This window comes from Streptomyces griseochromogenes (assembly GCF_001542625.1).
Taxonomy (GTDB): domain Bacteria; phylum Actinomycetota; class Actinomycetes; order Streptomycetales; family Streptomycetaceae; genus Streptomyces; species Streptomyces griseochromogenes.
In genome coordinates, this window is the sequence record NZ_CP016279.1 from 5542063 (window position 1) to 5598919 (window position 56857).

The window sequence follows — 56857 nt, forward strand, 5'->3', positions numbered from 1 at the left end:
ACACGGTGTAAACCGGGTTGTTCTGGTGCAGCAGAACAAACGGCGGGCGCCCCGTGCAGCGGCGGCCACCGCGAGCCGAGCGCTCGGTAGTACCAGGTGAACCGGGTTGTTCTGGTTCTCCAGAACAACCCGGCCAGCATCTTGGCCTGCCGCGGCCCGTCGAGCCGGACCTCGCGCCCGGTGATCCGCGCGGGTAACGGCCCCAGCACGCCGAACCTCATGTTGACCCCGGCACTTCACGATCAGCACCGGCTCCCCCCGGCTGACCTCGCACTAGGACGAATCTAGGACGACCGAAGGACCCGTGTCCGTAGCGTCACCGTGCGGTATCCAGCCGTTCCCGCGCAACGAAAGGAAACGGGGATTAGATGACGAATAAGTTCATGTCGAAGAGATGGGCGTTGACCGCAGCGAAGGCAACGGCGGTCGCCATGGCCCTGGGGGCGACGGTCGGTGCGACCGGGGCCGCGGCTGCCGACGCAGCGAGCGTCAGCAGCGTGACGCCGACTCACTCCGTGGCTGCTCCTGCGGGTTCGGTGCTGGTCAAGGAGGTCAAGACGGCGCAGGGTACGGTCGACATCTACCGGGACTCCGCTGCGGGGGTCCGGCCCTTCTCCGCGTCCGGCTGCGCGGGTGGCAGCTTCGAGGTCTGCATCAATATCAACGGTAGCGGGAGGTTCGTCTACTACATCGAGAATTCGACGCACTTCCCCAGCGCCGGCACGGTGAACATGGAGATCAACGGCCCCTCGGGTGTGATCGCTCAGACGGGTAACTTCTACGAGAGCGGCGGCTGGTACAGCGTTGTCTGGAACTTCGACTACAACGTGACGCCCGGGTACTACTGCGCCACGTCCTTCACCTACACCTCCCGCCAGGGCGCCTGTGAGACCGTAAGCTGACGCCTCGGCACTTCGGCGACGGGCAGCCGTGCTCTCCGGCGGCTGCCCTCTCCAGGGCGGGGGCTATGCGGGCTCGAGCTCGTGGAGTCGACACGGTTTTTCCCGCCTCCTGAGCTATGCGGCGGCCTCGTGTCCGCCCCGCTGACACGAGAGCGGCACACGGCCGTACAGCGGCTCCACCGGGTCGCCCAGCGGGACCACCCGTGCCCCTCGGACAGCTCCTGGAGAAGGAGCGGCCAGGCTGGATCATCGACGTTGAGCAGCTCATCGACCTCGCGCATCCCCGCATCGTCGCACCAGCACTGAAGACGCAGTCCGTCGGGGCGCCTTCACGAGTGGGCACATCCCGTGCGAGGGTGTCCTCGCCGCTCAGCGTCCCGGCTCCCGCCCGATGCCACGAAGGGCCACACTGTCCCAGAAGGTCAGAGAGCGTGGGCGCTCCACAGAAGTTGGACCAGAACCGGTTCTCGTGAACAAAGCCAATGGCGACGAACCGCCACCCTGCGCCGTACCCCTCCGCTGACGTTACTGTCAGCTACTGCCGTCAAACGGCACGAGGCCCGCCCGAGAAGTTCGGGAGGGCCTCGTTGTATTGGTTACGAGATCTCCGCCAGCCATTCCCAGTCGCCGGGCCGGGAACGCAGCCGCCTGAAACCCTCTTCGAGGCAGTCACTGAGGCTGGAAGATTCAGCGCGAATGAATCCCTGCTCGCCCAGTCCTGGACCCGACATCACCAAAATCCAGGGCTCACCACCTTCCACCATCCTCTCGTCGTCCACCTTGAGGATCACAGTGACGCCTGAGCGGCCCAGTCTCTCCATGAGCTGCTCAATATTCATCCCTTGTACTCCCATCAATAGCCCCTCAAGGCTGCCGAGATGTCGCTGACGTCGTGCAGCTGACCTTTGCCAACCCTGTCGATGACGCTTCGAAGGTCGGCAGAAGTTGGGCCACTCGTGACGCCGTTTCGACGTCCTTCGGCGGCTGGACCAAGGGGTTCATTGACCCTCGGCTCTGCGCGGCCATCGTCGACCGGCTCACGTTCAACGGAACCATCATCGAGACCGGCACCGACTCCTACCACCTGGCCAGCACCCGAGCCCGTGCCGAAGAACCCGCCAAGGTCAGCTGATAGAGGCGCTCACCCGACAGCCCGCCGGCCCTCACGGGCGGCGGGCTGTCCCGCACCACCTCTCGCTCAATCCCACCAAAGACGTGCCACGGGCTGGAGCCGGCCTTACAAGGACACGGGCTCCGCATCCGTTGCCAGGCGGGCGTGGAGTTCCACGTCGAAGCGGACACCGTCGTATTCGAGCTTCTGTCGTTGCTGTCCCTCCACCGCGAAGCCGGCAGCGCGAGCCACTCCGCATGAGGCGGGATTGTTCACCCGGTGCCCGAGCTCCAGCCGGAAGAGTTCGGCGTCGTTGAAGGCCCAGCGGGCCACAGCACGGCAGGAACGGGAAGCTATGCCCCGGCCACGGGCAGCTGCCGTCGTCCAGTAGGACACCCATCCAGTGGCATGACGCCGATCCACTGGGCCAACACACACCTGGCCGAGAACGAGGCCACCGCCGTCGACGACGGCGAAGGAGTAAGAAGAGTCCGCAGCCCACTGGTCACCATGAGCCGTTATCCACCGCTCGGCAGCCGGGACAGAATCAACCGGCTCGATGGACTGGCCACGCATGAACGGATCCGCGAACGCGGTCATCACCGCCTGGGCGTCCTCGGCCTTCCATCTCCGCAGCACCAGGCCAGAGGGGGTATCTACACGATCGCGCACGACGCGAGTCTTCCTCAGCAGGCATCGCCTGTCACGTCGGTTTCCCCAGTAGCCGCGACAGCCCCGCCGGGGAGCTGTGCTCTTGTCAGGGACGTGAACCAGCTTCCAGCGCCGTTACAGTAGTGCCGTCATTTCTCATCGAACATCCAGGCGAGGAAAGATCATCAACCGCCTCCCAACCTCGTCCACATCTGCTGTTTCCAAAGATGCACGAAGCCATGTACGCGCACGCGCGGTGTCGGCGGGCGAGCCCGACAGATCTTGGAAAACTGTGAGTGAGGTCCGGCCCAGGGAGCAGATGCGCAACCCCGGCATGCTCCAGTACGGACGCTCTCGTTTCTGACCGAGGCGGCCCGCGCTTTCGACTTGCCGGCAGAGCGGGAAGCCACCGAACAGGCCGTGGGCGCGCCGTTCACCACCATGGAGCGCATCGCCCAGCTGCACCTCTTCGCTAAGAGGTCCTAACAAAGGCGGCGGACGTGTCGGTAGGTGATGAGACACGTAGCGAGCCCGAGGAAGGCTTCATGGATGTCGTCCCGTCGCTCCCACCGGATGCGCAGGCGGCGGAAGCCGTGCAGCCAGGCGATCGTCCGTTCGACGACGTATCGGAAGATGCCCAGGCCGGAGCCGTGTGGCTCGCCTCGCCTCGCGATCACGGGACGGATGCCGCGCTGCCACAGCAGGCGCCGGTACTTGTCGTGGTCGTAACCGCGGTCGGCGAGAAGTGCGTCGGGCCGGTGCCGGGGCCGGCCGACAACCCCGGCGACAGGGGGGGGACCTTGTCGAGCAGGGGCAGGAGTTGAGTGACGTCGTTGCGGTTGCCGCCGGTCAGCGACACCGCGAGCGGGATGCCCTGGGCGTCGGTGACGACGTGGTGCTTGCTGCCCGGCCGTGCGCGATCGACCGGGCTGGGACCGCTTTTGGGCCCCTGCGGGCCGCCCGCACATGGGAGGAGTCGATCACCGCCCGGGACCAGTCCAGCTTCTTCGCCGACCGCAGCTTCTTTAACAGCAGTACATGCAACTGGTCCCACATCCCGGCCTCGTTCCACGCGGCCAGCCGCCGCCAGCAGGTCATGCCCGAACCGAAGCCCAGCTCCTGGGGCAGGTACTCCCACTGGATGCCGGTATGCAGCACGAACAGGATTCCGCACAACGCCTGCCGGTCCGGCACCCTCGGCCGTCCCTCGACCAGCTTCGGCCCCGGCTTGGGCAGCAACGGCTCGATCAGGGCCCACAGTTCATCCGACACGATCCACGGCCGCGACTGACGTTTCCCCACGACCAGACCAACGAGCGGGCAGGCCAAAAGTCACATGATCAACCACTTCTGTTAGGACCTCTAAGACCGTCCTACGTGGTGCAGGCTCGTTGAGTCGGTCATGGGGCGGGGTACGTGGAGTTGGATTGTTTCAGACGGGCTGTGCCGACGCAGCCGCGACCCAATGGGATTCCCTGAGCCGTACTCATGAGCTCCGTCCACCAACTCTTCATCGCGCAGCGACAAGCTCCTTGGCTACGTCCTGTCCGCAGGCGGGAGAGGAGCGAACAGTTCGGCCACTCGGCTGCAGTGCTCGGTCAGTACGCTGGCGAACTCCCTGGCCTTCTCCGCCGTCCAGCGTGCAGAGGGTCCGGAGACGGCGATGGATGCCGCCGGCCGGCCAGATGCGGTGAGCACCGGCGCGGCGACGCCTGTCAGCCCCGGGTGATTGGCGCCCTCGGACAGGGCGAACCCCTGGTCGCGTACGGCGCTCAGCGCCTGGACCACCTGTGACGTGTCCAGGTCGCTGTCGACCCGCTTGAGGACCGCGGCAACCTCGCGGACGGGGAGATGGGCCAGGATTGCCTGCCCGCTGCATCCGCGGTGGAGTGGAGTCGCGGAGCCGAGGCGGGCTGCCCGGCGCAGTTCATGGGCGCTGTCGACTCCGAGCACCAAGATGGCCTCGTCCCCGGCCCGCAAGTGCAGCGTCGCCGTCTCCTCGGAAAGCCCGGCGAGGGCCTGCAGAACGGGGCGGGCATCGACGAACACGTCGGCCCGGGGCATGATTTGGGCGGCGAGGGCCATCGACTGTGTGCCGATGCGATATCCGCCGGAATCCGCCCGTGTCAGGTATGACTCCTCCTGCAGCACGCGCAGCAGTCGGTAGGCCGTCGGTTTGCTGAGCCCCACGGTCTCCGCCAGTTCCTGCAAGCCGACAGGTTCCCGTGACGCGGCGACGGCCTCAAGCAGCCGCAGAGCCCGCCGCGCGGTGTTACCGCCCTGGGTCTGATCCGCCACGATCTCTCCTGTCTCAACATTTACACCATTGGGATCATTATCTGAAACCTAATGCCTCCTGTGTGCCGACTGCAAGGCGTTGCTCGCCGACTCAGGGCGGTCGCGCCTCACCCCTTGACGAGGGTGTACGCCCCTGTCACTCTCGGCCTCCCAATGTGAAACCCAGGTTACAAATAATGAAACCGGACGGGACAATGGCAGACATTCGCGGCGCTTCGCCGTCCGTGGGCAACATCTCCGACACACGCCAGCTGCAGTCTCTCGTCGCGGCCCGCCTCGACGGTCTCCCTCTGACCCGCTGGCACCGAAGGGTGCTTGCTGTCGTCGGTCTCGGCTCCTTCTTCAACTTCTTCGAGGTGGCCCTCAGCAGCCTGCTCATTCCCCTGCTGCCGGTGGACTGGGCCGCCACCACGACGGGCAAGTCCCTGCTCATCAGCGCGACGTTCGCCGGTGAGCTTCTCGGCGCGGTTGCCCTGTCAGGGCTCGCCGACCGCATTGGGCGGCGGCGGATGTTCCAGATCAACCTCGTCGCCTACGCCGCGCTGTCCGTCGCGGCCGCGTGCGCTCAGGGCCCGACCCATCTGATCGTGCTGCGGTTCCTGCTCGGTATCGGACTCGGTGCTGAGCTTGCCCTGGTCGACACGTATCTCACCGAGCTCATGCCCGCAGCCCGCCGCGGCAGGATGCTGGCCACCGCCTATGGCCTCGGCATGCTGGCCGTGCCCGCGGCCGGAGTGCTCGCAGCCAGGCTCCCTCACACCATGCTCGGCGCCTCCAGCTGGCGCTGGCTCATGACCCTGGCGGGCGCAGGTGCTCTCGTGGTCTACCTGCTGCGCCGCAACCTTCCCGAATCGCCCCGATGGCTGGCCACCCACAAACCCCAGCAGGCACTCGCCGCGATGGACCGCATCGAGGAGACAGCCGGCCTGCCGGTGACCGGCACCTTCACCGCCGCTCCCGCACTGGGACTCGGCCGTGAGGAAGCCTGCGAACGGAGCGGCCGTCCCAAGCTCTGGAGCCCTGTCCTGCGGCGCCGCACGTTGCTGGTGTGCCTGATGGAGACCCTGGGGCCCGTCGGGTTCTACGGCTTCGCCTCGATCGCCCCCCTCGTACTCCTGCACAAGGGATTCACCGTCGTCGACTCGCTGACGTACTCGGCCATGACGGCGATCGGCTATCCGCTCGGGTGCTATGTGCTGATGCACCTGGCCGAACGGATCCAGCGCAGAACCCTGGTGATCGTCTCGTCCCTGCTGGTGGCCGTCGCCGGCACGATCTTCGGTATAGGAACTTCCGTCTGGGTGATCGTCCCGGCCGGGCTGCTGACCACACTGATGAGTGTTATCAACGCCACCGTCTCGCGCACCTACGGCGCCGAACTCTTCCCCACCGAGGTCCGCAACACCGCACTCGGCCGGACCTACTCGCTCTCCCGCCTGGTGGCGGCCATCCTGCCCTTCTGCACCTTGCCCGTCCTCGACACGCTCGGCGCAGGCCCCGTCTACCTCAGCTGCGCCTGCATCATCGCACTGATGGCCCTCGCGGTCGCCATGCTCGGCCCCCGAACCAACGCGGTCGCCCTCGAGGGCATCTAGACAGGGCTACACCGGTGCCGCGTCGACCACCAGCAGACGGTGGAAGTCCGCCCGGCCGCCGGTGCGGTGCTCGGCAAGCAGGCGCAGGGCAAGAGGGAAGTCGCCCTGTTCGAAGGCGGCGACGATCCCCTCGTGCTCGCCGAGGATCGCCTCCGCCCGGACGGCGTCCCCTGCCGCGGCTGCCCGCCGGTAGGCCAGCGCCCGGTGCGGCTCCAGGGCCTCCCACAGCTGCCGTATGAAGCGCAGCATCCATTCGTTGTCGCAGCGGTCGAGCAGCGCGAAGTGGAAAATCCGGTTGGCGGAAATCGTGCCCGGCACATCGACTCCGGCGACGGCGGCTCGCTGGGCCTCAAGGGCGGTGCGCATCGCGGCGATGTCCTCGGGCCGCATGCGGGCCGCGGCGTTCGCCTCGGCCTCGCCCTCCAGGAGTTCCCTGATCCGGAAGATGCCGTCCACGCTCTGTGGGCTCAACTCGGTGACGGTGTAGCCGCGTTGCGGGACGTAGGTGACGATCCCCTCCCCGGCCAGCGTCTTGAGGGCCTCGCGGACCGGAATGACGCTCAGCCCCAGTTCCTCGGCGGCAGCGCTCTGGCGGATCGGGGCGCCGGGGGGCAGGTCACCGCGGACGATCGCGTCGCGGAGTTCCGCCAGGGCCACAGCCTCGGCGGTACGGGGAAGAGAGGTTCGCTTCAGTGCCACCCGCCCATGCTACCCACCGACCCGCTGAAACTAGATGTTATAAATTGTAATGCGGGATGGTCGCGGGAGACCGGACCACTCCTTCCGCCCGAGCCGAGTCCCACGACATTGGAGGTGAGCGCGGTGTCCACACCGACGCCGACGACCGCCCGACAGCCCACCGACCCTGAGGGCCCCACGGGGCAGCTGGCCACCTGGCTGACCACCACCTCGCTGGAACAGATCCCTGCCAGCGTGCGGGAGCGGGCCGCACACCTGGTGCTCGACGGCCTGGCCTGCGCACTGATCGGCGCCCAGCTGCCCTGGTCGCGCACCGCCGTAGAAGCGGTCCTGAACCTGGAGGGCTCCGGCAACGTCCCGGTGATCGGCTGGGGGCGCACCACCAGCGGCCCGGCAGCCGCCGTGCTGAACGGCACGTTCATCCAGGGCTTCGAGCTCGACGACTACTACCCGGCCGCGCCGTTGCACAGCACTTCCCTGGTCCTGCCGGCACTGTTGTCCACTGCATCGCAGCTGCCGTCGGTCACGGGCGCGGAGTTCCTGAGGGCGTCGATCCTGGGTTTCGAGACGGGCACCCGGGTGGGCCTGGCCCTGCACGGATCGCAAATGCTCTCCCGTGGCTGGCATTCGGGTTCGGTCTTCGGCACGCATGCGGCCGCCGCCGCATCCGGCGTCCTGCGCGGCCTGGATGCCGCCGCGTTCGAGGACGCGCTCGGCCTGGCCGCCACACAGTCCGCGGGCCTGATGGCCGCGCAGTACGAGGCCATGTCCAAGCGGATGCACCACGGTCTGGCCTCCCGCAACGGCTTCTACGCCGCCGGGCTCGCCCAGGCCGGCTACACCGGCATCAAGAGGGTCTTCGAGCGCCCCTACGGCGGCTTCCTGTCCACCTTCGGTGAAGGCCACGACCCCGACGCCACCCAGATCACCAAGGGCCTGGGCCAGGTATGGAACACCGAGCAGATCACGGTGAAGATCCACGCGGCCATGGGCTGCTCCATCCCGCCATCGACGCGGCCATCGCGATGGCCGACGGCCGCACGCTGAGCGCCGACGACATCGACTCAATCCTCATCGAGGTCCCTGACGCGATCTACCACCACGGGTGGTGGACCCCCGAGCGCCCCCTGACCACCATCGGCGCCCAGATGAACATCGCTTACGCCGCTGCCGTGGCCCTCTTGGACTGCCACGTGCGGCCGGAGCAGTTCACGCCCGCCCGGATCGACGCCGAAGACGTCTGGCAGCTGATCGGCCGCACCGAGGTCAAGCAGGTCGACGAGCCGCAGGACCCCGCCTGGACCCAGCGCGGTTACAACACCCGCCTCACGATCACGCTGCGCGGGGGCGAGGTCCTCACCCAGGCCCTCAACCAGCCCCACGGCGGTCCGGACGACCCGCTCACCAACACGGAAATCCGTGAGAAGCACCGGGCGCTGACTACCACAGTCATCGATGCCGACCGGGCCGCAGAGATCGAACGCATCGTCCTGGACCTCGAAGAACAGCCCGATCTCGACCGTCTGGTGGAACTGCTGGCCGCACCCGCCCGCAGCGTCCTCGACTGATCCGCCACGAACCGCGAGGAATCCCCATGTCACCGTCTCAACAAGCACGTCCCGCCACCGCGGGCGGCCGGCTGCGCGCGCTGCTCGCCCAGGACAGCCTGATCACCGCCCCGGGCGTGTTCGACGGCCTCTCCGCCCACCTCGTGGCGCGCACCGGTTTCAGCGCCGCCTATCTGAGCGGCGCGGGCGTGTCCGTCGCCGGGTTCGGCCTGCCCGACATCGGGCTGCTCACCCAGAGCGAGATGACCGAGCGGGCCCGCATCGTGGTCACCGCACTCGGCGGCATCCCGCTCATCGCCGATGCCGACACCGGCTACGGCGCACCGATGAACGTGGCGCGCACCGTGCGCGAGTACGAGAAGGCCGGAGTCGCCGCCCTCCACCTGGAGGACCAGGCATTTCCCAAGAAGTGCGGCCACCTGCCCGACAAAGAGCTCGTCACCCCCGAGGAGTTCACCGCCAAGCTGGACGCCGCTCTCCAGGCACGCACCGATGACGACCTGGTGATTATCGCGCGGACCGACGCCCGCGGACCGCTGGGCATCGACGAGGCGATCGACCGCGCCGGCCGCTACGCAGCCGCAGGCGCCGACGTCCTCTTCGTCGAAGCCCCGCAGAACATCCGGGAAATCGAGAAGATCGCCGCCGAGGTCGACGCCCCGCTACTGATCAACATGGTGCAGGGCGGCCTCACCCCTGACACCGCGCCCGACCGGCTCGCCGAGCTCGGCTACCGCATCGCTATCCACCCCGGCGCTCTGCTCGCCCCCTACGTCCTGCACGGGCTGGAGGCCCTGGGCCGCCTCGGCGGCACCATGCCCCAGGCCATGCCCGGCCCGCAGGGTCTGTTCGAGCTCGTCGGGCTGCGCGAGTGGTCCGCAATAGGCGAGCGCTACCACGACAACGCGAAGGACAGTGCCTGATGGGCATGACGATGATGGAGAAGATCCTCGCCCGCAAAGCGGGCGTGGAGAAGGTCAGCGCCGGTGACACGGTGGTCTGCGACGTCGACATGACCGTCATGATCGACCTGCAGTTCGCCACCAGCTGGGTCCAGCCCCTGAAGATCAACGACCCGGACAAGGTCGCGGTGATCATGGACCATGCCGTGCCCGCCCCCAACGTTCACGACGCGATCGGCGGCACCCACGCCCGCGCGTTCGCCCGCGACTTCCACATCGAGAAGTTCTACGACGTCGGTCGGCACGGCATCTGCCACCAGGTCATCGCCGAGAACGGCCTTGCCCGCCCCGGCGAGATCCTCGCCTGCACCGACTCCCACACCTGCGCAGGCGGCGCTTACAACACAGCAGCCCGCGGCCTGGGGCCGGCGGAGGTGTACTCGATCCTGTGCACCGGCAAGACCTGGTTCCAGGCCGCGCCCACCATCCGCTACGAGTTCACCGGCACCAAGCCGGACGCTGTCTCGGGCAAGGACATCTTCCTGTACATCGGCGGCACCTACGGCGACGCCACCAACCACAACCTCGAATACGGCGGACCCGGCCTCGCCTCCATCCCCATGAACGACCGGCGCACCATCGCCACCCAGGGCGCCGAGATCTCCGCAGACTTCTCCACCTTCCCCATCGACGACCTCGCCCGCGACTTCCTCGCCGCCCACGGAGCCGCCCCCGACTCCTACACAGCAGCCGATCCGGACCCGGACGCCACCTACGCCGCCGTACGCACCGTCGACCTCTCGTCACTGGAGCCCTACGTCGCCCGCCCCGGCACCGTCAGCCACAACTCGCTGCCGATATCAGCGATCGAGAAGCGTCCGGTCAACCAGTGCTTCATCGGATCCTGCGCCAACGGACAACTCGAAGACCTCAAGATCGCCGCAGACATCGTGCGTGGCCGCAAAGTCGCGCCGGGAGTACGACTGCTGATCACCCCGGCCTCTCAGGAGGTATATAAGGACGCCATGCGCGCCGGCTACCTCCAGGACCTCGCCGACGCCGGCGCCGTGGTCACCAACTCCACCTGCGGCGCCTGCTTCGGCTACCACATGGGACTCCTCGCCCCCGGCGAGGTCTGCCTGACCTCCTCCACCCGCAACTTCACCGGCCGCATGGGCAGCCCCGACGCCGAGATCTACATGGCCTCACCCGCCACCGTCGCCGCCTCCGCCCTCGCCGGCCACGTCACCGACCCGCGAGGAGAACTCAGCTGATGGACACCCTCATCACCGGACACGTCTGGGTCGTCGGCGACTCCGTCACCACCGACGCCATGTACCCCGCCTTCGCCATGAAACTGCCCGTACCCGAAGCCGCCCGCCACATCTTCTACGAGCTGCGCCCCGGCTGGACCGACCAGGTCCAGGCAGGCGACATCGTGGTGGCGGGCCGCAACTTCGGCCTCGGCTCATCGCGCCCCGTCGCCGCGCTGTTTCTCGAACTGGGTATCGCCGCACTGATCGCGGAGGAGTTCAACTCCCTCTTCCTGCGCAACTGCATCAACCACGGCCTGCCCGCACTCACCGTCCCCGGCGCCACCAAGGCATTCACCGACGGCGACACCGCACGCCTCGACTTCGCCGAAGGCTGGGCCGAGAACACCAGGTCCGGAACCCGCCTGGACGGAGGCGCACTGCCGCCCCTGGTCCTCGACATCCTGGCCAACGGCGGCATCCTGCCCAAACTCGCCCGCGAAGGCTACGTACCCGCCCCGGCGGCCGCACGCGGCCACTGAGCTGGTGTCGGGGCGGTGTCGGCGCCGCTCCAACACCGTTCCCTCCCCGTCAGGGACTGCACACTCCACGATCAAGGAACTCTCATGCACAGCCAGCTCTCCCCCGGCGTCACCCAGATCGCCACCAGCAAGCGTGACAACGCCTTTCTCATCGACGGCGACGACGGTCTCACCCTCATCGACGTCGGCTGGTCTAAAGCCCCCGAAGCACTCCTCGACACGATCGCCGCCCTGGGCCGCAAGCCCTCCGACATCCGCCGCGTCATCCTCACCCACGCCCACCCCGACCACGTACAGGGTGCCGCCGAACTCCGCCGCCACACCGGCGCACACATCCTCATCCACGACGCTGACCGCGCCTGGCTGGAAGCCGGACGCGTCCCAGCCGAGGGACGCTCCGGCACCATCGGCCGCCTCATCGACCACCTGCCCAAACTCCACTGGACCCCCACCACCGCAGACGGCACCGTCTCCGACGGAGAAGTAGTGGAAGGCAGCGACGGACTGCGCGTCATCCACACCCCCGGCCACTCGCCCGGCCACATCGTGCTGCTGCACGAACCGAGCAAGACCATCCTCATGGGAGACGCAGCCTTCAACCGCGGCAAACTCGCCATCGGCCCCGCCGCACTCGCCGCCGACCCCGACCTCAGGCCCGGCAGCCTTGCCCGCATCCCCCAGAACCTCAACGCAGTCGGCTTTGCCCACGGCGCCCCACTAACGGGCAGTGGGGCGCACTCCTTCCAGGAGTTCCTGCAGCAATTCCGCTCGGAATCCTGAGCCCGGACACCCAGACGGCGGCCGCTCTACAAGCCGACCCCACTTTCAACACGCAGAAGTTGACAGGGAAGCGCAGGGCGTGGCGGGCGCGGTAGGTCTCCGGCATGCCGGTGAGGGCGACGCGTTCGTTGCCGAACCGGTCGATGATGCGGTCGTAGACCTCGAGTCGGCGGCGGACTCCCCGTCGATGTCGATGTCCGGCAGGCTCGCGCGGCGCACCGAGAGGAACCGTTCGAAGAGCAGGTTGTAGTCCAGCGGGTTGGCGGTGGCGATGCCGAGCGTGTGGTTGACCATGCTGCCGGCGCCGGAGCCGCGGGCGGCGACCCTGATCCCGAGCTCGCGGCCGTCGGCGACGACTTGAGCGACAGTGAGGAAGTACGTGTCGTACTTGAGCGTGCGAATGCAGTCGAGCTCTTCTTCGAGGCGTTGGCGGGCGCGGGGGGCGCGGTCGAGGCCGCGGCGGATGAGGCCGGCTTCGGTGCGCTCGCACAGCAGGCCGGCGGCGTGTTCGAGGCCTCCGGGGGCACCGACGACGGCGGGTTCGGGGAAGTGGGGGCGGCCCAGGCCGAGATCCTCGACGGGGTCGACGGTGCAGGCGTCGGCCGTGGCGGTGGTGTCGGCCAGCAGACGGGCTGCGCGGTCGTCGCCGTGGCCGGCGGCCTCGGCGGTCCGGCGGGCGGTCTCGCCCATGGCGGCCGGGGGCTTCAGCCAGCGCTCGCCGGAGTCGAGGCGGCGGCGGTCGATGGGGCGCAGCAGGCGGGCGGCGTCCAGGACGTCGGCGAGGCGGTGCTGGTCGACGTCGGCGTAGCGGACGGCGTTGATCAGTACGGCCGGGATGCCTAGCCGGTCGGCGAGGGTGAGGGTGCGGGCGGCCAGGCGCAGTGAGCCGGGGCCGGTGCCGGCGTGGCCGAGCCAGCAGGTTTCCAGGCGCAGCCGGATGCCGGGCAGCTGCCGCCAGGGGGCGAGGAGGTGTTCGCCAAGGCCGCTGCGGCCGGCGGCCAGGGCGCGGATGGGCTCGGCGGCGGGGCCGAGTAGCACGGTCAGCCCCTCCCCCGCGTGCTGGTGCAGGTCGTCCCAGGTCACAAGGGGCGGGCCGTCTCTAAGGTTGCCGAGGAGCAGGGCGTCACGCCGGGCCGGTTCGGGCGGTGGGCGCTTGAGGACGTCGAGCGGCTCGCCGGCAACGAGGACCTGAGGGCGGACGTGCTGGCCGCACGGATGCTGGGGCCGGAGCTGGCGGCGCAGCACCTGGAGATCCGGCGCCGGGACCTGGACTACTGCATCGAGACCGGATGGCTCGCGCCCGTCAGCCACGTGCAGCGCACGGTGTGGTCAGGCGACCGCGGTCACCGGAAGGTGGTCGAGGTGCCGATGTACCGGGTCGGGGACCTGGACGCACTCAAGGACATCCCCGGCGTGGACTGGGAAGCGGTACAGGCGACCAAGCCCGGCCGGCCGTCCCCGCTGCGGGCCTTCGCCCAGCTGGCGCCGAAGCGGGCCGCCATCGTCCGCGCCTTCGTCGACGAACTGCGCGAGAGGTTCGGCCTGCCGGTCTGGACGCGCTTCGCCAACCTCGACAACCTCTGGCTGATCGACTGGGAGCCGGCCCTGGACGGCACCCCGTCGCAGGACGACGTCGCCGCGCTGCTCGCCGGCAACCCGGCCGCGTCCCGCTTCGCCGACGGCATCCAGCTGCTCAGCGCGCAGGGCGAGGCCATCCACTGGGCGCGGCGGATGCTGCAGCCCGGTGTGGCCTGCGTGCTGGACACCGAGACACATGCCCTGTGGGGGCGGGTGATGGAGGTCGCGGTGGTGGACGCCGCTTCTGGCGAAGTCCTGCTGGAGACGCTGGTCAATCCGCAGACTCCGGTGACCGAGGGCGCCTTCGGAAACCGACGGGTTCGTGCATTCCCGCAGGGAATCGGCGGTGAACCTGAGGGTCTCAGGCACTCACGAGCCTAAAGGCTGCTGCCATTGCGAATCACCGACTCAGAAATCCCCTTAATTTTCGCGTGAGCTCGCTGCTCGGCGATGAATGAGAGAACCATTGCGATGGACCCTATGAGAATTGAGGCCGAAGTACCCACTATACAGAATATTCCATTCGTCAGGCCAAGGCGTTCGCTTGACGTTGTCGCCACGGACTGAATCAGCGCAACGGTCACGCTCCCTACATAGATGACGCCTATCATGACCCGGATGCAAACATTTGCCATCGCTCCGTGACGGTGGCGGGCGATTTCAGATTCCCAGTGCGTCACGGGGTACCCCATCTTTCTAGCTACCTCTCGCTCCAATACTGCCTGGTAGCCGCCCAGTGACAGCGCCTCTGTGTTTAGGAAGAGCAGGTAGACAACGAGGAATGAGAGGGCGAAAGGTAGGCCTATAAGTAGGTATAGCTTCCCTGAATTAATGGCGACTGACACGCCAAATGAAATGAGTACCACCGAGCTGGCGAGTATCTTTTCACCCAACAGGAGATAGGCGGCGAGTCGCTCGGAAACGGCCCTACATTCTCCCAACAGACCCGCAATGATTTGTTCTTCTTGTGTCACGGCACTGTCCTAGTACGAGGATCATGAAGAGGGTGGCCTACGCCCCCGAGGCTGCGGGGCTTACCGGCAAGGATGGCCCCAAGCGTTTGATGGTTACAGAAGAAGAGGGGGCGCATCGGAAGCACGCCGTAGCGCAAATCCATAGGCGTCATGTTGCAATGCGGGGCCATGATGACTGTGCGTGATAGCGGGGCTAGAGATACTTAACGGCTGGGGTTACAGCGGTTGGCGGTCGAGCCCGGTCTCGGCGATGAGACCTTCGATGAGGCGGGGGCGGTACTGCATGCGTTTCAGCCACGTCTTCACCAACGCAGCGAGCTGGTCGAGGCTGTGTTTCGTGCGGTTGGCCAGCGATACAGATCAGCGCCGCCATCGACACCCCGGTGGTGGCGGTGACCCGCCGCCACCGGGGTGTGGCCCTTTAGCGGCCTCCGACCCTGGCCGGCTTCGTCCTCGAACACGCGCCCATCGTTCCTCGTGGACGACGGTGCGGTCGCCCTGGAGCGGCACACGATGCCGAACACAGCTGTGGGGATCGACCGCGAGGTGAAGACTGCCGCGGTCACCAGCGATGGTCACTTCCACCACCGCACGTTCATCACTCTTGGCGAGGCCGTCCGGTACCGACGGCTCCAGCGCAAGCCAACCCGCGCCAGGCGCGACAGCGCCAACCGGGCCAAGGCCGTTGCGGCCATGGGACTGATGATGATGTCCCGGTCAACGACCGGTGAGGGCACTGACCTCCTACGACCTGTTGGCGCCCCAGCTGTCCGGCAGCAAGGACAGCGCGGTCTTGATGGCCGTGTTCGTGGAAGCAGCCCGGGCCGCCGGCGTGGACGACCGAGCGATCTCCTACCGATCCAGCCTCGGAGTGCTGGAGTGGCCACCGGTCGTCTTCGGCGGCATCCGCTATCCCGGGCGGCCAAGGTCGGCTCGCTCCCCGGCCTAACCAGCGCTCTCCGCCTCATTGGCCCGCTTGAACATTCCCATGCCACGGAGTCTGCCAGAGGTCACTGATCAGTCGTCGATGGCCCCTCACAACTGCCTCTCGCCACCGACAGGGTGGAAAACCACGTGACCAAGCGGCTGGAATTACATGATCGTCCACACCGGGTGCTGCTTTGGCTCCGCCAGTGACCTGCCGGACACTCCATCGGTCGCGCGGTTCAGCGGCACAGGGCCGTGTCCTCGACACCGTCCATGCGCTCCTTGGTTGTCTGGCTCGGCTGCGTGGTCACGGCGACGTTGGTCGCGCGGCCGTCCTCGGTGGCGCCGCCTCGGGTCTCGTATCCCGTCATGCTGCCGCCGTGGCCCCAGTACACACCGCCGCACGACAGCGGCGTGCTCACGAGTCCCGGCCCGTAACGGGCGCCGGCAGGAAAGGGGTAACCGGCGGGGACGGTGGTGCGCATCTGGTCGAGCTGAGCCTTCGGGAGAAGGCGGCCGGCCAGCAGCCGGTGAAGAACTGGTTCAGCCCAGCGCAGTGCTCTTCTGTAGACCAGATGTGAACAGGTCGAGCGGCTCGGCACACAAGGTCATGACCTGGACCAGTCCTGGGTCGCCACCAATGTCGCAGCCACCAACCGCTCCAGGATCAAGCACCTGTCCGTCCTTGATGCTCCCGAGCGTCGCCCCAAGCAGCTTCGTCGCCGGTACGCCCGCCTCAAGCAGCAGGTCGTCCCGGCAGGGACCGCGCAGGAATCCCGCTTCCCGGAGTCCGTGCATCGCTACGACGGAGACATCTGCATCTGCGCCGGTGAGAGCCGCGGCGCCCTCAGGGCACTCGCGGACCTCATCAACTACCTGCCCAACACATCAGCATGACCTTCAGTACAAAAGCGATGGCCTGGGGAGACGGGATCATCTGCCCTTCGAGACAGAGCCGTTCTGTTCCTGACGGCACTTCAGCGGGCACCATGGACATGCGGGTTTGAGCTCATTGGCTTGCGGGGGAACCGGTGACGGACACAAGGACGCCGTGGAGCGGCAGGTTGGCCGCCGGTTGGGCACGAGCTGAGGGCACGATCACGCGACTCTTGTTGATAGCCGTCTTTGGCATCAGCCTCGTACAGCCCGTCGGTGATGCCCTGCAGGGCAAAGCCTGCCTGGTCGGGGCGCTGCTCGCCGTTGTGGGCTACGTGCTGTACGCCGAGGCGCAGCGGTTCAACGGGGCGAGCACAGCCCAGCGGGAGAACGAGGAGACCCTGGGACTCATGGTGCAGCGGCTGGACCGGCAGGTGCAGCACCTGAGCGAGATGATGCTGCACCCGCGGGCGGGACAGGTGGTCAAGCCGATCGCGCTGGAGCATGAAATCAAGGAGGCGCTCGAGGCTGGGGACGAAGTCCGGCTGGCGACGATGGGGTTCACCGGCGCGACGCTCGCCGTCCCGCTGATGAGGATCCTCCAGGAACTGAGCGAAAATCCGCGGCGCTCTGTGAGCTTGCGCGTGCTGGTACCGGACCTCTCCAAGAGGATCGAGGTGCCCGGTCAGGTGGACGCGAACGGCAAGGTCTCCGACGCTCCACGCTTCCGCGAATACCTGAGACGCCAGATCGGCGACTACGAGCGCAGTCTGGAGTCTCAGGTGCAGCGGATGACTGCCGGTCAGAGAGGAACTCTGATGGTGGAGTTCCGCGTGTTCCACATGTCGCCGTTCCTGAAGCTCTACTTCATCAACAACGAAGTGTTGTACGAGGGCATCTACGACAAGCTCCATCTGCGCCCCAACCCGTCACCCACAGCAACCCCTGCCGCCTCTGCCCCCGAGACCGCCGGCAGCCGCCTCTTGGACATCGTGGGTTGGGATTCCCTGCTTACTCGCTGGTCCAGGGACGACAGCGACCACGCCCGCAAGATCATCCGCCGCCGTAGCGAACTCTTCGAGACGCTTTGGAGCGCGGCTGCCCCACTGTCACCGGGCCACCGCCCCGACGGCGATTGAGCTTGAGGTCTAACCAGACCTGGCTGCGAAAACAAACACGGGGAAGCAAGGTCCGACGGCCTATGACCGTGAACCGTCGGCCAATGGCTGCTCCTGCTGCCCAGCCGCAGGGTGCTCGCACCCCTTACAGGGGGTCTGCCGCTGGCAGCACTCATGGCGGCACGTGAAGAGGGCGCCCAGGGCGTTTGCGGTGCGGCACCGCCATCCCGTAGTTGAGATAGGCACCGTCACCGAGCACCGTCACGCCCTGACAGTGCTCGCTGAGCCCGGATGCGCGCCAGGCGTGCGCGTCCGCGGTGGTTCCCGGCACCAGGCGGGCTGCCGCGATCACCAGCCTGGTGTCCGCATCCACGATGACCTGCACGTTCGCCGAGAATCGATAGTTACGGCCGGAGGCCGCGACACTTCGGTCGCGGACCGGATGAGGGTGCCGTCCACGATCCACATCCGTTCCGGGGCATCGGCCGGGCGGGAGACGGGCTCGAGTGCGAGCAGCGGTCCCAGCCGCTGGATGCCCCGACACACCGTTGAGCAGGAGACACCGAACAGCGGAACCAGCTGCCGCATGGTCAGGTTCGTGGGTAGTACACCGCGACCATCAGCACCCGCTCGGCCAGCGGCAACGACCACGGCCGGCCCCGCATCGTGCCGTTGCCGCCCCGCTCCCGCACCACCTTCAACAAGCGCGCGAACTGCGTAATCCGCAGCCCCGTGAACGTCTCCACCCAGACCCGCTCAGTACGTAACACCGCGCCCACGCGACGGAGATGCCCAGCTCACAGCCTTGTGCAACACCCTTTAGGAGCAATGCCGTTGCCTTAGGTTGCGCGCGTAGGCTGCTTGGTGGTGGTCCCGGGGGTGGTTCGGGTGTCTGGAAGCGTTTCTGAGTTATCGGGTGTTGGTCTGTTGACGTGGGTGTATCCACCGGGTTTGGTGGATCGGGTGGTAGCTGCCTGCGGGTGCGCGGAACAGCGCAAGCGGCTGCTGCCCGCCCGGTTGGTGGTGTACTTCGTGCTGGAGCTGGCGCTTCTACTGGATCAACGGATCAAAGGCGTACTGCATCACCATCATCGGCACCCTCACCACGATGATGATGGTCGCGGCCTTGATAGTGAGTCTGTCGTCCGCCACCACGGCTGCCAATCGCACCGCCGCACAGGGCGCGGCTGGTCACGGCCCCTCTGCCTATTTCGGTATCAGCGCCCGGCGTGTCTGCATACACCCGCTCGATGAGGCGAAGACGGCCGTGCAGCCAGGACCACTACCCGTCGACCACCCGGTCATCGTGTTCGACCTAACCGGCGACGAGACCTGGCTGTGGAATCCGCAACGGGAAAAGGGCACGGCCAACCTTGCGGACAAGGCGCTGCGCGTGCGCAGCGACCAGATCGCCACCCGTCCCGCAGCCCGCGGAGCCCACACCTGTCCCCCGCTCTAGGCCTCCGGCGCCCTCGCCCTCAGGGCCCGTCCGGATGGGACGGGGGTGCTGAGCGACGGTAACCGGTATGGATGAGCAGTGGGCCAGTGGGGTGGGCGTGGTAGCTGGTGGGGTGCTAAGGCGTGTTGGGTAAGTGGTCGGGCTGTGGCCGTTCGTCGGCGTGGCGGTGATCGTGAGCATGCATCGCGGGAAAGTCCGGTGCATCGATGAACTGCCGGCTCCTAGAATGCGTGGGTGAACCTTTCGCATCTCGGCGCGCCGATCGGGCCGATGATCCGCGTCCACGGCGGGTTCGCCAACCGGATGTACCGGCTCGACACCGACCAGGGGTCGTTCGCGGTGAAGGAGTTGAACCTCGTCGACCGCCGCTGGACCTATCGCGTCGAGGACGTGTTCAGGTTTGAGCGGGCGGCCTTCGCTGCCGGCATTCCGATGCCGGAGCCGATCTCGGCCAGCCACTACACGCTCGTTCACCGATGGGTCGAGGGCGAGAAGGTGCCCGAAGCGCCGGTGTCGGCGGCGTACGCGTTTGAGATCGGTGAGATCCTCGCGCGCATCCACGCGCTCGACGTCGCGTGGACCCATGTGTCGATCGAGGACCCGACGTCACGGGACTGGCCCGAGCTCGCCGCGCGTGCGGCGGCGACCGGACAGCCGTGGGCCGACGAGCTCGCCTCTCACGTCGAGACATTCCTCTCGCTTGCCCACTTCGTCGACACCTGCGAACGGCCAGGCCCCGTCGTGCTGACCCACAGGGACATCCATCCGTGGAACCTGCTCGCTCGAGAGGGTCGGCCGGTGGTGCTCGACTGGGAGCTCTCGGGGATGCTCGACCTGTCCAGTGAGCTCGGCTCGACCGCGCTCAGCCTCGCGAAGGGACCTGGCTTCGACGACATCAAGCCCGCCATCTTCCGCTCGGTTCTCGACGGCTATGTCGCGGGGGGCGGAGCGCTGCCGCGGTCAGGTGCAAGCTGGTTTGTGTTCATGATCGGCGGCTGGCTGGGGCACACGAGGTGGAACATCCTCCGGTGCCTCGCCGGTGTCGAGGCGAGCACAGGCCCTGACCTCGCGCTGTCGCACGAGTCCGTGCGCAACGGAGTGCGCGGCCTCCCCGACCTGTTCGGCCGACTTCCGGAGCTCGAGGCGCTGCTCGTGTGACAGTGACCTGCGTCGGTGCTTGGTACGCGGCGTAAGGCGCGCTCCCGATTCCGCTCGAGCCATAGTCGATGACCTGCACCGACGCGGACGCGCGGACACCCGTCTCGGACCGGCCAGGACACCGGAGGCACGAACGTAATCGCGGGCGTCGCCTGGCGTGAGGCGCTCGCAGCAGACGTCGACACGCGGCAAGCCTGCGCTCGATTGTGCGCCTGGATGCGGTTCCGCTTGTGGTGCACCGCCAGCCGGTCGGCGCACGAGATCTCCGATGGTGAGGCAGAGAGTCGCTGCGAGGGGAACGAGGAAAGGTAGCAAGGCGCATCGAGGCCGTTGCGCAATCGACAGCGGAGGACGCAGGCGGTACGTACAGTGCGAGCGTGGCATACGACTGGAGGGGCGCTCGAGCGGCGGGATCGTGAGCGCGCCGCTCGTGTGACCGTCGGGGTGGGTCTCGGATGGGCCGTGCGGGCGTGTTTGAGGTGTTGATCAAGATCGTGAAACGATCTTCGAATGTCTCGTGGCGATCTGACGGATGCACAGTGGGAGCGGCTGGAGCGGTTGTTGCCGCCGATACCGAAGATGGGCCGGCCGCCGAGGGATCGACGACAGGTCTTCGAGGGATCTGGTGGCGAGCCCGGACTGGCTCGCCCTGGCGGGACGTGCCCGAGCGATACGGTCCCTGGGAGATGGCGTATGCGGTGTTCCGGCGCTGGCAGATCGACGGGACCTGGCCCAGCATCCTGAAGAAGCTGCAGGTCACGGCCGATGCCGACGGCACCACCGAGTGGGGGGTCTCGATTGACTCCACCCTCTGCCGAGCTCACCAGCACGCCGCCGGGGCCCGCAAAAAGGGGCTCACGATCCGATCCGGACGCGTCCGGACGGCTTGGCGGCCGAGCCGGACGACCACGGCCTCGGACGCTCGCGCGGCGGGCTGACCACCAAGATTCACCTCGCCGTAGACGCCTCTTACCACGTTCTCGCCGCCGTCATCACCACCGGCCAGCGGGGTGACGCACCGGTCTTCGAGCCGGTCATGAACAAGATCCGCGTACCCCGGGTCGGCGGTGGACCTCCGCGCACCCGTCTGGAGCATGTGCTCGCGGACCGGGCGTACTCGTCGCGCCAGATCCGCTCCTACCTGCGCAAACGCGGGATCGCGCACACCATCCCGGAGAAGCGCGATCAGGCCGGCCACCGGATCCGCCGAGGCTCGGCCGGTGGCTGCCCGCCCGGCTTCGACCGCGAGATGTACAAGCGCAGACACAAAGTCGAATGCCGGATCGGCCTGTTGAAGCAGGCCAGAAGCATCGCGACCAGGTACGACAAGCTCGCCGTCCGCTACGAGTCGACCGTCCAACTCACCCTCATACTGCAAGCCCTGTGACCACATCTCAAACACGTCCTAGTGTCCTGAGTCAGTGATCCGTCGGCAGTATGCGGCGAGGGATTCAAGGACCTGGTCGGCGGTCTTCGTCCACACGTAGGGGCGGGGGTCGTCGTTCCAGGTGGCGATCCAGGTGCGTATGTCGCGCTCGACGGACTGGACGGAGCGGTGGACGCCGCGGCGGAGTTTCTTGTTGGTCAGCTCGGCGAACCACCGCTCGACCAGGTTGAGCCAGGACGATCCGGTTGGGGTGAAGTGCAGGTGGAAGCGGGGGTGTGCCAGCAGCCAACGCCTGATCGTCTCGGTCTTGTGGGTCGCGTAGTTGTCGCAGATGAGGTGGACGTCCAGGCCGATGGGGAGCTCGCGGTCGAGCTTGGACAGGAATTTCCTGAACTCCGCAGCGCGATGCCGGCGGTGGAGCGAACCGATCACTTTGCCCGTTGCCGCGTCGAGTGCGGCGAAGAGGGTGGTGGTGCCGGCCCGCAGGTAGCCGTGGCTGACCCGCTCGGGCACCCCAGGCATCATCGGCAGGACGGGCTGGGACCGGTCCAGGGCCTGGATCTGCGACTTCTCGTCCACGCACAGAACCAGGGCCCGCTCCGGCGGATCGAGGTAGAGCCCGACCACGTCATGGACCTTGTCGATGAAGAACGGGTCGGTGGACCGCTTGAACGCCTCCGCCCGGTGGGGCTGAAGGCCGAAGGCCCGCCAGATCCGCGAGACCGTCGACTGTGACAGACCCGGCTTCGCCGCCATCGACCGCGTGTACCAGTGCGTGGCGTTCTTCGGCTTCGACTCCAGCGTGGCTTTGAGGACTGCGTCGACCTGTTCGTCGCTGACCGTGCGGGCCCGCCCGGGCCTGGGCGCGTCGCCCAGACCGTCGAGCCGGTGCCGCAGAAACCGGGACCGCCACTTGGAGACCGTCTCCGTCGTGATCCCCAGTTCCCGCGCGACCGCGCTGGCAGAACGCGGCAGCCCATCAAGACCGATCTCCGCGCAGGCCAGCACGATCCGCGATCTCGGAGCCTGGCCCTGTGGCGTCGACGTCGCCCGCACCCACCCCTGCAGCACGTGCCGCTCGTGATCCGACAACGCCAGCACGGCCAGCTTCGGCCCCGGACGCCCATGCCAAATCAACGACGGATCACTGACTCGGGACACTAAAGCCTGTCCGACGGATCGGGTAACGGGCTCTTCAGGCAATCGTTCGGTTCGCTGTGGGGCGGGGCGATCTATCTGACGATGAGTGGGCTCGACTGGATCCGCACCAGCCGAAAAGCCCGGGGCGAAAAACGGAAGCCCCTTTTCCCGTTGACCCTGCAGCCTGCACTGACGCACCCGGAACCCCACGCGCCGCAAGGGAGCAGAGCATGAGCCGAGCCACCGACACACATCGCGCCGTCGATTACTGGACGGACAAGGGCACTCACGTGATCTTTCCCGTCGCAAGGAACGACGAAGTCGATCGCATGAGCGACCAGCAGCTGATCTCGAAGTACGTGACCCCGAGGACGGCGCGTTCGTGCGCATCGCTCCCTAGGTCACCCCCGCTCCGGCCCCTGCCGGAGCTGCGGGCAGCTGATCCCAGTGCCCCCCGTCTGCGGTGGACTCTCAGGCGCGCTCGTCCTCGGAGTCGCCCTCGCGCCGGGGAACGGGCGGCGGGGCCGTTGTGCCCCGTGGGATCAAGTGCGTGGGCAGGACGATGTGGCGCGTGTGGCCCGTGTCGGAGTCCTGGATGAGCTGCAGCGCCAGTTCGCCTGCCAGGCGGCCCATGTCCGAGGGCGACTGGGCGACCGTGGACAGATCCGTCCACTCGGCCACCTGATGATCGTCGAAACCGATGACGGAGATCCGCTCGGGCACCTGGATCCGCGCCTTGCGCAGGGAGTGGATGATCGCGATGGCCAGCTCGTCCATCTCGGCGAAGATCGCGGTGGGCGGCTCCCGCAGGCTCAGCAGTTTCCCGACCCCTTGCGTGATGCCCCGCCTGTCCTCCAACGACATGGTGACCACCAGGTCGTCGTCGATCGGGATGCCCGCCTCGGTGAGCGCCTGCCGGTAGCCGAGCAGACGCTCGCGCGAGCTGAAGCAGAAGCCGCTGGCGCCCACGGTCGGCGCGAAGGCGATCCGGCGGTGCCCGAGGTTGAGCAGGTGCCGGGTGGCCTTGCAGGCTCCGTCCACGTCGTCGACGTACACGCTCGGACGGCCCTCCGCGTGCTGGCTGACATAGATGACCGGCATCCCGAGGTCGTCCAGCCGTACGGTCTCCTCGTCGGTGAGGTCGAATCCGAACACCGCCAGTGCGTCGGCGTTCCGCCGGGCCGGGAGGTGCTCGAAGAACGCGGTGCGCTCGCTCATGTCGGATATCACGTAGACGGTCAGCTCCATGCCGGCTGCGCGCAGCAGCGGGCCCAGGCTGGACAGTGCCGATCCCATGAACCACGAGTTGAGCGTGGGCACGAGCACCGCCACGACCCCGGTCTTGCCCGTGACCAGGCTCGCGGCCTGCCGCGAGACCGCGAAGTTCAGCTCGCGGGCGGCTTTCTCGACCCGGGCGCGGACCTCCGGTGAGACGGTCGGCAGGCCGCGCAGGGTGCGCGAGACGGTGGACGGGGACACCCCTGCCCGTTCGGCGACGTCGGCCATCGTGGGAAGCCGTTGAGCGGATGACATGAGCGGAAGTTAGCACAGGTCCGCTCTTCTGCATGCCTTCGCGTGACAGCGCTGTCACGATCTTACGGTCGGGCGTTATTGCACCATTTGCCCGCAAATAAAATGCGCATCACATCTAAACTCGGCGGTGCTACCGGCAAGTTACGCATTGACTTCCCCTAGGTGCACTCCTAGCGTGCAAGCGTTGTCTCGACGGAGTCGCACCCCTCTCCCGGGTAGTTGCCTACCGGCTCCATGACCTGCACATTTCATGCGCGAAAACGCCGTGACAGCACTGTCAGCCACGCTTCGGTTCCGCACGACCCAGGAGAAGGACAGTGAAGATCAGGACCACCAGAGCCCTCCAGTGTTCGACAGCACTCGCGGCCGCCGGACTCCTCGTCACCGCCTGCGGGTCGTCCGGGGACGGCGGAGCCGGGGCGTCGGCCGGAAGCACGTCGTTCCAGGGCCGTGGCCCCATCACGTACGTGGCGGGCAAGGACACGTCCGGCGTCGTCCCGAAGGTCATCGACCGGTGGAACAGGCTGCATCCGAAGGAGAAGGTCACCTTCATCCAGCTGCCGACGGATGCGGACTCGCAGCGCCAGCAGATGATCCAGAACGCGGAGACGAAGTCCGACGCCTACACGGTGCTCTCCCTCGACGTCGTGTGGACGTCGGAGTTCGCCGCCCACCAGTGGATCGACCGCCTGCCCGAGAAGCAGTTCCCGCTGCGGACCATGCTGAAGCCGGTGGTGGAGACGGCGAAGTACCGCGGCAACCTGTACGCGGCTCCGGCCAGTTCGGACGGCGGACTGCTGTACTACCGCACCGACCTGTTGAAGAAGGCCGGCGTGACCAGGCCCCCGGCCACCTGGTCGGAGATGACCGCCGACTGCGCCAAGGTGAAGAAGCTGCCCGAGGCCAAGGGCATGTCCTGCTACGCCGGACAGTTCCAGAAGTACGAAGGCCTGACGGTGAACTTCGCCGAGGCCGTGAACTCGGCGGGCGGTGTCGTCACCGACGCGAACGGCAGGCCGCACGTCGACACCCCCGAGGCGAAGAAGGGCCTGGACTTCCTCGCCGGCTCCGTCAAGGACGGGACGATCCCCAAGGAAGCCGTCACCTACCAGGAGGAGGACGGCCGTCAGGCGTTCCAGTCCGGGAAGCTGATCTTCCTCCGCAACTGGCCGTACGTGTACGCCCTGGCCGAGAAATCCAAGGCGGCGGGCAAGTTCGCGGTCGCCCCTCTCCCCGGCCTGAACGGACCCGGCTCCTCCAGCCTGGGCGGCCACAACCTGGCCCTGTCGTCCTTCGCCAAGAACAAGGCCACGGCACTGGACTTCATGAAGTTCTTCAGCAGCGAGGACAGCGCGGGCACGTTCCTCAGGGACGCCTCCCTCGCTCCGCCGTACACGGACCTGTACGACAACGCCTCGCTGGTCAAGCAGTATCCGTATCTGCCCGTCCTCAAGCAGTCCATCCTGCGGGCCGTGCCGCGCCCGCGGGTGGTGCAGTACGGCGACGTGACATCGGCGATCCAGCAGGAGACCTACGCCGCGCTGACCGGCAGCAAGAGCAGCACGCAGGCGCTCAAGGACCTGCAGAACGACCTGCAGCACGCAACGGCGCAGTGAGGAGCCGGGCCATGGCCGACATCAAGATCCCGCCCGGAACCGCAGCGGACGCACCCGGGCCGACCGCCCTTCGACCAGGGCGGCATTCCCCGCCGGTGGGCCTCCGGCGACAGCGGGCCAGGGCGACCGCGGGCTCGGGGCGGATGGCGGCACTGCTCGTGTCGCCGACGCTCCTGGTCCTCTCGATCGTCGTGCTCTATCCGACGGTCATGGCGTTGAAGGAGTCGCTGTACGGGACCAAGGGACTCGATCCGAAGACCGGCTTCATCCGCACCACCGAGCCCTTCGTGGGGCTGAGGAACTACGGCGACATCTTCGGCACGGGCGGGGACCGGTTCTGGAACGCCTTCTGGAACACCACCTTCTTCACCGTCGTCACGGTGGGCCTGGAGACGCTGATCGGCGTGGCGATGGCCCTGATCATGCACAAGGCGTTCCGGGGCCGGGCCCTGGTGCGGGCCGGCATCCTCGTACCCTGGGCCGTCCCCACGGCCATCTCCGCCCTGCTGTGGCGATGGATCTTCAACAGCAACGGCATCGCCAACGCCCTCGTCGGACACCAGATCCTGTGGACCACCGAGGGCTTCCACGCCAAGGTCGCCGTGATCATCGCCGAGGTGTGGAAGACCGCCCCCTTCATCGGACTGCTGGTCCTGGCCGGACTGCAGGTGATCCCGAAGGAGGTCTACGAGGCGGCGCGGATCGACGGGGCGAGTGCCCTGGGGCAGTTCTGGCACATCACCCTGCCCCTGGTGAAACCCGCACTGCTGGTGGCGGTCCTGTTCCGGTGCCTGGACGCGCTGCGGATGTTCGACCTGCCGTACATCCTCGTCGGCGCACAGAAGAACTCGGTGGAAACCCTGTCCATGCTCGCGCAGAACGAGGCCTCCAACGTCCGCTTCGGACCGGCCTCCGCCTACGCGGTGCTCCTCTTCCTCTACGTCCTCCTCATCGCGCTCGCCTTCGTCCGCGTGCTCGGCACGGACCTCGCCGGCGACGGCGGTGCCGCAGGCAAAGGCGCCGGCAGGAACAGACGAGTACGTGTCCCGGCGCTGCGCCGTGCGGAGGTGACGGCATGACCCTCACGGCGAAATGGCGGGGGCGGCTGCTGTACGCCGGCGTCGCCGCGGTGGTGGCCTACTGCCTGGCCCCGTTCTACTGGATGGTGGTCTCCAGCCTGCGGCGCACCTCGGACATCTTCGACACCTCGCTGCTTCCCTCCCCGGTGTCGTTCGAGAACTACCGGGCGGTGTTCAGCCCGTCCCAGGGGTTCACACATGCGCTCCTCAACAGTCTGATCGTCGCCGGCATCACCACCGCACTGGCGCTGCTGCTGGCCACCTTCACCGCCTACGCGATGGCCCGGCTGGAGTTCCGGTTCAAGCGGCTGATCCTCACGTTGATCATCGCCACCTCGATGTTCCCGGTGGTGTCGATCGTGGTCCCACTGCTGAAGCTGTTCACGGACATCGGCTGGATCAACACCTACCAGGCCATGATCGTGCCGAGCATGTCGTTCGCACTGCCGCTGGCGGTGTGGAACCTGACCACCTTCTTCCGGCAGATGCCCGACGAGCTGGAGCACGCCGCCATGATCGACGGCTGCACCCGCGGCCAGGCCTTCCGTAAGATCATCGTTCCGCTGGCCGCCCCGGGCATCTTCACCACGGCGATCATCACCTTCATCGCCGCCTGGAACGAGTTCCTCATCGCCCTGTCGATGACCAACAAGCCGGCCATGCAGACAGCCCCCGTCTCCATCTCCAAGTTCTCCGGCGCGACCCAGTTCGAGACCCCGTTCGGCAGCCAGATGGCGGCAGGAGTCCTGGTCACCGTCCCCCTGGTGGTCATGGTGCTGCTCTTCCAGCGCCGGATCGTCGCCGGACTCACCGCAGGCGCAGCCAAGTAGACAATCCGCCGTCCCAACACCCGAAGGGCCCACTCCACGCCATGCCCCGCACCGCACCGTGGTGGCGCAGCGCCGTCATCTACCAGGTCTACATCCGTAGTTTCGCCGACGCGAACGGCGACGGCGTCGGCGACATCGCCGGCCTCCGTTCCCGGCTGCCCTACCTCCGGTCGCTCGGCGTCGACGCCATATGGATCAATCCGTGGTACAGGTCGCCGATGGCGGACCACGGGTACGACGTGGCGGACTACCGCGCCATCGACCCGCTCTTCGGCACCCTGGCCGAGGCCGAGCAACTCATCGAGGAGGCGCACCGGCACGGGATCCGCGTCATCCCCGACATCGTGCCCAACCACACCTCCGACCAGCACCCCTGGTTCCGGGCCGCCCTCGCGGCCGGACCCGGCAGCCCGGAACGCGACCGGTACGTCTTCCGGCCCGGCCGCGGACCCAGCGGCGCCGAACCGCCCAACGACTGGGTCTCCTGCTTCGGCGGACCGGCCTGGACCCGGCTGCCGGACGGCCAGTGGTATCTGCACCTGTTCGCCCCCCAGCAGCCCGACCTCAACTGGCAACACGCCGATGTGCGCCAGGAGTTCGAGTCGATCCTGCGTTTCTGGTTCGCCCGGGGCGTGGACGGGTTCCGCATCGACGTCGCCCACGGACTCGTCAAGCACCCCGAACTGCCCGACCTGCCGCCGCGCCGGGAACCGGCGGTGCTCGGTCCCCTCGCCCCGCGCGAGCCCGTCGACGAACAGCCCCGGCAGCACGTCGACCACCCCCACTGGGACCGTGACGAGGTCCACGACATCTACCGCGCCTGGCGGAAGGTGGCCGACGAGTTCCCCGGCGACCGGTCGTTCGTCGCCGAGGCCTGGGCCGACACGCCCGAACGCCTCGCGGCCTACGTTCGCGGGGACGGCCTGCACACGGCCTTCAACTTCGACTTCCTGATGTCCGGTTGGGACGCGAAGGACCTGCGCGCGGTCATCGACGACTCCCTGGCCATGCTCGGCGCCGTGGGCGCACCGGCCACCTGGGTGCTGTCCAACCACGACGTCATGCGACACCCCAGCCGCTACGGCCGCGAGAGGGTCAAGCGGTGGACCGCCAACGAACCGTACCGTCCAGACGGCGCCGCGGACCTGGAACTGGGCACTCGGCGCGCCCGCGCGGCCGCCCTGCTCATGCTCGCCCTGCCCGGCGGCGCCTACATCTACCAGGGCGAGGAGCTGGGCCTGCCCGAGGTCGAGGACCTGCCCGAGGACATGCTCCAGGACCCCGTCTGGGAGCGGTCCGGACACACCGACCGGGGCCGCGACGGCTGCCGCGTGCCCATCCCGTGGTCCGGGAAGGCCGCGCCGTACGGATTCAGCCCCGCGGCCGCCTCGGCAGCGCCCTGGCTGCCGCAGCCCGCCGATTGGGGCGGGCTGAGCGTGGAGGCCCAGACCGGGGACGGGACCTCGATGCTGGAGCTGTACCGCAGCGCCCTGCGGCTGCGCCGCGAGCACCCCGCGCTCGGCGACGGCTCCCTCACCTGGCTGGAAACCCCCGAGGCAGTCCTCGCCTTCGGCCGTGACCCCGGCTTCGTCTGCGTGGTCAACTTCTCGGCCGGGATGTACCGCCTGCCCGCCCACACCTCGGTCCTGCTGGCGAGCGGACCGGTCGAGAACGGCCTGCTCGCACCCGACCACGCGGCCTGGCTCGCGGTGTAGACGGCCCGGTGCGATCGTCCGCACCGGCGCACCTCCGGTGTCGGGAAGCCGGAGGTGCGCAGTCACCCGACCGTTGACGGGACGTCACACGCAGGTGCCCGGGGCGAGTTCCGTCCGGGCCCGGGACGCCGCGCCGACCGCCACGGCGTCGCCGCCCAGGTGGGCCGGCGCCACCCGGATCCGCCGTCCGCTGACCGGGGGTTCGGCGGTCAGCGTCCGCCGGACCGACGGCTCCGGGAGCCCCCAGGTCCGGCTGACGCCACCGCCGATCACGAAGGTGGAGACATCCAGCAGGCCCGCGGTGACGAGGAGCGCGCGGGCCACGGAAGCACCGGCGGTCTCGAACACGGCGCACGCGTCCGGGCCGCCGAGGGCCGCCGCCTCGGCGACCCTGCGGGCGGTGGTGTTCCGCCCGGTCCGCTCGGCGTAGCGGGCGGCGATCGACCGGCCGGACGCCAGCGTCTCCAGATGGCCGCGGCCCCCGCAGGTGCACGGCAGAGCGCCGAAGCCCGGCACATGGCCGATCTCGCCGGCCGCGCCGTGCGGGCCGCCGTACAGCCTGCCCTCCAGCCACAGCACACCGCCGACTCCGGTGCCGAGGGTCATTCCGAGGACGTGCCGCTCGCCCACGACCGCACCTTGCGCGACCTCGCCGCGCAGGAATGCGTTGACGTCGTTGTCCAGGTACGCCGGTACGCCCAGCCCCTCCTCGACCGCTGCCGTCACCGGGAAACCCGCCCAGCCACGGAAGGAGCCGCTGGCCACGAGGATCCGCCCCGCCCCCGGGTCCACCACACCGGCGGCACCGACCCCTACGCCGAGCAGCCGCCCGGGCGTGCGGTCGAGGAGCAGACGCAGAGCGTCGAGCGCGGTCGAGACCATCGCCGTGCCGCCGTCGTGCGCCGGGGTGGGCACGGTGAGCCGGTCGATCACACGGAGGTCCGCCGCGCACAGCACCACCTCGGTGACCGTCCCTCCGATGTCGACACCGGCGAGCATCCCGGCAGGAGCCGTTACGGGGGGATCCAGCCCGAGAGGGGCCCGTCGCCGGCGTTGCAGGACGGGGTCCGGGACGGGAACGGCCGCGATCAGCCGACGCGTGTACTCCGTCTTCGGACGCAGCAGCGTGGTCATGGTCGGCCCCTCCTCCTCGACGGCCCCGGCCCGCATGACGACGACCCGCTGCGCGAACTCCTGCACCACGGCCAGATCGTGGGAGACGAACAGGCACGCGAAGCCCAGTTCTTCCTGCAGCTCGGCGATCACTTCGAGCACCGTCCGCTGCACACTCACGTCCAGCGCGCTGGTCGGCTCGTCCACCACCAGCAGCCGCCGCTCGAGCACCAGGGCGCGGGCGAGACTCACCCGCTGGCGCTGACCGCCCGACAGCTCGCGCGGCCCGCGCGTCGCCAGCCCGGCGGACAACCGGACGAGTTCGAGCACCTCGACGACCCGGGCGCGCCGCTGCGTGGCGGACAGGCCCCGCCGGTGCACGCGCAGCGGCTCGGCCACACACTCCGCGACGCTCATCCGTGCGTCCAGCGAGGCCACCGGGTCCTGCAGCACCACGCCCACACCGGACAGCAGCGAACGGCGGGGCCGCCCGCGGGTGCAGGCGAGGTCGCTGCCGAAGAGCGTCACCGAGCCGGCGTACGCGCGGACGAGGCCCAGGGCGACCCGGGCGGCGGTCGACTTGCCAGAGCCGGACTCGCCGACGAGGCCGACCGTCTCGCCGGCGTGGACGGTGAGGGACACGTCCCTGAGCGCCCTGAAACTGCGGCGCCCGCGGCCGAAGCGCACGGAGACGTCCCGGAGTTCCACGACCGGCCCCGATCCATCCGGCTCCGGCACGCACCCGGCGGGCCGGGGCTTCGCGGTACACCCGGCAGGGTCGGGTTTCCCGATGCACCCGGCATCCTCGCGCTTCTCGTCGTACCCGGCCTGCTCCGGCCCCTCGGCACGCCCGCCGTGCGAGGACTCCTCCCCGCTCCCAGCAGGCTCCGGCCTCTCGGCGGTCCCGGCTGACCGGGGGTGCTCAGCGTACCCGGTGCACACCGGCTCGCCCACGGTCAGCCGAGGCACGGCGGCCAGCAGACGCCTGGTGTACTCCTTCGCAGGGACGGGGCCCCTCAGAACCGGACGTGCGAGTTGTCCCCGCATCCGGATCAAGCAGATCACTTCACCGCATGGCAGAAGGAAGGAATCTTCGACCAGCTCAACGGCCTGCTGCGGCAACTGGTGCGTGAGGCCAGGGCCGTGATGCCGAGCCGAGCGCCTGCGTGCTGGACGCGCAGAGCATCAAGACCTCCGCCAATGTGCCCGCAGCCGACCAGGGCATCGATGCCGGCAAGAAAATCGCAGGTCACAAGCGCCACCTCGGCGTCGACACCCTCGGCCTCCTCCTGGCCGTCTGGGTGACCGCCGCCAGCGTCTCCGACAACGCAGGTGGCATCCAGCTGCTCTCACGCATCGCCACCACAAGCCCTCGCGTGACCAAGGCGTGGGCCGACACCGGCTACCGCACCAAGGGCATCGACCATGGCACCCGCCTCGGCATCGACGTCGAAGTCGTCCAACGCGACCCCGGTGTCAAAGGGTTCAAAGTGAGCGCGGGGACCGACGGTGGCAGGGCAAAGCGCACCAAGGGCAGGGGTCCGTAAGCCGATGGCGGCCGGTCAGCTGACCTGAACCTGTTCCTTCCGGCTGCTGCCCTGACAGGGGGAAGGGCGGCGGCCGATTCGAATATCCCCAGTCCTGGTTGATATCAGGGCGTGGGTATGTCCACGCCGAGCGCGCTGAGCACGTCGTCGAGGAGGTCGTCAGAGGCGAACTCCGAGACCCAGACGGCGAACCGCTGGGTGTACGAGGCCAAGTTCTCCCCGTCGACGTCGTCCGAGTTGCCGAGCGGTGCGAGCCCGAAGTTCTGCTGCAGCCATACGAGATACCTCTGGCGTGAGGAGGCGAGGCGAGCGCGGTCCTCGGGGTCGTCCGGCTCAAGGGCGAGTGACTGGAAGAGTTCGCGCAGGTTGCTGGCTTCGACCCAGAGATCGCCCTCGTCACCGAAGAAGATGACGGGAAGGGTGGCGAGGTCAGTGCGGTCGTCACAGCGCCACAAGGCGTAGTACGAGCCAGAGTGCGTTGCGTAGGCGAAGGGGATCAACCGGTCCAGGTATGCGTCGGGTGCATCGCCGCAGAACCAGTCCAGGCCCTTGTTGTACTTCATCAGCTCAAATCCGGGCGCGAAGAACTGCCCTCCGAGGCTGTCCTGGAACTCCTTTAGCTGGTTCAGTTCAGGGATGGGAGAGTAGGCGTCACTCAAGAGATCTCCTTCGACAGGGCGATGGCCGGTAGTGCGGACACTATCCGCAGGGTCTGACACCGCACCGCGCGTTGAGGGGATCGACGGCACGATCTTCAGAACACCGTTCTCCGTGACGGCACTTTCTACGAACCCCGCCCCCACGCCTTGACGAAACCCATAGGGGCAAGCACCTGCCGGCAGTCGACAAGGCGTGCAGCGCAGTGGTGAGGCCTGGACCGGTAGATCACCTTCGCGTCGTCCCATTAGGCCTACTCCTCCCGCGGCAACCAGGCCCACCTGAGGAAACGTGGGATCAAGGCAGTGATCCCGGAGAAGAGAGACCAGGCCGCCAACCGGAAGAAGAAGGGCTCCGCGGGCGGTCGGCCTGTCAGCCACGACGCCTACCTCTACAAGGAGAGAAACACCGTCGAGAGCCTGATCAACAAGCTCAAGGCTTGGCGAGACATCGCCACCCGATACGACAAGACCTCGGACAGCTACCTCGCTGGCCTCCACCTGCGCGCCTCGATGATCTGGGTCAAGGACCTCACCCAAACCACCAACTGATCACAACTCGATACGCGCCCTGTTGTCAACCAAGTACTCTCGAGTTCGTCGAGCTTTCCGCTGTCGTTCGAGTCCTGCGACCACCACTGGACGCCGCCCGGTGCGGGATTGCCCGCCCACAGGATGAGGAGGACGTGGTCCCACTTTCCACCGCAGTTGTTGGCGCTGCCGTTACCCCAGACAGTCCCATGCTTCTTGTACGGGTGGCCAGCCGACAGCACGATACCTGTACAGCCTTGGCGGCGGGCATTGCGGGAGTGGCGGAAGCTGGCCCGGCCAATCCGATGGCGCTGAGACCGGCCAATGCCGCCGTGATGGCGATGCCGCGCTTGAGACGCGACGGGATTGTGAACATATCTGCTGCTTCAATGGTTGCCACGGCGCGGAATGCGCGTGTGAAGTCTGCGGCAAAGACAAAGCCTCAGCGGGCGGCGATGGCTTGGACGGTGACGGAGCACATCGCGGGGTCGGCAAGAGCCCCGGCACGCCGCTGGGGGCCGTCCGGTCGGCGGAGCGTTGGACCGGTCGGCTGGCGGATGAGGAGCGCGCCGTGCGCTGCCGAGGTTGAGCCCGGCGCACGGCCCGCACGCGCACGGCTCGGCGGGTCCAGGCGTACTTGGAGCGATGGCAGTCGTCCCGCACCTTGCCTCCGCCCGCCTTGCTGACGTAGTCGGACTGCGGGTAATAGTCGTCGCCGCCTGGGTCAGAGGCGCCTTCGCCGGAGGAGTAGGAGTCGCCCATGCCGACGAGCATGTTGTTCGGCTTGCTGGGAAGGGGTTGGAGGGCGACCGCGTCCCACGCTACGTCTTCGTCGGCGGTGGCGTTGGTGAGGGTAACGGAGGGGTGCCGGTGAAGTGGAAGGCACCGAGGCTGACCCACCAGCTGGCGTGCTGTTCCACGATTCGGCCGGGGCTGGTGCTGTCTGACCCGCCGATCACATAGAGGGCTTGCCGGGTTTGGGCCCCTGTGTCAGGAAGGTGCACCATCGCCCTGGCGCAGGACATGCTCTTGTCGAGGGTCCAGGTGCCCTTGCTGGTCATCCGTCCGCTGTCGCCGCCGAGGTGGTGGATGTCGCGGGTGTGGGAGTACCAGAACTGGCCGCCGTGGCCACCGCCGATCTGGTATAGGTCGCCCTTGGCCTCGTACTGTCCGAAGCCGGGGCCGGTCGCGGCGGGGTCGGGGTTGAACGTGAACTGGAAGTGGCCGTTGTCGGCGTCGGAGGATCCGCAGTTGCTGTAGGACTGGGGGTTTTGTCCGGGACGGATTCCACGATCAGCGCCCCGGCAGGAGCATCGGCGCAGTCGGGGGTGCCGTACTGCAACCGGTAGCCGCGTCCCGGTTCCTCGCGCAGCGTCTCGTACTTGATGTTCTCGTGGCCGCAGTTGGTGTCGCAGGGCCGCTTCCACGTGACGTTCGATTCGTGCTTGTCCGCCGACCTCACCACCGAATCCGACTACCCGAGAGGACCCAACACCTGATGTCCATATGGCCTTCGATCGTTGCCGTACTCGGTACCCTCGCCGGTGCCCTGACCGCCGGACTCCTCCAGCACCGTTCGGCACGCACCGCACGCGCCGAGGAGCGCGCCGACAGCCACCGCCAGGACCAGCTCGGCGCCGTCACCGACTTCGCGGCCGCCCTGGACGCGCACCGCTCGGCGATGTTCCATCGTGAGCGCCTGGCACTGACCGAGGCAGGCACCGAGCACCAGCTGGAAGCCCAGACGAGGTCCCACGACACCCGGGCGGCAATCACCGCGCCCCACATCCGCCTTCAGGTCCTGGTCCCCGAGCTGGCCGGCCCCGCCCAGCAGGCCGCAGATGCCACGTCCGCGCTACGCAAGGCCACCAACCGGACCGAGCTGGACGCCCGGCGCCATGCGGCCAAGGAAGCATCCGTCGCATTCATCGCCGCGGCCGCCACGCTGCTGAGCCCCAACAACCGCTGACTGAGGACGACCACTGTCAGCGACCTGGCCCTCCGGTCGTGCCGGTCCCACGGCAGCTTTACGGGCGCGCCTGATTCGAACTGCTTCGCAAGATGATCCTGCTTCAGTGATTGATCGCGACGGCTCCTCGCGATCAATGCCAGGATCCGCTGTACGGGGACTTTCCAGGCTGTAGCCACGGCTCGATGCGAGTGCCTGAATGGTGCCTGCGGCAGCTGCGAGAGGAGCAGAGCAGTGCTGCCTTTGCCTCCAAGGAAAGCTTTTGCGCATGCCGTCGTCCGGATGTTGAGGTGGCACGGTGACCAACCATGATGAGGCGGCGGCTGTCCGACCGTTGACCCTGGCTTGGGTAAGCCGGCACCTGGAGGTCGGCGAACGGGTCGTTAGAACCGAGGTGCTGCGCGGCGGCATCACTGCCGAAATGCGGAGGCTGACCATCGGCACGCGGGATGGAGGCACCCGTGACCTGGTGCTGCGGACCTTCGTCGACCCGTTCTATATGGAGCGCGCCGAGGACTGGCTGGACAGGGAGGCCGGCGCCCTGACCCTGCTCACGGGGACCGGCGTGCCGGCTCCTGGACTGGTCGCAGTTGATCCGACCGCCGCGCATTGCGAGTATCCATCGCTCCTGATGACACATCTGGCGGGCCGGACGGTCCTCGACGATGAGGGATCGGAGAGGCGCGTTCCCCTGCTGGCCCGTCAACTCGTGGCGATCCACGCGTTGCGACCCGCCGAGCGGCCCCGGAAGTATGTGACGTTGACGACCGCCGACACCGTCGTGGTCCCGAAGGGCGCCGACGCGGCGGCATGGGCCGCGGCGATCGACGTGATCCGCAACCCCGCGCCGCCCTATGAAGGGCGATTCCTGCACTGGGACTTCCAACCCGGCAACGTGCTGTTCGACGTGCCACCCTCAAAGCCGGCAGGTGCCCGGATCACCGGCGTCGTCGACTGGGCAGCGGCCTCCTGGGGCCCGGCGGATCTCGATGTGGCGCACTGCTCCACCAATCTCGCGCTGCTGCACGGCCCGGCGTGGGGTCTGCGGTTCACTGAGGCGTATGAGGAGGCCGGCGGAGTGCTGGCCGCGGCTACGAGCGAACGGTTGTACTGGCTGGTGCGGGACGGGCTGGCGTGCTCGGAAGAAGTGCAGTTGCTGGCGCAGTCATGGCAGAAGGCGGGGAGGACAGAGCTGACGACGCGAGTTGTGGAGGAGCGGCTGGATGCCTATGTCACCGCCCTGATGGACGCGCTGGGCTGAACCAGAGCGGCCGGGGGCGCCGACACGGTGCCGAGCACCGGGCCAGGCTGCCACGTCCGGGAGCGGAGCCGATCGCACACCCGCACCGGGGCACCCCCGAGTACGGGCCGGCTCCCGGCCGACAACTCTGCGACGCCTCCGAATCGAACGGCAATATCACTCGTCGTAACGGCTCCCCAAGATCTGTGCCAGAGCCCGTAACTCGTAAAGAAGGCCGGGGCTGCCGCGCCCCGGCCGGGCTGGCTGGGCGCGGCAACCGGGCTGGGTTTCCAGTCTGAGGGCGCCTTGGCGTGCCGTCGGCGGGGTCTTGGCGGCAGACGCCGGGCCGCCCGACAGGGCGTGGTGGCGCTCACTCTGGCTTGCTGTCCGCAATGATCTTCTTGGCCATGGCGATCTGCTTGTCGAGCCGTTCTTTGAAGCGCGCCAGTCCGGCTGTCGTGGCCGTGATGTACTGCTTGTCGTAGCCGCTCTGGACAGCGACGGTGATCCCCATGAAGTTCGTGGATTGCTTGCAGGCCATGTCGGTGGTGGCGGTCGCGATCTCGGCCCGGCTGTGGGTCACGGAGCTCTGGGTACTCATCGCCGGGGCGCGCCAACGCGGGTCCATGTAGGCGTCCGCAGGCGTCGCGTACACGAACCCGTGCGCCTTCATGCATGCGCTCCATTTGTGTTCGGCGTCTACAACTCGCGGATCGTGCAGTGGTTCCTTGGGGCCCCCTCCCGGCAGCGCCGACGCATCGGCTCCCAGGAGGAGCGATCCACCGACGGCACCGAGACCTGCCTTCAGGCAACCGCCCCTGGGCACGGTCTTGCCCCGGAACTCGGAGATGGCGGCACCGGTGTCGTCCCGGCCGATGTAGACCCGCCGAGCCGCATCCGACATCCGTGCCCCGGACGGGGGCATGACGACGGCGTCGTACCCCTTGGTCGCCGCCTGGTCCGGGGCGAAGTAGCCGTAGAGCTGCGATCGCACATCGCGCCGCCAGGTCTCGTCCGTTGCCGGGTCCGGGCCAGGCACCTGAGAAATACCGAACCCTTTCAAGCACTTGATGCTCGACATATAGGCGGCGCGTTCCACGATCCGACTTTGCTCCCCAGTGGGAAGGTAAGCGTCGACCGGCCGTACCACCTGGTCGACACGGGTGATGGCAGCAATCTTGCGCACCGGCGGCAGGGCCGGCCGGTCGGCTGCCGCACCACAGCCCGCGAGAACCACGACCAGCGTGGCGGCAGCCATCGTCCGTAAGAGCTTCATTCTCGTCCTTCGCAGGAGTGGCGCCCGCCGCCGCATGGAAGCGTCGGCGGGCGCCGGGTTCACGGACCGTTCCAGCCGAGGGTCACGTCCAGCCGGGGTTGTCGATCTCCAGCGCGTAGGTGATCGTGCCGCCCAGGTAGACGCTCTTCTGGCCTGGCTGCAGCTGCAGCGGCTTGTCCCCGGTCGCGTTATAGAACTGCGCCCAGTTCCAGTTCGTCTGCTCGTAGGCGACGGGGGAGATCTGGCCCACGCCGAAGAGCTGTTGGGTGTTCTTGTAGCCGATGGAACCCGCGGCGCAGTAATTCGTGGTGCCGGTGGTGAACACGGTGAGCCCGTTGGTCGGGCAGTTCACCCTGTCGATCGCGTGCGCGGGCGCGGCCATCGCCAGGCCGGCGCCTGCCAGAGCGAGGGCCGAGACAGCGGCTCCCACCTTCCTGTGAATACTCCCACCACGGGGACTGGTTCGGGTCGAGCGACGCATGCGCTTGTTCCTTTCGTTGAGGTTTCCGGTCCTGATCGTCCGCAGCCCCCCCCCATTACCGTCTTCGTGGCCCCGCAACGGGGTTACCGGCCTTCGGAGTTGGCATGACTGCCTCCCCTTGTCGAGTGCATGGCCTGGGGGGTGGTGTCACCAGCTCCGGAGGCACTGACAGACCGCTGATTAGGGGCATGACCACCGGCCTTTCCCCAGGTCGGGAGGCTCTTCGTAATGTGGATGTGGCGATCAGTGCCGTGGCAGGGCCGGACGAGTACGACCGGAGGACACTGCACGTGATCGACACCCGCGACATCGACGTCTACCTCGGCCTGGACGTGGGCAAGGGCGAACACCACGCCACCGCCGTCACCCCGGCCGGCAAGAAAGCCTTCGACAAGCGGCTGCCCAACAGCGAGCCCAAACTCCGTGAGGTCTTCGCGAAACTGCAGGCCAAGCACGGCACCGTCCTCGTGGTCGTCGACCAGCCGGCCACGATCGGGGCCCTGCCGCTGGCCGTCGCCCGCGACATGGGCTGCCAGGTCGCCTATCTGCCCGGCCTCACGATGCGGCGGATAGCCGACCTCTACCCCGGCGAGGCCAAGACCGACGCCCGCGACGCATTCATCATCGCGGACGCAGCCCGCGCCATGCCGCACACCTTGCGCTCGCTCGACCTGGACGACGCCACCGTCGCCGAGCTGGAGATGATCGTCGGCTTCGACGACGACCTCGCCGCCGAAGCCACCCGACTGTCCAACCGGCTCCGCGGCCTGTTCACCCAGGTCCACCCTCACCTCGAACGCGTCCTGGGCCCGCGCATGCAGCACCCCGCCGTGCTGAAACTGCTCAGCCAGTTCGGCTCCCCAGCCCAGATCCGCAAGGCCGGACGCCGAAGGCTGATCACCCTGATCCGCCCCAAGGCTCCCAGGATGACGGAACGGCTGATCGACGAGGTCTTCACCGCACTCGACGAACAGACGGTCATCGTCCCGGGCACGGACGCAGCCGCGCTGATCGTCCCCAGCCTGGCCGACTCGCTCCAAGCAGTCCTCGACCAGCGCAAACTCCTCGCTCACCGGATCGAGGAACTCCTGGAGGCCCACCCTCTTTCCCAGGTCCTGATGTCCATGCCCGGCATCGGCATCAGGACCGGAGCCCGCATCCTCATCGACGTCGGCGACGGCACCAACTTCCCGTCCGCCGCCCACTTGGCCGCCTACGCCGGCCTCGCCCCGGCAACGAGAAGCTCGGGCTCCTCGATCCGCGGCGAACAGCCCTCCCGCCGGGGAAACAAGCAGCTCAAGCGGGCTTTCTTCCTCTCCGCCTTCGCTGCCCTGGCCGACCCGACCTCCCGCACCTACTACGACAAGAAGATCGCCCAGGGAAAGCACCACACCCAAGCCCTCCTCTGCCTCGCCAGACGTCGGGCCGACGTGCTCTTCGCCATGCTCCGCGACGGCACCTTCTACCAACCCCCAACCCCGATCACCCCTTGACCAAAGTCATAGGGGCACCCCCCCCACGGCAGTGACCAGGCAGAACGGCCGGAAGAAGAATCGGCAGCTTTCCCGGCAGATATCCCCTGTGGTGTACTCACCTGCGCAGATCTGGATCATCCGGCGGGGGGCGTGATGAACGAGGACGGATTCGGGGCACTGTTACGCGCCCGGCGCAGCGGGGCCGGGCTGACGCAGGAGGAGCTCGCCGAACGCTCGGGACTGAGCGTGCGGGCCATCCGTGACCTCGAGCACGGCAGGGTCGCCCGGCCCCGCCGGGAAACGCTGCGGCTGCTGGCCACGGCCCTCGGCCTGCCAGAGGACGAGGGCGAGGAACTCCTTCGCCTTGCCCGCCAGGCGTTACCACCGGCCCGACCCGGGCGCGCCGACGCCGAGTTACCGACCGCTCCCGCCACGACGGCACCCACCCGCGGTGACGATCCGCATCCAGCACTCGTCCCGCCAGACGAGCCGGCCACGCTCCCCAGCGGCGAGGCCAGCGGCCATCAAGCCGGACACGAGCGTGGGAGAAGACCCGCGGCACACTACGGCATCCTGCTCACCGCCCTGCTGACGGTCACCGCGCTCTCCTCCGACCGAAGCCCGCTGCCCGCGCCGCCGTCCCACGACAGCCCCCGTGCCTCCCGGACCACGCATAGAAGCCCGCTGCCCGCACTGCCGTCCCACCACGGCCCGCGCGTCTCCCGGACCACGAGTAGGGGTGCCTATGCCGCCCGGATCGGCAACTACGACGTCACGTCCCCTTACGGTCCGTTGATCACCGGGACCGATCTGCAGGTGCTGCACACGGTCGCCCGCGGCGAGACACTGATCGTCACCGTCGCGCTCACCGGTGCGGGCTCAGGTGCGGTCACCGTGACCGACACGGCCGGAAACACCTACCGGCCGGCCGGGCAGATCAACGACCACGGCCGCCTGCAGCTCTTCGCAGTCCTCCGTGCCAGGCCGCTGGACACGCTCGATCAGATCACCATTCGCTGGCCGAGAGCCACCGCCGCCCACACCGCAGTCGACGCATTCCGGGGGATCACCGCCGCCGGACCCTGGACCGAGGCCGAATCAGACATCGGCCACTGGATCCCCGCCGGATCGGACACCGGCACCAGCACCGAATCCATCAACATGGGCGGCCTGCCACTGTGTTCCGCAGGTGACCTCATCTTCACCGCCGTGAACGCCTCAACCGGCCCCGCCCCCCAATTCGATGCGCCCTGGCAGGAAACGCCCTGGCAGCCCGTGGACCCGACACCCCACAACCCCACGCTCACGACGGCCTACCGCTCCATCACCTCCACAGCCAACGACTGCACGGTCCAGGGCACCGCGACCCCACCATGGCAGTCCATCACCCTGCGCCTCCACGCAATGGCAAGACCAAGCAGCACGCACTGAAGTCGATGCCTGGCATCCTGCTGCGTTGCCGGACAGACCACCGCTCCGCCGCCCTCGGCACCACGACCGGCAAGGAGACCGTGCGCGCGCACTGACGGCTCCCGAGCTCCTCACTCCCCCACCAACCGTGCATCAGCGTCGTGCCAGCAGCAGTCAGGGTGAAGCGGTAGCGGCCGGGGTTCACAGCCGCCACCCGGCGATCATGCAGTCGCAGGAGGAGTCCTGCCAGCGCAGGCCCAGTCCGGGCACGGTCCGCCGGCAAGTCGCGACGGCCGGCGCCCCGCAGGCTGAGCACGGATAGCGGCTCGGCGAGTAGATGCGGTCCCGGCTTCCGGAGTACCGCAACAGCCCGCCCGGGACTGGATCCAGGGTCGCGAGACCGATACCCAGGGCCGCGAGGATCTGCAGGTCATCCCCACATGACCGCCCCCTTGTCGCCCCCTGATCCCGCGGGCAGCGCACCGCCCATTATCGAACATGCAAACGAACCATGTCCGGTGACCCGTCTCGACATGCTGCGCTTCGCCCGCCGCGTCGTCGAACAGCAGGCCACACGGCAGCTGGCCCTCATCGACCGGTGGATCGCAGACGAGGAGCAGCGCGAGGCGCAGCGACGGGCAGCCGGGGCGCGTAAGGACCGGGCGGCGGCCTGGCTGATCCAGTACGGCCTGAACCGGACCAACGCCGACGCCATGCACGTCGGTGACTGCTGGGCGGCAAGGAAGACCGGGCGGTGCCGCGTTGCAGGCCGTTAGCCTGTCGGTATGTCAGAGCGTGTCATGCCCGGTCGTACGGACGGCCTGATCACCCTGGGGGCCGCGGACGCTCTGTGGGTCGATTTGACGGCCGACAGTGCTGTGCCGACGGCTTCCGGGGCATTCACCTGCTCTCCTTCCTGTGCCCGGGTGGGGTACGTCCTGCTCGGCGGCCATGCGGTGGCCACGGTGAAAGCGAGCGGCAGTCAGTGGAGTGTTCCGGAGGTTGAGGTGCGCCGGGCGGCCGCGGAACTGAACGCGGTGGGGATGGATGGGCAAGACCTCGTCCGCATCGGTCCGTTTCGTGGGGCGCCGAGGCAGGCGTGCAACGAGGAAACGCCCCTGCGTTGGCGCCAGCGCATCACGCGGGAACTGCAGGAGCTGCGCGGCCCCGAGCGGGCAGCACGACGTGAAGACGCCCAGCCATACCATCTGGCGGGGATCGACTGGCGGCAGATACTCGTGGAGCAGACCCGCGACGGGACACAGCGGACGTGGTGGCTGCCGCGCGCTGTGGTCAGGCTGCTCGACGCGGCCGAGCACACCGAAACGCAGTGGCTGCAAGCCGCGCGAACCCGCCAGGCAGGCGCAGCCGTCACCGAGCCACCCTCCCACCCCCGCCAGGCACGAGCCGCCGACGGCCGGCAGACGACCAGCCCCGAGGGCCCCAACGCCTCACTGCGCCCGTACAACGCAGAGCTGGAAGGCCAGCTGTACTCGGTGCTCAGCAGGAAGCCCGGCACCTCCCGCAGGGTGGCCGGGTGGGCATGCGCCGTCTGCCGCACCGCGCCCGCCGCCGTCCTCGACCACTGCCACGAACACGGCTACGTCCGCGCCCCCGTCTGCCAGTCCTGCAACACACAAGAACGGCCCGACCACCTGTACAGCAACGACATCCGCGTGGCGAACCGCTACACACGCCTCTTCCACACCGAAGCCGACCACTGGCTCCGCCACTGGCACCGCTGCCCCGGCTGCCGCGCACGCAACACCCTGCCCCTGCCGCACCTTGCCGCATGGACCGCCCACATAGCCTGCCGATCGCTGCGCCCGACCCACCGCGCCCCCCGCGGGCGCAAGCCCTGCGGTGTCCTGCGCGTGTCCTGGACAGGCAGCCAGAACGCGCCCCGATCCTGCCTGCTCACAGTCACCGTCGACTTCTGCCCCTCCGGCGAGCACCGCGTCCTGGCCCAAGTCCCCTACCGCGAAGCCGCCGAGCGGTTTCGCATCTGGTTGGCCGAGACAGCCCCCGCCGTAGCAGCCGCAGCCGGTCCTGACCGCTTGGACGGCCTCCCTGCCCAGATCCGACCAGTCATCGCGGACACCAGCGGCGAGGACCAAGCACTGTTCTGAGCGAACACCGGGAGACCTGACACCCCAACGTCACCCCGCAGTTGCCGGCACCCGACACCCCGCACGCCCCAGCGAAATGCGCAGCAGAGTTACCCCGGACCCTGCTGCGCGATTGCAGGACGTGGCCAGTGATGCGATAGGAGGCGCCCCTTGAAGCCCAGGCGCCATCGACCCATCAGACACGGCTTAACTGATCATTTCAGAATGAAGCGCTTGGCCAGAAGTGTCGGCTCTTGCGGCTCGCATAGGCTGGCCGGTCTCATCCGACGCACCGCGACGAGGATCAGCCCATGCACAACAGCACCAGGATCCGCCTGATCGAGCCCGCCGACGCCGCCCCGATAGCCGCGCATCGGGTGCGGGACCTCGAGGCTTTCCGGCCGTGGGAACCGGCCCAACCGGCCGACTTCTTCACCCCGGAGGGCCAGGCAGAACGGATCGACAGGCTGCTGGCCGGATACCGGGCCGGCTCGGTCTGGCCAGGCGTGGTGCTCGCCGACGACCAGGTGATCGGGCAGGTCACCGTCGGAGGCATCCTGCCGCAGCCGCACCTGCGCCGCGGCTCCGTCGGATACTGGATCGCCAGCGTCGCCCAGAACAAAGGGCACGCCGGTCACGCCGTCGGGCTTGTACTCCGGGTGATGACGGACGAACTCGGGTTGCACCGCGCCGAGGCATCCACCAATCTGGAGAACCTGCCGTCGCAACGGGTGCTGCGCCGCAACGGGTTCAGCCCGTACGGCGTCGCACACTCCTCGATCTTTCTCGACGGGAGCTGGCGGGACGGGCTGCTGTGGGAGCGAATCCTGGGCGACTGACTGATCGTTACACAACGAGGTCCGCAGGCGGCGGAGGCAATGAGGCTGCAGGCCAGTTCGAGCAGGCCCTGTTGGAGGTCAGCACGCCGTTCGTAGCGGATGCGGAGTCGTTTGAACTGGTGAAGCCAGGCTAAGAAGTCATCTCATTTGGTGAGTCTGCGGTAGCAGATGAGGGTGCAGGCGATGCTGGTGAAGGCCAGGAAGTGTTCGGCTTTGCGTTCGTAGCGGCGGTGGAGGCGGCGGCATCCGGCGAGCCAGGCCATGGTGCGTTCGATCGTCCAGCGGTGGCGGCCCAGCCGTGTGGAGGGCTCGATGCCTTTGCGGGCGATGCGATGTCGGATGCCGCGGCTGCGTAACCATCGGCGCAGGTGGTTGTAGTCGTAGCCTTTGTCGCCGTGGAGTTTGGCGGGCCGTCGTCGGCGCGGTCCGCGCCGGGAGCGAATGGGTAGGATGCCTCGCACGAGCGGTTCGAGGGCCTGGCTGTCGTGCAGGTTGGCACCGGATATCCCGACGGACAGGGGCAGCCCGGTACGCTCGGTGATCAAGTGGATCTTTGAACCGTACTTGCCGCGATCCACCGGATTCGGACCTGTCAGGTCCCCTTTTTCAGGGCTCGCATGTTCACCGAGTCGATCGCGCAGCGAGACCAGTCCAGTTCACCGCGAGAGCCGAGTTCGTCGAGGACCAGGCGATGGAGCTTCGCCCACACCCGGGCCTTCGACCACTCGGCGAAGCGCCGGTGAGCCGTGGGCCCTGAAAGCCCGAACGAGGCGGACGGCAGTTGCTGCCACGTGCAGCCCGACGTGGCCACGAACACGATCGCAGCCAACACCTCCCGGTCGCCGTGCCGGCGCCGGCCACCACCCTGAGGCCGACTCGGCGCCTCCGGAACCACTCGCTGGAACAACTCCCACAGCTCATCCGGCACAAGCCGCTCAACGATCCCCACATCTGGAGCCTATCGAACACCCCAAATGAGATGACCTCTAAGGCGCGCTCGACTGCCCAGCGGACCTTGCCCAGTCCGGAGCCGTGGGCGGCACCGCGTCGGGCTATCACGGGTTTGATGCCGCGTTTCCACAGCAGGCGGCGGTACTTGTCGAAGTCATAGCCCCGGTCGGCGTCCAGTCGCCGGGGCGTGCGCCGAGAGCGTCCCCGCAGGCCCCTGATCGGGAGAACCGCATTCAGCAGGGGCAGAAGCTGAGTGACGTCGTGCCGGTTGCCGCCGGTGAGCGTGACGGCGAGCGGGGTTCCGTGCCGGTCGCTGGTCGTCACTCCAGCAGTCCCTGCTAGCGTCGGCCGGGCCAGGTGATCGACTATGGACGGATGGTCGGATGTTTCCTGAGACGGTGCTTCACACCGAACGACTGATGCTCCGTCCGTTCACCGACGCCGACATCGCAGACACGCAGGCGAGTTGCGCCGATGCTCTCACCACTCAATGACGTCACCGACTGGTGCACCACTGCCGCCCATACCCTTCGTGAGTCCGGCGACGGCATCCACTTCGCGGTCACCGACGCCCGCACCGCGCGACTGATGGGCACCGTCGGATTGAAGAAGACCGACTGGCGAGCTCTGGTGAGCGAGGTCGGCTACTGGGTATGCCCTTGGGCCCGCGGCCGCGGGATCGCCGCTGAGGCAACCAAGGCATTGGCCCAATGGCTATTGGCCGACCAGCAGTTCCAGCGTCTGGAACTCCGAGCCGCCACCGAGAACACCGCTTCCCAGAAGGCCGCGCTGAAGGCAGGTTTCCACCGCAAAGGCATCCTGCGAAACGCAGGATTCGTGCACACCGGCCGGGTCGACCTCATCGTGTTCTCCATACTCCGAGACGACCTCACGCCACCAAACAACAGCGCCGCAGACACGGCATAAGACCGGTGATCGTTAACGAGGAAGCTGCGTGGCTTCTGTTTCGCCCCAATCCACAGGCCTCAGAGGTCGTTGTCTTTCCAAACCTCGTGGGCGGATTCCGCTGCTCAGACATGGGATGGCAGCTCTCGCGGAAGTCTCGGCCCGTCGTTGGCCGAGATGTTGCGGGGGTGGTGGATACCGTCGATGCGGGCGGTCTTGGAAGCGCGGCGGAAGGCCGCGGCAGTGCGGGGGGGGTGCCCCTATGACTTTGGTCAAGGGGTGATCGGGGTTGGGGGTTGGTAGAAGGTGCCGTCGCGGAGCATGGCGAAGAGCACGTCGGCCCGACGTCTGGCGAGGCAGAGGAGGGCTTGGGTGTGGTGCTTTCCCTGGGCGATCTTCTTGTCGTAGTAGGTGCGGGAGGTCGGGTCGGCCAGGGCAGCGAAGGCGGAGAGGAAGAAAGCCCGCTTGAGCTGCTTGTTTCCCCGGCGGGAGGGCTGTTCGCCGCGGATCGAGGAGCCCGAGCTTCTCGTTGCCGGGGCGAGGCCGGCGTAGGCGGCCAAGTGGGCGGCGGACGGGAAGTTGGTGCCGTCGCCGACGTCGATGAGGATGCGGGCTCCGGTCCTGATGCCGATGCCGGGCATGGACATCAGGACCTGGGAAAGAGGGTGGGCCTCCAGGAGTTCCTCGATCCGGTGAGCGAGGAGTTTGCGCTGGTCGAGGACTGCTTGGAGCGAGTCGGCCAGGCTGGGGACGATCAGCGCGGCTGCGTCCGTGCCCGGGACGATGACCGTCTGTTCGTCGAGTGCGGTGAAGACCTCGTCGATCAGCCGTTCCGTCATCCTGGGAGCCTTGGGGCGGATCAGGGTGATCAGCCTTCGGCGTCCGGCCTTGCGGATCTGGGCTGGGGAGCCGAACTGGCTGAGCAGTTTCAGCACGGCGGGGTGCTGCATGCGCGGGCCCAGGACGCGTTCGAGGTGAGGGTGGACCTGGGTGAACAGGCCGCGGAGCCGGTTGGACAGTCGGGTGGCTTCGGCGGCGAGGTCGTCGTCGAAGCCGACGATCATCTCCAGCTCGGCGACGGTGGCGTCGTCCAGGTCGAGCGAGCGCAAGGTGTGCGGCATGGCGCGGGCTGCGTCCGCGATGATGAATGCGTCGCGGGCGTCGGTCTTGGCCTCGCCGGGGTAGAGGTCGGCTATCCGCCGCATCGTGAGGCCGGGCAGATAGGCGACCTGGCAGCCCATGTCGCGGGCGACGGCCAGCGGCAGGGCCCCGATCGTGGCCGGCTGGTCGACGACCACGAGGACGGTGCCGTGCTTGGCCTGCAGTTTCGCGAAGACCTCACGGAGTTTGGGCTCGCTGTTGGGCAGCCGCTTGTCGAAGGCTTTCTTGCCGGCCGGGGTGACGGCGGTGGCGTGGTGTTCGCCCTTGCCCACGTCCAGGCCGAGGTAGACGTCGATGTCGCGGGTGTCGATCACGTGCAGTGTCCTCCGGTCGTACTCGTCCGGCCCTGCCACGGCACTGATCGCCACATCCACATTACGAAGAGCCTCCCGACCTGGGGAAAGGCCGGTGGTCATGCCCCTAATCAGCGGTCTGTCAGTGCCTCCGGAGCTGGTGACACCACCCCCCAGGCCATGCACTCGACAAGGGGAGGCAGTCATGCCAACTCCGAAGGCCGGTAACCCCGTTGCGGGGCCACGAAGACGGTAATGGGGGGGAGGAGCTCGAGGCCGAGCCGGAGCGGGCGCGGCTGGCGCTGGCGGACGCCGAAGAAGTGCTCAGGCGACGGGTGATCGGCTTGGAGCAGTATCTGGAGGCGCTGGCCGAGACGGATGCGCCCGCGGTGCCGTCCGATGACCGGTCGCAGGGGATGAAGGTGAGGCCGGCCGGGCCGCGCCGGGCTGTTCCTCATGGGCAGGACGCGGTGGGGGGTGAGGTGCTGGCGGTCGACTACCAGGCGTTGATGACCGCCGCTGAGCAGGCGGGAGTCGATGGGATCGGCGCCCGGCGGGCGGCGGTGGTGCTGGGCTGGGACAGTGCCTCCCACTCCCCCGTCGAGGGTGCGCGGGCGAGGTTGGAACGGTTGGTGGAACGGGGCTGGCTGCTGGAGGACAGGGCGGGCAGGGTCGCGCTGCCGTCGCAGGTGGCTTCGTGGATCTCTAGGAACAGCGTCTGGCGACCGGTTCCGGAGGCAGTTGGTGATCACCTGGCTCACGGATCTCGATGAGAAACGACGGCACTGTTGTGTCCACGAACCTGGGACGCCCAGCCTCTCGTCAGAGTGGCTGGCCGTCGAAGGGGTCGCCGGAGCCGGGCCTGAACACCGTGCCGAGGTCGTACTGCGCGATCCCGAAAGGTTGAAAGTCGGCATCGGCAAGGACGCGGTAGAGGAACTCCGAGGTGGATATGTCGTACTGGTGCCATGCGCCGACGTCATTGGACCGCGCGAGGACGAGGTACTCGCCCGGCCGCTGGGCGTCGATCAGCCAGAAGTACTCGTCGGCCCATTCGGTGGAGCCCCACTCAACCAGCCCCTTGCCGCCCGGCGCGTAGATCGCATAGGGCTCGACGGCGCAGTGGCTTCCGAGGTTGTTGTCCTGGTCGACCGACAGGGAGACCCGCCACTGTGTCAGGAAGTCGAACGCGGGGCCTTCGTCGCGCCCCAGAAAGTAGAGGGAATCACTGAAGACGCCGCCGCCGAAGGCCTCGTAGAGCTCCTTGTAGTCCGCCGGCAGCGGAACACCCAGCTCTCCCTCGATCGCCGCCCAGTCGACGGAGATCCCGAGCGGCTCCCACCCGGTCAGTTCGATCACTCGCTGAACCCACATACAACAATCTTCTAGCACCGGCCTTCGTTCCGATGTCCCTCACCCCCCTCGTCACTCAGGTCAAGATCGGCAGCTATCGCACTCAGCCGACCTTGGCGGATTCCTCAGCCCGGGCTCGTGTGCTGGCGAGGCGATAGGAGTCAGTGCCGGTCTCGGAGGATGGTTTGAGAGTGTTTGATGGGGATCGGACACGAAACCTCGACCAGTGACACGTTGGGCGTGTCCACCGGCAACGAGCCCGCTAACCTCGGCGGAAGGCTGGCTGCCGGCGGCCGTTATGCGCGGCCGCGGGGCGCGAGGAGTATGTGCAGGGCCGTGACGACGGCGAAGCTGATCGCCAGTACCGCGCAGAACAGGCCGACGGTGACCGCGGTGCCCACCCGTGAGGGGGAAAGGGGTACACGCGATCGTGCGCGGCCTTGGCAGCGGTTCAGGCGGTCGACGTGATCGCTCGGGTGACGGCCGTGATCGCCGGGGCGGGGTGGCCGGGGAGGCGTGCCACGAGCACCCGGCGGATCTCGGGGGGTGCGCCGTCGACGCGCAGCAGGCTCACCCCGGGCGGCAGCACCGGTGAGAGCCGGGACGGCACCGTCGTCACGCCGAAGCCGCCGGCGACCAGCTGGAGCTTCGTCAGCCAGTCGCGCGCGGAGTGGATGACGCGAGGCCGTCCGGGCAGGCTGGGCCAGACGCCGAGCAGCGGCTCAGAGCTCGATGACGGGGTGGCGATCCACGCGGCGTCGACCAGCTCGTCGACGTGCACCGTGGTGCGTCCGGCGAACTCTCCGGTCGACGGCACCGCCACGACCAGTTCGGTGTCCGCGACGGTCTCGACGTGCAGGCGCGGCGAGTCGCCGTCGAAGGGCCGGTGGGGTGGGCGGGACGTCAGCACGGCGAGGTCGAGCGAGCCGGCGCGCAGCGCCCGGATCAGAGTGGGCGTGGTGCCCTCGCTGGTGGTGACCGTGATCTGCGGGCCGGCCGCCGCGAGGTGTGCGAGGGCGGCGGGCAGGATCGCCGCGCCCGCGCTCAGGAACACCCCGAGCCGCACCAGTTCGGTCCGCGGGACGGTGCCAGTGAGCTCATGCTCGGCCTCTGCGAGCGAGGCCAGGACCGTGTGGGCGTGCCGCAGCAGGGTCAAGCCGGAGGGAGTGAGCCGTACCCCGTCTGGGCGGCGTTCGAACAGGGTGGTGCCCACGCTGCGTTCGAGGGCGGCGGCCTGGCGTGAGACGGCCGACTGCGTGTAGCCGAGTCGGGCAGCTGCCGCGGTGAAGCTGCCGGACTCAGCGATCTGCCGCAGGACCCGCAGTCCCGCGCTGGAGATGTCCATGCGGCATACGCATACCACGAATGCCAGATCATCGCTTCCCGCATGCTCACCCAGCTCCTAGTGTCGATCCCACGAGCACGGACGAACACGGAGGTCATCACGTGCGAGCAGCAGTTCTGACGCGGTTCGGCGCCCCGCTCGCGGTGCGGGAGGTACCCGACCCCAAGGCCGGGGGCGGCGAGGTCGTGGTCGAGGTCCTCGCCGCCAGCGTGGCGCCCTACGCGGCCGAGGTCTTCGGCGGCAAGCGGAACTACCCCCTCGTCCCTCCTGTCGTGCCCGGTGTCGGCGGCGTCGGGCGGATCATCCACGTCGGCCCGGACGCCACCCGGCTGCGCGTCGGCGACCTGGTGTGGTGCGACTCGACGGTGCGCTCGCGGGACGACGCCCTGACGCCCGACATCACGCTCCAGGGCTGGAGCTCGCGCGGCGAGGGCGGCGCGCGGCTCGCCCGGTACCTGCACGACGGTTCGTTCGCCGAGCTCATGCGGGTCCCGACGGAGAACGTCTTCCCGCTGCCCACCGTGGCAGGGGACGATCCGGCCCGCTGGGCCGCACTCACCGTGCACGCCATCTCCTACGGTGGGCTGCTGGCAGGCGGGCTCGCAGCCGGCGAGACGCTGCTCGTCAGCGGGGCCACCGGCAACCTCGGCAGCAGCGCGGTCGCGGTCGCGCTCGCGATGGGAGCGGGCCGCGTGGTCGCCCCGGGCCGCAACCAGGCCGCGCTCGACCTCCTCGCCGACCGGTTCGGTCCGCGGCTGCGCCCGGTCCCGCTGACCGGAGACGAGGCCACCGACCGCGCGGCGATGTCCGCGGCGGCCGACGGCCCGATCGACATGGTGATCGACCTGCTCCCGCCGAGCGCACCCAGCTCGGCGTCGCGCGCGGCGGCCATGACCGTCCGCGAGTACGGCCGCGTCGTCCTCATGGGCGGCGTCGGCATGCTCGGCGGCGACGACCTCGCGCTCCCGTACCCATGGATCATGCGCAACTCGATAACCGTGCGCGGGCAGTGGATGTACCCGCGCACAGCCAATGTCGGCATCATCCGGCTCCTCGCCTCGGGCACTCTGGATCTCGCCCCCGAACGGGTCCGGTCGTTCGGCCTCGATGCTGTCAACGACGCCATCGCGTACGCCGCCGCGCACGGTGGCCCGTTCGACCGCACCACCCTCACCCCACCGGCTGGCTGACAAGGCCCACTGATCCCCACCCACGGGGCTCGGCCGGTTACTGCTTCCTGGCGAAATCGCCAGTGTCGACCTCGGTGAGGATGCCGTGTGTGACCAGGCGTTTCAACTTGGCTCGGGTGCCTTCAATGTTCTTCGGCAGCAGTTTATGGTCGAGGGCTTCGCAGACGTCTTTGGCCCGCAGCGGTCCGGTCGCCTCGTTGAAGACGGCGAGGATACGAGAGTAGTCAGGGTGCTCGGGCAGGTCCGGTGGGACGGCCGGAAGTCGGTCGGCAAGGCCCGTGACGGTCTTCCGGGTGATCGCGAGGTGCTCGAGGTGCGTATCGGCCTGCCGCAGCCGGGTCTGCAGTTCGCCGATCTGTGTGCGGACGTCGTTGGCCTGGGCCCGGGCGGCATCCTCCTGGATGTCCAGCGCGTCGAGCAGGGGCTGGATGTTCATGCGGTCACCGCCTGCGGTTCGCGCCGGTGAGGCGGCGGATCATGACGTGGGGCATCGCCCCATAGACGCGGGAGGCGGACGACGAAGGGCGGTGCACGTAGTCGCGGACCAGACGCCGGTGCGGTATCAAGATCCCGTAGGTCTGCTCGACCCTCCACCGCTTCGGCTGCGGCACGAACCCCTTGTCCTGAGGGTTGCGTTCAACGATCTCGACGTCGATGCCCAGGTTGGCGCCGTGCAGGACCACCTGGTTCTTGAAGCCCTGGTCAACCAGCGCCTTGCGGACGGTGTCGCCGGCGTGTTCGGCGACCTGGCCAAGCAGGACGATGCCCGCGGTGTTGTCGTGCGTGTTCGCGGCGAGGACGACGACCGCGATGACCAGGCCGAGGACGTCCACGGCCAGTCCGCGCTTGCGGCCCGACACCCGCTTGGCCGGATCCCGACCGGTCGTGGCGGCGGGGACCCCGGCGGCCGCGTGAACGCTCTGGGTGTCCAGCACCACCAGCGTCGGGTCCTCTAATCGGCGGGCCCGCTCACGGACCTGGCAGCGCAGGAGCTCATGGATGATCTGGTCGGTCCCGTCGTCCCGCCAGGTGCCGAAGTAGTAGTACGTCGCACTCTTCTGGGGAAGATCGCGCGGGAGATAGGCTCACTGGCAGCCGGTCCGCCCCTGATGGAGCATCGCGTTAACGATCTCTCGCATCTCGTAGGCGCCCTGATGGCCACTGACCGAACGGTGCTGGTCCTTCCACGCAGTGATCACCGGCTCGATCAACGACCACTGCTCGTCCGATAAGTCACTCGGATACGGCTTGCGTTCACTCACCCCACCACCCCAACAGACCGCAGGCGGCGGACCAGTGGATTCCGCTCACACGAGCTCGGTCGTGCTGGTCAGCCAATCAGCAGGCTCGGCAGCGATCAAGATTGGCATGAGGAGCGCCAGGTTCATGGCCCACAAGCCCGACCACCCAGGGGCCCACTTGACTCCTTAGCCCCCTGAGATGTCTTTGAGGGCTCGCATGTTGACGGAGTCGATCACGCGCCTCGACCATTCCAGCTCCCCGCGGGCGCCGAGCTCGTCCAGCACCAGGCGGTGGAGCTTCGCCCACACCCGCGCCGCGGTCTACTTGGAGAAGCGCCGGTGGACGGTCTGCCATGAGGCACCGAAGACTGGCGGCAGCTGCCGCCAGGTGCACCCTGACGTGGCGACGAAGATGCTCGCGGCGAGCACCGCGCGATCGTCGACCCGTCGACGACCGCCGCCTTGCGGCCTCGTGGGGATCTGTGGTCTCACAGCCCGGAACAAATCCCACAGTCCCTCCGGCACCAGCCCCTCAACGAAGGCCATCGAGTACCGTCCCCTCCCTCGGTGCCGGAGTCACCGAGCTGTCCGTGGCCTTCCAGGGAGACCCGAATCGCGCCAGGTAGTGCCACACCTTCTTGATCGCCTGGGAGTCATAGACGCCGGCACGTGCAGCATCTCCCACGATCCCGGGATCGAGCACGCCGTCGACCGCGATCTGCGAGCCCAAGTCGACGTATTCCTGACCGCGGTAGCCGGGATGACGGCGGAGTTCTTCAACCCCGAGTCGGAAGCCGGGGTGCCACTCCACCGGGCAGCCAAGACGCAGAGCCGCGTCCTCGACCGCCGTGCCTCGGTAGCAGGGGTCCAGGACCAGCGCCTCCACTGCGCATTGCAAGCGGACCGACCCGTGCACCTGCGCCTCGATGTAGTCGTCCAGCTCGTCCTGACGATCGGCGAGGGTAAGGTCGAGGAGCCCCATACGGGCCGCGACACCGAAATCCGACGGTTCGAGGAAACTGTCCGGGTAGCAGAACGTGGTCCGCGTCAGCGTCTGGGCCGTCAGCCGGAAGTGGGCCGAGCCGAATCGCGGCGCCCCACCGACCGGCTTGCGACGGAAGTTCAACGCCCCGTAGACGGGGCGCTCATGAGCAGGTGCTTCGTCGTACGCCCCGGCGAAGATCCGGCTCTCCCAGCGCCATCGGTCGCCGCCGGGATGCGCGGTCAGGCCACCGTTGCTGGTCCCAGTGACGAACTGCGAGTGGTAGACGCCGCCCTCGGCCATAGCATCCAGGATCGGCTTGCCGTGCAGCAGACGGTCCGGGTGGAAGTTGAGGGTCACCCGCAATGTCGGGTCCATCGGAGGGCCTGACGCCAGCTCCGTGACATGCCGAAGGGCCCGTTCCTGCGGTGTCTGGGAGGTTGCAGAGCTCATCAGCACAGTGTTCCCCACCCTGATCAACCGGTGCACGCCGATTGTCCACCGACAGCCCGTTCCCCCGTGACGGAGTGTTGATTGATCAACAATCGGGACGATCTCTAACTGACCGATCCGGAATGAGGCTGTTACGGCCGAGGCAGTGATGTGGAGCGCGCTACGCGAAATCCCACGTCGTCGATCCGGAAGGTCGGGTGGCTGCGCCGCCGCACCGACGCCCGGCAGCTCCAGTGCTCGTCGGCCCATCCACCACCACGGAGCACCCGGTAGGCCCCATACACCTCGGCGTCGTAGACGTCCCAGCACCAGTCCCACACATTGCCCAGCATGTCGTACAGGCCCCATGCGTTGGGCTGCTTGCCGCCGACAGAGTGGACCCGCCCATCGGAATTGCCCTGGTACCAGGCGACCTCGTCGAGCTGGCCGTACCGCGGGCCAGCAGTACCCGCACGGCAGGCGTGCTCCCATTCGGCCTCGGTCGGCAACCGGTACCCGCCTGCGGAGGTGTCCCATTCGGCCGTCTCGGCGTCGACGCACAGGTGATACGCGGGCGTCAGCCCCTCGCGTCGGGACAAGGCGTTACAGAACTGGACCGCTTCCCACCACGAAACACCCTCAATCGGCAGCCGCTCGCCTTGGGTGCTACTCGGCCGTCGGCCTGTGACTCGTGCGTACCAGGACTGCGTGACCGGGAACGCCGACATCTGAAACGGCGCGACCTCGACCGGCCAACTGCTCTGCGTCCGCCGGACCGACAGCCTCACCTGTCCCGACGGAACCGCAACCATCTCGTTTCCTGCCCCCGCGTCCACAACAGCCCACCCTACCGGCGTCTTCCCACCGCTCTGCCGATCTCTCCGATCAGCGGTGGGGCTATTGCAATGGGCCTGGCAGAGCTTGTTGATGACACCCACCCGACCGCATCTCACCGAGTCGCGTGCGACCTGGCAAAGAGCCGGGTCGCTGCCGCGCGGCCGGTCGGACGGGGAGTACTGGGCGTCGAATTCCTCCCAGGTCAGCCCACTCTCTTCGCGGCCTCGCGTGCAGCCACGGCAGCGGGCACGGGAACCGAGCATGGCTCGGCATCGGGGGGTGCGGCAGCTCCAAACCGAGGTACGGGGGCTGTCCAGATTTCCGGTGAACAGCCACCACTGATGACCCCATTCGCCCGGTCGCCATCCCGGATCGACGTGATCACCAAGCCACTTCTGCCAACCCACCCAGTCGACGGCGAACGGCGCAACAGCCTCTTGAACAGGGACGCCAGCCGCCGTCATCGGGCACCTGCCGTATCACGTTCGACGGCTTCGCGCCGCTCGCGGTCAGTGGTGCGCAAGTAGGGCTTGAGCGACCCGGGCCACTCGTGCCGAGCAGTTTCTGGACGACATCCCGGGGAACCCCTGCCCTGATCCACTCGTTTGCCGCGGTGTGACGGAGCATGTGCGGTCGCGCCACGATCTGGGCCCACTTCGCCAGGCGGTCGAAGAGCTGCTTCGCGTTCGGGTAGCTCATCGCCCGTCCCAGCGGCGCACGGAACAGGTTCACGAACACCATGTCGCTATCGGCCGCCTCCTGTACTGCCTCACGTTCCCACTCGTAGTCCCGGTAGTAGCCGGCGACATCTGTGGTCACCGGGATCGTGCGGGACTTCCGGGACTTCGCCAGCGCGCTGTTCGCGTTGTCCCGCCGCCGGTGAACATGCACGTGAGGGCCACCGGCATGGCAGCCCAGCTGGTGTGAGTCGGCCAGGAAATGCGCATCGGCCCGTCGCATGCCCAGCGTCTCGCCGATCCGCATGCCGGTGGCCCGCATCAGCACGATCAGAAAGCGGTCGCGGGCATTCCGGGCCATCCGGATCATCAACTCGACTTGTTCTCGCGTGAAGTACTCGATGCCTGGGGCGGTCGTGGCGAACTTCAAGGTCCGCTCCGTGATGGCGCTCAACCAGCAGGTTGCCGAGCTCGACAAGCTCATCGAGGTCCGGTTTCGTGACCACCACACCTTTGAAGTGATCACCAGCATGCCTGGCCTGGGCGTCATCCTCGGCGCCGAGTTCCTCGCCGCCACCGGCGGCGACATGACCGTTTTCGGCACTCCCGACCGGCTCGCCGGCTTCGGCGGTGTCGCCCCCGTCCGCGCGACTCCGGCAAGATCAGTGGCAACCTGCGCCGCCCACAGCGATACAACCGTCGCCTTCAGCGAGTCTTCTACACCTCCGCGCTGTTCAGCATCCGAAGGTGCGAGGAGTCCCGCCGGTTCTACGACCGCAAACGCGCCGAGGGTAAACGCACACCCAAGCCGTCCTCGCTCTCTCGCGCCGCCGCGTCAACGTCCTCTGGGCCCTCCTGCGCGACGGACGATGCTACGAACTCAAACCGCCCGCAGCCTGCGCGGGGCCGCGGCGAACACTGGCCGTCCTTACCGTCTGACGCCCCCGCCGCACCCACCCGAACTCGCAGATCGTTGCGGACTCTCAGCTGTCAGTGGTCAGAACCTCCACCAGGGCCTCAACAGCGACCACGGCCTCCAGGGTGGCTAGCACGAGCACGGGATCAGGGGTCTGCAACAGGAATCCGCTCCAGACCCGGAAGACGGCGCTGCCGTCCGCCCTCTCCTTTGCGAAGGAGATACAGCCCGGCAGAT

The 56857-nt window shown here is 67.9% G+C and carries 48 protein-coding genes and 16 pseudogenes (1 of these 64 cut by a window edge); 33 read left to right on the plus strand and 31 right to left on the minus strand.

All coding sequences use genetic code 11. From position 1 onward, the window contains the following. The first annotated feature begins 368 nt into the window (after window positions 1-368). Entirely contained in the window at window positions 369-902 is a 534-nt protein-coding gene (locus AVL59_RS23610) for a hypothetical protein (RefSeq protein WP_067307781.1), read from the plus strand. 596 nt (window positions 903-1498) lie between these two features. Here the strand turns inward: AVL59_RS23610 and AVL59_RS23615 are convergent. Then, window positions 1499-1741 (minus strand): hypothetical protein, encoded by a 243-nt coding sequence (locus tag AVL59_RS23615; protein WP_079146925.1) that lies wholly within the window; start codon window positions 1739-1741, stop codon window positions 1499-1501. A 122-nt stretch (window positions 1742-1863) separates the two neighbouring features. On the opposite strand from AVL59_RS23615, the pseudogene AVL59_RS23620 reads away from it, so the two are divergent. Further along, window positions 1864-2034: pseudogene (locus AVL59_RS23620) on the plus strand (ATP-binding protein); the annotation flags it as partial. A gap of 105 nt (window positions 2035-2139) precedes the next feature. Here the strand turns inward: AVL59_RS23620 and AVL59_RS23625 are convergent. The 3 genes and pseudogenes from AVL59_RS23625 to AVL59_RS23640 all read right to left on the minus strand — a co-directional run bounded on the left by AVL59_RS23625 (window position 2140) and on the right by AVL59_RS23640 (window position 4962). Further along, window positions 2140-2685, minus strand: a complete 546-nt coding sequence (locus AVL59_RS23625; protein ID WP_067307789.1) for a GNAT family N-acetyltransferase — start codon at window positions 2683-2685, stop codon at window positions 2140-2142. A 461-nt stretch (window positions 2686-3146) separates the two neighbouring features. Continuing rightward, a pseudogene (locus AVL59_RS49065) lies at window positions 3147-3966 on the minus strand (IS5 family transposase). Window positions 3967-4200: 234 nt separating this feature from the next. Further along, window positions 4201-4962, minus strand: a complete 762-nt coding sequence (locus AVL59_RS23640) for an IclR family transcriptional regulator (RefSeq protein ID WP_067307797.1) — start codon at window positions 4960-4962, stop codon at window positions 4201-4203. A gap of 194 nt (window positions 4963-5156) precedes the next feature. On the opposite strand from AVL59_RS23640, the gene AVL59_RS23645 reads away from it, so the two are divergent. Continuing rightward, entirely contained in the window at window positions 5157-6557 is a 1401-nt protein-coding gene (locus AVL59_RS23645; RefSeq protein WP_067307800.1) for an MFS transporter, read from the plus strand. Between the two features lie 6 nt (window positions 6558-6563). Here AVL59_RS23645 and AVL59_RS23650 read toward each other — a convergent pair whose 3' ends face one another. Then, a complete protein-coding gene (locus AVL59_RS23650; protein WP_079146926.1) occupies window positions 6564-7256 on the minus strand; it encodes a GntR family transcriptional regulator in 693 nt (230 codons plus the stop codon). A 123-nt stretch (window positions 7257-7379) separates the two neighbouring features. Between AVL59_RS23650 and AVL59_RS54785 the strand changes: the two genes are divergently transcribed. The 6 genes from AVL59_RS54785 (at window position 7380) to AVL59_RS23675 (ending at window position 12301) form a co-directional block, all read left to right on the plus strand. Beyond that, window positions 7380-8303 carry an MmgE/PrpD family protein gene (locus tag AVL59_RS54785; protein ID WP_237281639.1) on the plus strand — a complete coding sequence of 308 codons (924 nt, stop codon included), beginning with the start codon at window positions 7380-7382 and terminating at the stop codon, window positions 8301-8303. Further along, window positions 8282-8824 carry a hypothetical protein gene (locus AVL59_RS54790; RefSeq protein ID WP_237281640.1) on the plus strand — a complete coding sequence of 181 codons (543 nt, stop codon included), beginning with the start codon at window positions 8282-8284 and terminating at the stop codon, window positions 8822-8824. The genes AVL59_RS54785 and AVL59_RS54790 overlap by 22 nt, the downstream gene beginning before the upstream one ends. 26 nt (window positions 8825-8850) lie before the next feature. Further along, complete coding sequence (locus AVL59_RS23660) at window positions 8851-9747, plus strand: isocitrate lyase/PEP mutase family protein (RefSeq protein WP_067307806.1); 897 nt, start codon at window positions 8851-8853, stop codon at window positions 9745-9747. Then, window positions 9747-11000 (plus strand): 3-isopropylmalate dehydratase large subunit, encoded by a 1254-nt coding sequence (locus AVL59_RS23665; RefSeq protein WP_067307809.1) that lies wholly within the window; start codon window positions 9747-9749, stop codon window positions 10998-11000. The genes AVL59_RS23660 and AVL59_RS23665 overlap by 1 nt, the downstream gene beginning before the upstream one ends. After that, window positions 11000-11521, plus strand: coding sequence for a LeuD/DmdB family oxidoreductase small subunit (locus AVL59_RS23670; RefSeq protein WP_067307812.1), 522 nt, complete (start codon window positions 11000-11002; stop codon window positions 11519-11521). The genes AVL59_RS23665 and AVL59_RS23670 overlap by 1 nt, the downstream gene beginning before the upstream one ends. Before the next feature lie 84 nt (window positions 11522-11605). Then, window positions 11606-12301: an MBL fold metallo-hydrolase gene (locus tag AVL59_RS23675; protein WP_067307815.1), complete on the plus strand. Its 696-nt coding sequence runs from the start codon at window positions 11606-11608 to the stop codon at window positions 12299-12301. A gap of 70 nt (window positions 12302-12371) precedes the next feature. Here the strand turns inward: AVL59_RS23675 and AVL59_RS23680 are convergent. After that, window positions 12372-13420: pseudogene (locus AVL59_RS23680) on the minus strand (DNA polymerase III subunit alpha); the annotation flags it as partial. Here AVL59_RS23680 and AVL59_RS54795 point away from each other — a divergent pair. Further along, entirely contained in the window at window positions 13358-14260 is a 903-nt protein-coding gene (locus AVL59_RS54795; protein WP_237281973.1) for a 3'-5' exonuclease family protein, read from the plus strand. The pseudogene AVL59_RS23680 and the gene AVL59_RS54795 sit on opposite strands and share 63 nt — an antisense overlap. On the opposite strand, the gene AVL59_RS52445 is transcribed toward AVL59_RS54795, so the two are convergent. After that, window positions 14257-14853: a hypothetical protein gene (locus AVL59_RS52445; RefSeq protein ID WP_159400033.1), complete on the minus strand. Its 597-nt coding sequence runs from the start codon at window positions 14851-14853 to the stop codon at window positions 14257-14259. The genes AVL59_RS54795 and AVL59_RS52445 overlap by 4 nt on opposite strands. Window positions 14854-15069: 216 nt before the next feature. Then, window positions 15070-15207 (minus strand): annotated as a pseudogene (locus tag AVL59_RS56895) (IS630 family transposase); the annotation flags it as partial. 373 nt (window positions 15208-15580) lie between these two features. On the opposite strand from AVL59_RS56895, the gene AVL59_RS53665 reads away from it, so the two are divergent. Continuing rightward, the gene (locus AVL59_RS53665; protein WP_067307822.1) at window positions 15581-15802 is read left to right on the plus strand and encodes a hypothetical protein; all 222 of its coding nucleotides are present in this window, start codon (window positions 15581-15583) and stop codon (window positions 15800-15802) included. 217 nt (window positions 15803-16019) lie between these two features. Here AVL59_RS53665 and AVL59_RS23695 read toward each other — a convergent pair. Together AVL59_RS23695 and AVL59_RS53045 are read right to left on the minus strand one after the other, a co-directional pair. Then, window positions 16020-16327: pseudogene (locus AVL59_RS23695) on the minus strand (serine hydrolase); the annotation flags it as partial. Then, complete coding sequence (locus AVL59_RS53045; RefSeq protein ID WP_162494764.1) at window positions 16324-16578, minus strand: hypothetical protein; 255 nt, start codon at window positions 16576-16578, stop codon at window positions 16324-16326. The gene AVL59_RS53045 and the pseudogene AVL59_RS23695, both read right to left, overlap by 4 nt. Before the next feature lie 311 nt (window positions 16579-16889). Between AVL59_RS53045 and AVL59_RS23700 the strand changes: the two genes are divergently transcribed. Next, a complete protein-coding gene (locus AVL59_RS23700; protein ID WP_159400034.1) occupies window positions 16890-17795 on the plus strand; it encodes an ATP/GTP-binding protein in 906 nt (301 codons plus the stop codon). 166 nt (window positions 17796-17961) lie between these two features. Here the strand turns inward: AVL59_RS23700 and AVL59_RS23705 are convergent. Next, window positions 17962-18553: pseudogene (locus tag AVL59_RS23705) on the minus strand (transposase); the annotation flags it as partial. Between the two features lie 109 nt (window positions 18554-18662). Between AVL59_RS23705 and AVL59_RS56590 the strand changes: the two are divergent. The 4 genes and pseudogenes from AVL59_RS56590 to AVL59_RS49075 form a co-directional block, all read left to right on the plus strand. Next, window positions 18663-18848, plus strand: a pseudogene (locus AVL59_RS56590) (transposase domain-containing protein); the annotation flags it as partial. Between the two features lie 34 nt (window positions 18849-18882). Beyond that, complete coding sequence (locus tag AVL59_RS56595) at window positions 18883-19233, plus strand: hypothetical protein (RefSeq protein ID WP_237281974.1); 351 nt, start codon at window positions 18883-18885, stop codon at window positions 19231-19233. 234 nt (window positions 19234-19467) lie between these two features. Next, on the plus strand, window positions 19468-20391 hold the full coding sequence (locus AVL59_RS23710; RefSeq protein WP_067307830.1) for a phosphotransferase family protein: 924 nt from the start codon (window positions 19468-19470) through the stop codon (window positions 20389-20391). 510 nt (window positions 20392-20901) lie between these two features. After that, window positions 20902-21778: pseudogene (locus AVL59_RS49075) on the plus strand (IS5 family transposase). A gap of 18 nt (window positions 21779-21796) precedes the next feature. Here AVL59_RS49075 and AVL59_RS23725 read toward each other — a convergent pair. Together AVL59_RS23725 and AVL59_RS23730 are read right to left on the minus strand one after the other, a co-directional pair. Beyond that, window positions 21797-22915 carry an IS630 family transposase gene (locus AVL59_RS23725; RefSeq protein ID WP_245384285.1) on the minus strand — a complete coding sequence of 373 codons (1119 nt, stop codon included), beginning with the start codon at window positions 22913-22915 and terminating at the stop codon, window positions 21797-21799. 474 nt (window positions 22916-23389) lie between these two features. Next, window positions 23390-24451 carry a LacI family DNA-binding transcriptional regulator gene (locus AVL59_RS23730; protein WP_308281909.1) on the minus strand — a complete coding sequence of 354 codons (1062 nt, stop codon included), beginning with the start codon at window positions 24449-24451 and terminating at the stop codon, window positions 23390-23392. Window positions 24452-24768: 317 nt separating this feature from the next. On the opposite strand from AVL59_RS23730, the gene AVL59_RS23735 reads away from it, so the two are divergent. The 4 genes from AVL59_RS23735 to AVL59_RS23750 are packed head-to-tail and all read left to right on the plus strand — an operon-like array spanning window position 24769 to window position 29691. Continuing rightward, the gene (locus tag AVL59_RS23735) at window positions 24769-26067 is read left to right on the plus strand and encodes an ABC transporter substrate-binding protein (RefSeq protein WP_067307838.1); all 1299 of its coding nucleotides are present in this window, start codon (window positions 24769-24771) and stop codon (window positions 26065-26067) included. Between the two features lie 11 nt (window positions 26068-26078). Then, a complete protein-coding gene (locus AVL59_RS23740; protein ID WP_079146928.1) occupies window positions 26079-27146 on the plus strand; it encodes a carbohydrate ABC transporter permease in 1068 nt (355 codons plus the stop codon). Beyond that, window positions 27143-27976: a carbohydrate ABC transporter permease gene (locus AVL59_RS23745; RefSeq protein WP_067307841.1), complete on the plus strand. Its 834-nt coding sequence runs from the start codon at window positions 27143-27145 to the stop codon at window positions 27974-27976. The genes AVL59_RS23740 and AVL59_RS23745 overlap by 4 nt, the downstream gene beginning before the upstream one ends. A 41-nt stretch (window positions 27977-28017) precedes the next feature. Continuing rightward, entirely contained in the window at window positions 28018-29691 is a 1674-nt protein-coding gene (locus tag AVL59_RS23750; protein WP_067307844.1) for a glycoside hydrolase family 13 protein, read from the plus strand. 84 nt (window positions 29692-29775) lie between these two features. Here AVL59_RS23750 and AVL59_RS23755 read toward each other — a convergent pair whose 3' ends face one another. Together AVL59_RS23755 and AVL59_RS23760 are read right to left on the minus strand one after the other, a co-directional pair. Then, window positions 29776-30690: an ROK family protein gene (locus AVL59_RS23755; protein ID WP_067317671.1), complete on the minus strand. Its 915-nt coding sequence runs from the start codon at window positions 30688-30690 to the stop codon at window positions 29776-29778. Between the two features lie 39 nt (window positions 30691-30729). After that, window positions 30730-31809 (minus strand): annotated as a pseudogene (locus AVL59_RS23760) (ABC transporter ATP-binding protein); the annotation flags it as partial. A 57-nt stretch (window positions 31810-31866) separates the two neighbouring features. Here AVL59_RS23760 and AVL59_RS23765 point away from each other — a divergent pair. Then, window positions 31867-32297: pseudogene (locus AVL59_RS23765) on the plus strand (transposase); the annotation flags it as partial. Window positions 32298-32455: 158 nt separating this feature from the next. Here AVL59_RS23765 and AVL59_RS23770 read toward each other — a convergent pair. Further along, window positions 32456-33010 (minus strand): hypothetical protein, encoded by a 555-nt coding sequence (locus AVL59_RS23770; protein ID WP_067307847.1) that lies wholly within the window; start codon window positions 33008-33010, stop codon window positions 32456-32458. A 249-nt stretch (window positions 33011-33259) separates the two neighbouring features. On the opposite strand from AVL59_RS23770, the pseudogene AVL59_RS23775 reads away from it, so the two are divergent. The 3 genes and pseudogenes from AVL59_RS23775 to AVL59_RS23790 all read left to right on the plus strand — a co-directional run. After that, window positions 33260-33559, plus strand: a pseudogene (locus AVL59_RS23775) (IS5/IS1182 family transposase); the annotation flags it as partial. Between the two features lie 1477 nt (window positions 33560-35036). Further along, window positions 35037-35507, plus strand: a complete 471-nt coding sequence (locus AVL59_RS23785) for a hypothetical protein (protein ID WP_067307851.1) — start codon at window positions 35037-35039, stop codon at window positions 35505-35507. A gap of 298 nt (window positions 35508-35805) precedes the next feature. Next, window positions 35806-36768: a phosphotransferase family protein gene (locus tag AVL59_RS23790; RefSeq protein WP_067307853.1), complete on the plus strand. Its 963-nt coding sequence runs from the start codon at window positions 35806-35808 to the stop codon at window positions 36766-36768. A 349-nt stretch (window positions 36769-37117) separates the two neighbouring features. Here the strand turns inward: AVL59_RS23790 and AVL59_RS23795 are convergent, their stop codons facing one another. Both AVL59_RS23795 and AVL59_RS23800 read right to left on the minus strand, forming a co-directional pair. Continuing rightward, window positions 37118-38005, minus strand: coding sequence for a hypothetical protein (locus tag AVL59_RS23795; RefSeq protein ID WP_159400037.1), 888 nt, complete (start codon window positions 38003-38005; stop codon window positions 37118-37120). 100 nt (window positions 38006-38105) lie between these two features. After that, on the minus strand, window positions 38106-38453 hold the full coding sequence (locus AVL59_RS23800; RefSeq protein WP_067307858.1) for a hypothetical protein: 348 nt from the start codon (window positions 38451-38453) through the stop codon (window positions 38106-38108). 341 nt (window positions 38454-38794) lie between these two features. Here AVL59_RS23800 and AVL59_RS23805 point away from each other — a divergent pair, with 341 nt between their 5' ends. From AVL59_RS23805 to AVL59_RS23825, 5 genes are all read left to right on the plus strand, one after another. Continuing rightward, window positions 38795-39997: an IS110 family RNA-guided transposase gene (locus tag AVL59_RS23805; RefSeq protein WP_443732255.1), complete on the plus strand. Its 1203-nt coding sequence runs from the start codon at window positions 38795-38797 to the stop codon at window positions 39995-39997. Window positions 39998-40132: 135 nt separating this feature from the next. Next, window positions 40133-41410 carry a helix-turn-helix domain-containing protein gene (locus AVL59_RS23810; protein WP_067307860.1) on the plus strand — a complete coding sequence of 426 codons (1278 nt, stop codon included), beginning with the start codon at window positions 40133-40135 and terminating at the stop codon, window positions 41408-41410. A 497-nt stretch (window positions 41411-41907) separates the two neighbouring features. Then, window positions 41908-42165, plus strand: a complete 258-nt coding sequence (locus AVL59_RS23815; protein ID WP_067307862.1) for a hypothetical protein — start codon at window positions 41908-41910, stop codon at window positions 42163-42165. 9 nt (window positions 42166-42174) lie between these two features. After that, window positions 42175-43518 carry an endonuclease domain-containing protein gene (locus tag AVL59_RS23820; RefSeq protein WP_067307865.1) on the plus strand — a complete coding sequence of 448 codons (1344 nt, stop codon included), beginning with the start codon at window positions 42175-42177 and terminating at the stop codon, window positions 43516-43518. Between the two features lie 290 nt (window positions 43519-43808). Then, window positions 43809-44336, plus strand: a complete 528-nt coding sequence (locus AVL59_RS23825) for a GNAT family N-acetyltransferase (protein WP_067307868.1) — start codon at window positions 43809-43811, stop codon at window positions 44334-44336. 38 nt (window positions 44337-44374) lie between these two features. Here the strand turns inward: AVL59_RS23825 and AVL59_RS53050 are convergent. The 3 genes and pseudogenes from AVL59_RS53050 to AVL59_RS49085 all read right to left on the minus strand — a co-directional run. Beyond that, window positions 44375-44467, minus strand: a pseudogene (locus AVL59_RS53050) (IS5/IS1182 family transposase); the annotation flags it as partial. Window positions 44468-44479: 12 nt separating this feature from the next. After that, window positions 44480-45279 (minus strand): IS5 family transposase gene (locus AVL59_RS49080; RefSeq protein WP_237281913.1). Its coding sequence is split into 2 segments (ribosomal slippage): window positions 44480-44941 and window positions 44944-45279, totalling 798 coding nucleotides; the frame shifts between segments, so codons are not numbered across the junction. Between the two features lie 47 nt (window positions 45280-45326). Further along, window positions 45327-45662: pseudogene (locus AVL59_RS49085) on the minus strand (transposase); the annotation flags it as partial. 99 nt (window positions 45663-45761) lie between these two features. On the opposite strand from AVL59_RS49085, the gene AVL59_RS23840 reads away from it, so the two are divergent. Then, window positions 45762-46214: a GNAT family N-acetyltransferase gene (locus AVL59_RS23840; RefSeq protein ID WP_237281642.1), complete on the plus strand. Its 453-nt coding sequence runs from the start codon at window positions 45762-45764 to the stop codon at window positions 46212-46214. A 251-nt stretch (window positions 46215-46465) separates the two neighbouring features. Here AVL59_RS23840 and AVL59_RS23845 read toward each other — a convergent pair whose 3' ends face one another. Continuing rightward, entirely contained in the window at window positions 46466-47668 is a 1203-nt protein-coding gene (locus tag AVL59_RS23845) for an IS110 family RNA-guided transposase (protein ID WP_443732255.1), read from the minus strand. 212 nt (window positions 47669-47880) lie between these two features. Here AVL59_RS23845 and AVL59_RS23850 point away from each other — a divergent pair, with 212 nt between their 5' ends. Continuing rightward, window positions 47881-48420 (plus strand): hypothetical protein, encoded by a 540-nt coding sequence (locus AVL59_RS23850; protein WP_067307872.1) that lies wholly within the window; start codon window positions 47881-47883, stop codon window positions 48418-48420. Window positions 48421-48469: 49 nt separating this feature from the next. Here the strand turns inward: AVL59_RS23850 and AVL59_RS23855 are convergent, their stop codons facing one another. Continuing rightward, window positions 48470-49021: an SMI1/KNR4 family protein gene (locus AVL59_RS23855; RefSeq protein ID WP_067307875.1), complete on the minus strand. Its 552-nt coding sequence runs from the start codon at window positions 49019-49021 to the stop codon at window positions 48470-48472. A gap of 430 nt (window positions 49022-49451) precedes the next feature. Further along, a complete protein-coding gene (locus tag AVL59_RS23860) occupies window positions 49452-50345 on the minus strand; it encodes a LysR family transcriptional regulator (RefSeq protein ID WP_067307878.1) in 894 nt (297 codons plus the stop codon). 101 nt (window positions 50346-50446) lie between these two features. Between AVL59_RS23860 and AVL59_RS23865 the strand changes: the two genes are divergently transcribed. Next, complete coding sequence (locus AVL59_RS23865) at window positions 50447-51535, plus strand: alcohol dehydrogenase catalytic domain-containing protein (protein ID WP_208870435.1); 1089 nt, start codon at window positions 50447-50449, stop codon at window positions 51533-51535. A gap of 37 nt (window positions 51536-51572) precedes the next feature. On the opposite strand, the gene AVL59_RS23870 is transcribed toward AVL59_RS23865, so the two are convergent. The 6 genes and pseudogenes from AVL59_RS23870 to AVL59_RS23895 all read right to left on the minus strand — a co-directional run bounded on the left by AVL59_RS23870 (window position 51573) and on the right by AVL59_RS23895 (window position 56134). Beyond that, entirely contained in the window at window positions 51573-51971 is a 399-nt protein-coding gene (locus AVL59_RS23870; RefSeq protein WP_067307880.1) for a hypothetical protein, read from the minus strand. Between the two features lie 4 nt (window positions 51972-51975). Then, window positions 51976-52797: pseudogene (locus tag AVL59_RS49090) on the minus strand (IS5 family transposase). Between the two features lie 183 nt (window positions 52798-52980). Then, window positions 52981-53322 (minus strand): annotated as a pseudogene (locus AVL59_RS53670) (transposase); the annotation flags it as partial. After that, window positions 53309-54211 carry a DUF3626 domain-containing protein gene (locus tag AVL59_RS23885; protein WP_067317675.1) on the minus strand — a complete coding sequence of 301 codons (903 nt, stop codon included), beginning with the start codon at window positions 54209-54211 and terminating at the stop codon, window positions 53309-53311. The pseudogene AVL59_RS53670 and the gene AVL59_RS23885, both read right to left, overlap by 14 nt. A gap of 131 nt (window positions 54212-54342) precedes the next feature. Beyond that, window positions 54343-55002, minus strand: a complete 660-nt coding sequence (locus AVL59_RS23890) for a formylglycine-generating enzyme family protein (RefSeq protein WP_067307885.1) — start codon at window positions 55000-55002, stop codon at window positions 54343-54345. 406 nt (window positions 55003-55408) lie between these two features. Further along, window positions 55409-56134: a tyrosine-type recombinase/integrase gene (locus tag AVL59_RS23895; protein ID WP_159400038.1), complete on the minus strand. Its 726-nt coding sequence runs from the start codon at window positions 56132-56134 to the stop codon at window positions 55409-55411. Between the two features lie 100 nt (window positions 56135-56234). Between AVL59_RS23895 and AVL59_RS56900 the strand changes: the two are divergent. Beyond that, window positions 56235-56416 (plus strand): annotated as a pseudogene (locus tag AVL59_RS56900) (transposase); the annotation flags it as partial. Between the two features lie 271 nt (window positions 56417-56687). Here AVL59_RS56900 and AVL59_RS23900 read toward each other — a convergent pair. Continuing rightward, window positions 56688-56857 carry the 3' end of a hypothetical protein gene (locus AVL59_RS23900; RefSeq protein ID WP_067307890.1) on the minus strand. 241 nt of this gene lie beyond the right edge of the window, so only the last 170 of its 411 coding nucleotides appear in the window; its start codon lies beyond the right edge, outside the window; its stop codon occupies window positions 56688-56690.

Coding starts and splice junctions, on each gene's coding strand:
- AVL59_RS23610 (WP_067307781.1), top strand. CDS start 369: ATGACGAATAAGTTCATGTCGAAGAGATGGGCGTTGACCGCAGCGAAG.
- AVL59_RS23615 (WP_079146925.1), bottom strand. CDS start 1,741: ATGAATATTGAGCAGCTCATGGAGAGACTGGGCCGCTCAGGCGTCACT.
- AVL59_RS23645 (WP_067307800.1), top strand. CDS start 5,157: ATGGCAGACATTCGCGGCGCTTCGCCGTCCGTGGGCAACATCTCCGAC.
- AVL59_RS54790 (WP_237281640.1), top strand. CDS start 8,282: ATGGCCGACGGCCGCACGCTGAGCGCCGACGACATCGACTCAATCCTC.
- AVL59_RS23660 (WP_067307806.1), top strand. CDS start 8,851: ATGTCACCGTCTCAACAAGCACGTCCCGCCACCGCGGGCGGCCGGCTG.
- AVL59_RS23665 (WP_067307809.1), top strand. CDS start 9,747: ATGGGCATGACGATGATGGAGAAGATCCTCGCCCGCAAAGCGGGCGTG.
- AVL59_RS23670 (WP_067307812.1), top strand. CDS start 11,000: ATGGACACCCTCATCACCGGACACGTCTGGGTCGTCGGCGACTCCGTC.
- AVL59_RS23675 (WP_067307815.1), top strand. CDS start 11,606: ATGCACAGCCAGCTCTCCCCCGGCGTCACCCAGATCGCCACCAGCAAG.
- AVL59_RS53045 (WP_162494764.1), bottom strand. CDS start 16,578: ATGCACGGACTCCGGGAAGCGGGATTCCTGCGCGGTCCCTGCCGGGAC.
- AVL59_RS56595 (WP_237281974.1), top strand. CDS start 18,883: ATGATGATGGTCGCGGCCTTGATAGTGAGTCTGTCGTCCGCCACCACG.
- AVL59_RS23730 (WP_308281909.1), bottom strand. CDS start 24,451: ATGTCATCCGCTCAACGGCTTCCCACGATGGCCGACGTCGCCGAACGG.
- AVL59_RS23740 (WP_079146928.1), top strand. CDS start 26,079: ATGGCCGACATCAAGATCCCGCCCGGAACCGCAGCGGACGCACCCGGG.
- AVL59_RS23745 (WP_067307841.1), top strand. CDS start 27,143: ATGACCCTCACGGCGAAATGGCGGGGGCGGCTGCTGTACGCCGGCGTC.
- AVL59_RS23750 (WP_067307844.1), top strand. CDS start 28,018: ATGCCCCGCACCGCACCGTGGTGGCGCAGCGCCGTCATCTACCAGGTC.
- AVL59_RS23755 (WP_067317671.1), bottom strand. CDS start 30,690: ATGCTCGCCGGTGTCGACATCGGAGGGACGGTCACCGAGGTGGTGCTG.
- AVL59_RS23785 (WP_067307851.1), top strand. CDS start 35,037: ATGTCCATATGGCCTTCGATCGTTGCCGTACTCGGTACCCTCGCCGGT.
- AVL59_RS23795 (WP_159400037.1), bottom strand. CDS start 38,005: ATGGCTGCCGCCACGCTGGTCGTGGTTCTCGCGGGCTGTGGTGCGGCA.
- AVL59_RS23810 (WP_067307860.1), top strand. CDS start 40,133: ATGAACGAGGACGGATTCGGGGCACTGTTACGCGCCCGGCGCAGCGGG.
- AVL59_RS23820 (WP_067307865.1), top strand. CDS start 42,175: ATGTCAGAGCGTGTCATGCCCGGTCGTACGGACGGCCTGATCACCCTG.
- AVL59_RS23825 (WP_067307868.1), top strand. CDS start 43,809: ATGCACAACAGCACCAGGATCCGCCTGATCGAGCCCGCCGACGCCGCC.
- AVL59_RS23840 (WP_237281642.1), top strand. CDS start 45,762: ATGCTCTCACCACTCAATGACGTCACCGACTGGTGCACCACTGCCGCC.
- AVL59_RS23855 (WP_067307875.1), bottom strand. CDS start 49,021: ATGTGGGTTCAGCGAGTGATCGAACTGACCGGGTGGGAGCCGCTCGGG.
- AVL59_RS23860 (WP_067307878.1), bottom strand. CDS start 50,345: ATGGACATCTCCAGCGCGGGACTGCGGGTCCTGCGGCAGATCGCTGAG.
- AVL59_RS23870 (WP_067307880.1), bottom strand. CDS start 51,971: ATGAACATCCAGCCCCTGCTCGACGCGCTGGACATCCAGGAGGATGCC.
- AVL59_RS23885 (WP_067317675.1), bottom strand. CDS start 54,211: ATGAGCTCTGCAACCTCCCAGACACCGCAGGAACGGGCCCTTCGGCAT.
- AVL59_RS23890 (WP_067307885.1), bottom strand. CDS start 55,002: ATGGTTGCGGTTCCGTCGGGACAGGTGAGGCTGTCGGTCCGGCGGACG.